The sequence below is a fragment of the Tersicoccus phoenicis genome (assembly GCF_001968835.1).
GTDB lineage: Bacteria > Actinomycetota > Actinomycetes > Actinomycetales > Micrococcaceae > Tersicoccus > Tersicoccus phoenicis.
On record NZ_MRDE01000021.1, the window covers coordinates 1 to 48,121 of the forward strand.

48 protein-coding genes, 1 tRNA gene, 2 pseudogenes and 2 riboswitches are annotated in these 48,121 nt (G+C 70.6%); of the genes and pseudogenes, 34 read left to right on the forward strand and 17 right to left on the reverse strand.

Features of this window, described 5'->3' with window-relative positions; all coding sequences use genetic code 11:
* The 5 genes and pseudogenes from BKD30_RS15780 to BKD30_RS04565 all read right to left on the reverse strand — a co-directional run.
* A pseudogene (locus BKD30_RS15780) lies at window positions 1-165 on the reverse strand (ISL3 family transposase); the annotation flags it as partial.
* 113 nt (window positions 166-278) lie between these two features.
* Window positions 279-1,439, reverse strand: coding sequence for a molybdopterin-synthase adenylyltransferase MoeB (gene moeB / locus BKD30_RS04550; RefSeq protein WP_076702658.1), 1,161 nt, complete (start codon window positions 1,437-1,439; stop codon window positions 279-281).
* A 49-nt stretch (window positions 1,440-1,488) separates the two neighbouring features.
* Window positions 1,489-1,803, reverse strand: coding sequence for a ferritin family protein (locus BKD30_RS04555; RefSeq protein ID WP_076702660.1), 315 nt, complete (start codon window positions 1,801-1,803; stop codon window positions 1,489-1,491).
* Window positions 1,804-1,983: 180 nt separating this feature from the next.
* Window positions 1,984-2,238 (reverse strand): prevent-host-death protein, encoded by a 255-nt coding sequence (locus BKD30_RS04560; RefSeq protein ID WP_076702662.1) that lies wholly within the window; start codon window positions 2,236-2,238, stop codon window positions 1,984-1,986.
* A gap of 75 nt (window positions 2,239-2,313) precedes the next feature.
* A complete protein-coding gene (locus BKD30_RS04565; RefSeq protein ID WP_076702668.1) occupies window positions 2,314-2,715 on the reverse strand; it encodes a ChaB family protein in 402 nt (133 codons plus the stop codon).
* A 326-nt stretch (window positions 2,716-3,041) separates the two neighbouring features.
* Between BKD30_RS04565 and BKD30_RS04570 the strand changes: the two genes are divergently transcribed.
* The 11 genes from BKD30_RS04570 (at window position 3,042) to BKD30_RS04620 (ending at window position 15,479) form a co-directional block, all read left to right on the forward strand.
* Entirely contained in the window at window positions 3,042-4,058 is a 1,017-nt protein-coding gene (locus BKD30_RS04570; protein ID WP_235861452.1) for a fatty acid desaturase family protein, read from the forward strand.
* Between the two features lie 85 nt (window positions 4,059-4,143).
* Window positions 4,144-4,347 (forward strand): cold-shock protein, encoded by a 204-nt coding sequence (locus BKD30_RS04575; protein ID WP_076702670.1) that lies wholly within the window; start codon window positions 4,144-4,146, stop codon window positions 4,345-4,347.
* Window positions 4,348-4,475: 128 nt separating this feature from the next.
* On the forward strand, window positions 4,476-6,824 hold the full coding sequence (locus BKD30_RS04580) for a penicillin-binding protein (protein ID WP_235861451.1): 2,349 nt from the start codon (window positions 4,476-4,478) through the stop codon (window positions 6,822-6,824).
* Window positions 6,821-8,500 (forward strand): hypothetical protein, encoded by a 1,680-nt coding sequence (locus tag BKD30_RS16335; protein WP_076702672.1) that lies wholly within the window; start codon window positions 6,821-6,823, stop codon window positions 8,498-8,500. The genes BKD30_RS04580 and BKD30_RS16335 overlap by 4 nt, the downstream gene beginning before the upstream one ends.
* A gap of 61 nt (window positions 8,501-8,561) precedes the next feature.
* Window positions 8,562-10,145 (forward strand): S53 family peptidase, encoded by a 1,584-nt coding sequence (locus tag BKD30_RS04590; protein ID WP_076702674.1) that lies wholly within the window; start codon window positions 8,562-8,564, stop codon window positions 10,143-10,145.
* Between the two features lie 78 nt (window positions 10,146-10,223).
* Window positions 10,224-10,787 carry a dihydrofolate reductase family protein gene (locus BKD30_RS04595; protein WP_076702678.1) on the forward strand — a complete coding sequence of 188 codons (564 nt, stop codon included), beginning with the start codon at window positions 10,224-10,226 and terminating at the stop codon, window positions 10,785-10,787.
* Window positions 10,784-11,194: an ArsR/SmtB family transcription factor gene (locus BKD30_RS04600; RefSeq protein WP_083956020.1), complete on the forward strand. Its 411-nt coding sequence runs from the start codon at window positions 10,784-10,786 to the stop codon at window positions 11,192-11,194. Before BKD30_RS04595 ends, BKD30_RS04600 begins: the two co-directional genes overlap by 4 nt.
* Entirely contained in the window at window positions 11,191-11,679 is a 489-nt protein-coding gene (locus tag BKD30_RS04605; protein WP_076702680.1) for an SRPBCC family protein, read from the forward strand. Before BKD30_RS04600 ends, BKD30_RS04605 begins: the two co-directional genes overlap by 4 nt.
* A 137-nt stretch (window positions 11,680-11,816) precedes the next feature.
* Window positions 11,817-13,721, forward strand: a complete 1,905-nt coding sequence (locus tag BKD30_RS04610) for a heavy metal translocating P-type ATPase (RefSeq protein WP_076702682.1) — start codon at window positions 11,817-11,819, stop codon at window positions 13,719-13,721.
* A 5-nt stretch (window positions 13,722-13,726) separates the two neighbouring features.
* The gene (locus BKD30_RS04615; RefSeq protein WP_076702684.1) at window positions 13,727-14,149 is read left to right on the forward strand and encodes a hypothetical protein; all 423 of its coding nucleotides are present in this window, start codon (window positions 13,727-13,729) and stop codon (window positions 14,147-14,149) included.
* 82 nt (window positions 14,150-14,231) lie between these two features.
* Window positions 14,232-15,479, forward strand: coding sequence for an MFS transporter (locus BKD30_RS04620; RefSeq protein ID WP_076702686.1), 1,248 nt, complete (start codon window positions 14,232-14,234; stop codon window positions 15,477-15,479).
* Here the strand turns inward: BKD30_RS04620 and BKD30_RS04625 are convergent.
* The 4 genes from BKD30_RS04625 to BKD30_RS16070 form a co-directional block, all read right to left on the reverse strand.
* Window positions 15,450-16,376 (reverse strand): hypothetical protein, encoded by a 927-nt coding sequence (locus tag BKD30_RS04625; RefSeq protein WP_076702688.1) that lies wholly within the window; start codon window positions 16,374-16,376, stop codon window positions 15,450-15,452. The genes BKD30_RS04620 and BKD30_RS04625 overlap by 30 nt on opposite strands.
* A gap of 201 nt (window positions 16,377-16,577) precedes the next feature.
* A complete protein-coding gene (locus BKD30_RS04630) occupies window positions 16,578-17,516 on the reverse strand; it encodes a VOC family protein (RefSeq protein WP_076702689.1) in 939 nt (312 codons plus the stop codon).
* Between the two features lie 106 nt (window positions 17,517-17,622).
* Window positions 17,623-18,201, reverse strand: coding sequence for an NADPH-dependent F420 reductase (locus BKD30_RS04635; RefSeq protein WP_076702691.1), 579 nt, complete (start codon window positions 18,199-18,201; stop codon window positions 17,623-17,625).
* Between the two features lie 152 nt (window positions 18,202-18,353).
* Window positions 18,354-18,454, forward strand: a riboswitch (glycine riboswitch).
* Window position 18,455: 1 nt separating this feature from the next.
* Window positions 18,456-18,556, forward strand: a riboswitch (glycine riboswitch).
* A 25-nt stretch (window positions 18,557-18,581) separates the two neighbouring features.
* Window positions 18,582-18,740 (reverse strand): hypothetical protein, encoded by a 159-nt coding sequence (locus BKD30_RS16070; protein ID WP_159440543.1) that lies wholly within the window; start codon window positions 18,738-18,740, stop codon window positions 18,582-18,584.
* Between BKD30_RS16070 and cycA the strand changes: the two genes are divergently transcribed.
* The 3 genes from cycA (at window position 18,739) to rox (ending at window position 23,233) form a co-directional block, all read left to right on the forward strand.
* Window positions 18,739-20,223 carry a D-serine/D-alanine/glycine transporter gene (cycA, locus tag BKD30_RS04640; RefSeq protein WP_076702693.1) on the forward strand — a complete coding sequence of 495 codons (1,485 nt, stop codon included), beginning with the start codon at window positions 18,739-18,741 and terminating at the stop codon, window positions 20,221-20,223. The genes BKD30_RS16070 and cycA overlap by 2 nt on opposite strands.
* A gap of 61 nt (window positions 20,224-20,284) precedes the next feature.
* Entirely contained in the window at window positions 20,285-21,544 is a 1,260-nt protein-coding gene (locus BKD30_RS04645) for an FAD-dependent oxidoreductase (RefSeq protein ID WP_076702757.1), read from the forward strand.
* Window positions 21,545-21,790: 246 nt separating this feature from the next.
* Window positions 21,791-23,233, forward strand: coding sequence for a rifampin monooxygenase (gene rox / locus BKD30_RS04650; RefSeq protein ID WP_076702695.1), 1,443 nt, complete (start codon window positions 21,791-21,793; stop codon window positions 23,231-23,233).
* Between the two features lie 16 nt (window positions 23,234-23,249).
* Here the strand turns inward: rox and BKD30_RS04655 are convergent, their stop codons facing one another.
* Complete coding sequence (locus BKD30_RS04655; protein WP_076702697.1) at window positions 23,250-23,702, reverse strand: nucleoside deaminase; 453 nt, start codon at window positions 23,700-23,702, stop codon at window positions 23,250-23,252.
* 137 nt (window positions 23,703-23,839) lie between these two features.
* Here BKD30_RS04655 and BKD30_RS04660 point away from each other — a divergent pair, with 137 nt between their 5' ends.
* Together BKD30_RS04660 and BKD30_RS04665 are read left to right on the forward strand one after the other, a co-directional pair.
* On the forward strand, window positions 23,840-25,978 hold the full coding sequence (locus BKD30_RS04660; protein WP_218189252.1) for a beta-glucosidase family protein: 2,139 nt from the start codon (window positions 23,840-23,842) through the stop codon (window positions 25,976-25,978).
* Window positions 25,979-26,047: 69 nt separating this feature from the next.
* The gene (locus BKD30_RS04665) at window positions 26,048-26,761 is read left to right on the forward strand and encodes an ANTAR domain-containing protein (protein WP_076702700.1); all 714 of its coding nucleotides are present in this window, start codon (window positions 26,048-26,050) and stop codon (window positions 26,759-26,761) included.
* A gap of 50 nt (window positions 26,762-26,811) precedes the next feature.
* On the opposite strand, the gene BKD30_RS04670 is transcribed toward BKD30_RS04665, so the two are convergent.
* Window positions 26,812-27,024 carry a hypothetical protein gene (locus BKD30_RS04670; protein WP_076702702.1) on the reverse strand — a complete coding sequence of 71 codons (213 nt, stop codon included), beginning with the start codon at window positions 27,022-27,024 and terminating at the stop codon, window positions 26,812-26,814.
* Window positions 27,025-27,316: 292 nt separating this feature from the next.
* On the opposite strand from BKD30_RS04670, the gene BKD30_RS04675 reads away from it, so the two are divergent.
* Window positions 27,317-27,580, forward strand: a complete 264-nt coding sequence (locus BKD30_RS04675) for a type II toxin-antitoxin system Phd/YefM family antitoxin (protein WP_076702704.1) — start codon at window positions 27,317-27,319, stop codon at window positions 27,578-27,580.
* Between the two features lies 1 nt (window position 27,581).
* Window positions 27,582-27,974, forward strand: coding sequence for a type II toxin-antitoxin system VapC family toxin (locus BKD30_RS04680; protein ID WP_076702706.1), 393 nt, complete (start codon window positions 27,582-27,584; stop codon window positions 27,972-27,974).
* Between the two features lie 24 nt (window positions 27,975-27,998).
* Here the strand turns inward: BKD30_RS04680 and BKD30_RS04685 are convergent, their stop codons facing one another.
* Entirely contained in the window at window positions 27,999-29,939 is a 1,941-nt protein-coding gene (locus tag BKD30_RS04685; protein WP_076702708.1) for a sugar-binding domain-containing protein, read from the reverse strand.
* Window positions 29,940-30,113: 174 nt separating this feature from the next.
* Here BKD30_RS04685 and BKD30_RS04695 point away from each other — a divergent pair, with 174 nt between their 5' ends.
* The gene (locus tag BKD30_RS04695; protein ID WP_076702711.1) at window positions 30,114-30,611 is read left to right on the forward strand and encodes a hypothetical protein; all 498 of its coding nucleotides are present in this window, start codon (window positions 30,114-30,116) and stop codon (window positions 30,609-30,611) included.
* Window positions 30,612-30,785: 174 nt separating this feature from the next.
* Here the strand turns inward: BKD30_RS04695 and BKD30_RS04700 are convergent, their stop codons facing one another.
* Entirely contained in the window at window positions 30,786-32,252 is a 1,467-nt protein-coding gene (locus BKD30_RS04700; protein WP_076702713.1) for an amino acid permease, read from the reverse strand.
* A 188-nt stretch (window positions 32,253-32,440) separates the two neighbouring features.
* Window positions 32,441-32,614 (reverse strand): SDR family NAD(P)-dependent oxidoreductase, encoded by a 174-nt coding sequence (locus BKD30_RS15790; RefSeq protein ID WP_143588066.1) that lies wholly within the window; start codon window positions 32,612-32,614, stop codon window positions 32,441-32,443.
* A 111-nt stretch (window positions 32,615-32,725) separates the two neighbouring features.
* Between BKD30_RS15790 and BKD30_RS04710 the strand changes: the two genes are divergently transcribed.
* The 6 genes and pseudogenes from BKD30_RS04710 (at window position 32,726) to BKD30_RS04735 (ending at window position 38,241) form a co-directional block, all read left to right on the forward strand.
* Window positions 32,726-33,952 carry a multidrug effflux MFS transporter gene (locus BKD30_RS04710; protein WP_076702715.1) on the forward strand — a complete coding sequence of 409 codons (1,227 nt, stop codon included), beginning with the start codon at window positions 32,726-32,728 and terminating at the stop codon, window positions 33,950-33,952.
* A gap of 42 nt (window positions 33,953-33,994) precedes the next feature.
* A pseudogene (locus BKD30_RS04715) lies at window positions 33,995-34,183 on the forward strand (cupin domain-containing protein); the annotation flags it as partial.
* A 91-nt stretch (window positions 34,184-34,274) separates the two neighbouring features.
* The gene (locus BKD30_RS04720) at window positions 34,275-34,706 is read left to right on the forward strand and encodes a VOC family protein (RefSeq protein ID WP_076702717.1); all 432 of its coding nucleotides are present in this window, start codon (window positions 34,275-34,277) and stop codon (window positions 34,704-34,706) included.
* A 133-nt stretch (window positions 34,707-34,839) separates the two neighbouring features.
* Window positions 34,840-35,886, forward strand: coding sequence for an L-threonine 3-dehydrogenase (gene tdh / locus BKD30_RS04725; RefSeq protein WP_076702719.1), 1,047 nt, complete (start codon window positions 34,840-34,842; stop codon window positions 35,884-35,886).
* Between the two features lie 38 nt (window positions 35,887-35,924).
* Window positions 35,925-37,157, forward strand: a complete 1,233-nt coding sequence (locus tag BKD30_RS04730; RefSeq protein WP_076702721.1) for a glycine C-acetyltransferase — start codon at window positions 35,925-35,927, stop codon at window positions 37,155-37,157.
* A 115-nt stretch (window positions 37,158-37,272) separates the two neighbouring features.
* Entirely contained in the window at window positions 37,273-38,241 is a 969-nt protein-coding gene (locus BKD30_RS04735) for an ATP-grasp domain-containing protein (protein WP_076702723.1), read from the forward strand.
* A 77-nt stretch (window positions 38,242-38,318) separates the two neighbouring features.
* Here the strand turns inward: BKD30_RS04735 and BKD30_RS04740 are convergent, their stop codons facing one another.
* Complete coding sequence (locus BKD30_RS04740; RefSeq protein WP_076702724.1) at window positions 38,319-39,209, reverse strand: SDR family oxidoreductase; 891 nt, start codon at window positions 39,207-39,209, stop codon at window positions 38,319-38,321.
* Window positions 39,206-39,661 (reverse strand): nuclear transport factor 2 family protein, encoded by a 456-nt coding sequence (locus tag BKD30_RS04745; RefSeq protein WP_076702732.1) that lies wholly within the window; start codon window positions 39,659-39,661, stop codon window positions 39,206-39,208. The genes BKD30_RS04740 and BKD30_RS04745 overlap by 4 nt, the downstream gene beginning before the upstream one ends.
* A gap of 77 nt (window positions 39,662-39,738) precedes the next feature.
* Between BKD30_RS04745 and BKD30_RS04750 the strand changes: the two genes are divergently transcribed.
* From BKD30_RS04750 to BKD30_RS04790, 9 genes are all read left to right on the forward strand, one after another.
* Window positions 39,739-40,419, forward strand: a complete 681-nt coding sequence (locus tag BKD30_RS04750) for a TetR/AcrR family transcriptional regulator (protein ID WP_076702734.1) — start codon at window positions 39,739-39,741, stop codon at window positions 40,417-40,419.
* A gap of 123 nt (window positions 40,420-40,542) precedes the next feature.
* Window positions 40,543-41,133, forward strand: coding sequence for a type IV toxin-antitoxin system AbiEi family antitoxin domain-containing protein (locus BKD30_RS04755; protein WP_076702736.1), 591 nt, complete (start codon window positions 40,543-40,545; stop codon window positions 41,131-41,133).
* On the forward strand, window positions 41,130-42,047 hold the full coding sequence (locus tag BKD30_RS04760) for a nucleotidyl transferase AbiEii/AbiGii toxin family protein (RefSeq protein ID WP_076702738.1): 918 nt from the start codon (window positions 41,130-41,132) through the stop codon (window positions 42,045-42,047). Before BKD30_RS04755 ends, BKD30_RS04760 begins: the two co-directional genes overlap by 4 nt.
* 173 nt (window positions 42,048-42,220) lie before the next feature.
* A complete protein-coding gene (locus BKD30_RS04765; RefSeq protein ID WP_076702740.1) occupies window positions 42,221-43,093 on the forward strand; it encodes an aldo/keto reductase in 873 nt (290 codons plus the stop codon).
* A 57-nt stretch (window positions 43,094-43,150) separates the two neighbouring features.
* Window positions 43,151-44,086 carry an aldo/keto reductase gene (locus tag BKD30_RS04770; RefSeq protein WP_076702742.1) on the forward strand — a complete coding sequence of 312 codons (936 nt, stop codon included), beginning with the start codon at window positions 43,151-43,153 and terminating at the stop codon, window positions 44,084-44,086.
* Window positions 44,087-44,190: 104 nt separating this feature from the next.
* Window positions 44,191-45,243 carry a DUF2891 family protein gene (locus BKD30_RS04775; protein ID WP_076702744.1) on the forward strand — a complete coding sequence of 351 codons (1,053 nt, stop codon included), beginning with the start codon at window positions 44,191-44,193 and terminating at the stop codon, window positions 45,241-45,243.
* Between the two features lie 187 nt (window positions 45,244-45,430).
* Window positions 45,431-45,871, forward strand: coding sequence for a helix-turn-helix domain-containing protein (locus tag BKD30_RS04780; RefSeq protein ID WP_076702746.1), 441 nt, complete (start codon window positions 45,431-45,433; stop codon window positions 45,869-45,871).
* Window positions 45,871-46,434, forward strand: a complete 564-nt coding sequence (locus BKD30_RS04785; RefSeq protein ID WP_076702748.1) for a PIN domain-containing protein — start codon at window positions 45,871-45,873, stop codon at window positions 46,432-46,434. The genes BKD30_RS04780 and BKD30_RS04785 overlap by 1 nt, the downstream gene beginning before the upstream one ends.
* Window positions 46,435-46,490: 56 nt before the next feature.
* Entirely contained in the window at window positions 46,491-47,417 is a 927-nt protein-coding gene (locus BKD30_RS04790; RefSeq protein WP_076702750.1) for a DUF2891 family protein, read from the forward strand.
* 403 nt (window positions 47,418-47,820) lie between these two features.
* Here the strand turns inward: BKD30_RS04790 and BKD30_RS04800 are convergent.
* Window positions 47,821-47,894: transfer RNA gene (locus BKD30_RS04800), tRNA-Pro, on the reverse strand.
* Between the last annotated feature and the right edge of the window lie 227 nt (window positions 47,895-48,121).

Genomic DNA, 48,121 nt, shown 5'->3' on the forward strand with positions numbered 1-48,121 from the left:
CACGCCCTCGGCCCCGCACTCCCTGCACCACGGGTCCGGCTCCAGGACCCGGCACTGGATCACCGCACGATCAGGCTCAACCCGCTGTCCGACGGCCTCGAGGCCGAGCTCGTCGAGACGGCAGAACGTGGTCAGGTCAGGGCGAACGAAGGTAGCGTGATCCATGTCGAGGTCCTCAGGATGGGCAGTGTCAGAACTTCCATCCTCGGAGGGCCTCGACCCCTATCCAGCGACCGACGCGCCCAACCCGACTACACTCTCAGCTGCGAAGAGCCGGTTCAGTACGTCGGCCGGTCCGGCTCCACGTCGTGGACCCAGGCCAGGATGCCACCGTCGAGATGCCGCACGTCGCAGTGACCGGCCGCGATCAGGTGCCGGGCGACGGCGGCGGAGCGGGTGCCACCCTTGCAGTGCAGGACGACGGGCCGACGCGGATCCACCGGGACCCGCCCGGACAGCATGTCGTCCATGGGGATCAGCCGGGCACCGTCGATTGCGACGATCTCCGCCTCGGCCGGTTCGCGGACGTCGATCAACGCGAAGTCGGTGCGGCCGGCGGCCCGGTCCACAAGCAGAGCAGCCAGCTCGGTAGCCGAGACGGCCGGGACGACGTCGGTGCCCGGCGGCGGTACTGCGCAGGCGACTGACGCGTCCTCGACCGAGGTGACCGGGGCGCGGTCCGGGTCCGGGGCCAGGGGCAGCTCTCGCCACGCGGCGGTCAGCGCATCGAACACCAGCACCCGGCCGAGCAGGGTGGTCCCGGTCCCGGTGATCAACTTGATCGCCTCGGTGGCCAGCATCGACCCGATCGCGGCGCACAGCGCCCCGAACACCCCGGCCGTCGCGCAGTCGGGCACCGTGCCCGGGGCGGGGGGTTCCGGGAACAGGTCCCGGTAGGTGGGCCCGTGCTCCGCCCAGAAGACGCTGACCTGACCGTCGAATCGCAGGATCGATCCCCACACCACCGGCCGGCCGGTCAGTTCGGCCGCGTCACTGACCAGGTACCGGGTACCGAAATTGTCCGCCCCGTCGACCACCAGGTCGTACCCTGCGATCAGGTCGACCGCGTTGGTGCTGGTCAGCCGCTCCCGGTGCGGGACCACGGTCACGAGCGGGTTCAGGGCGAGGACCGACGCCGCCGCGGAGTCGACCTTGGCCCGGCCGACGTCGTCGACGTGGTGGATCACCTGGCGCTGCAGGTTGGAGGGCTCGACGACGTCGTCGTCGATGACGCCGATCGTCCCGACCCCGGCGGCGGCCAGGTAGAGCAGCACCGGGGACCCCAGCCCGCCGGCCCCGACGACGAGCACCCGAGCGTTCTTCAGCCGCCGCTGGCCCTCGGACCCGATGCCGGGCAGGATCAACTGGCGGGCGTAGCGCTCCGTCTCCGCGCGGGTCAGGGGCTCACCGGGCGCCACCAGCGGTGGCAGACCCGTCATCGGGAGAGGTCCGTCCGATCGCCCGGCTGGCCGGGGCGACGGCTCAGCATCACTCGGCGGCCTCCTCGGCGGCCTCACCGTTCTTGACGATGTCGCCGTCCTTGAACAGGATGCCGCGGGCCGTCTGGCGCCATTGCGGGGTGGCGCGGAGCAGGAACTCGAGTTCCATGCAGAAGTGCTTGTACTCCTCGCCCAGTGAGTCCTCCATGATGGCCCGCGACGCCGCGTCCGGTTCGACGGCGATCCGCTGGTGGTACCAGCCGATCGCCTCCGCCTCCTCGGACAGGCTCGCGCACATGCGGGCGAAGGTGCGGGTCTCGGCCGGCAGTTCCGTCGGCGGCTCGTGGTACTGGTCCGTGGGCATCTCAGTCCTCCTGGCCGGGTCCGGCCATGCTACCGCGGAGCCGAGCGGACGAGACGGGTCGGTCGGATACCGCCGGCGGCCGCGTCGGCCTGTGCCGTTGGAGCCTCACCATTGTGATCGAGGTAGGCGGGACCGCCCGAATCAGCATGTTGGCATCCAGGACGAGACGGCGTGCCGCCACTACTTCTCTGTCTTACGGAGCTGCTTGAAGTCCTCCACCATCTCCTCGACCTCACCTTCGGTGAGCTGGAGCAGGGCGTCGAGCTTCTCGCCGGCCGCGCGCAGGGCGGCGGCGTCAGCGGCCCGGTCCTGCTTGACCGGGATGAAGTAGCCGACGGTCTGGCCGTGACGAGTCACGGCCAGGGGTGCATCGGAGTCCACGAAGTTCGCAAGGCCAGAGCGGAACTCACGAATGCCCACCTTCGTCGCCCTCATGCTTCCTCCCAGACTTGTGTCAACTGTGTGTACACATTATCACGCGGGGCCGGGGCCCGGCGGCCGGGGATCGCGTCAGTCCTTCTCCCGCGCTCTCGCGGTCTGCCGGTCGTTGGCCTTCTGGATCGCCGTGACCAGCTCGTCCTTGGTCATCGAGGACCGGCCGGAGACGTCCAGGCGGCGGGCGAGGTCCATCAGATGCTCCTTGGACGCGTTGGCGTCGACGCCGCCGGCGGTCTCCCCCGGAGATCCGACGGTGCCCTCAGCCTTCTCGTCGGACGGACCGGACTCGTCCTTCTTCTCCCAGTGATCCCCGACCTTCTCGTACTGGTGCTTCAGGGCGGCGAACGCGGTGCGGTGGGACCGCTCCCCCTCGCCGTACTCCTGCACCGCGGAGTCGTGCGCCGCGGACCAGATCTCCTGCGCGTGTTTCGGCGACCGGGCGATGGTCGACGGCATCTCCTCACGTGCGGGCATGACATCCCCCTGCTGCTGGTGGCTGATCGGCCTGGTCCGCTCATCCTGTCCGGCCGGGTGGTCGGGAGCAAGGTTGTGGCGTGATCGTGAGCACATCGCTGTCAATTGCGCCTCGTCATGGGTATTCTGGTGTACAGCAACCGGTGCTCTGCCGGTTGTTCCACCGCAGTCCAGGCGTCGTCCGTGTGATCATCCGGCCGCCCGCTGACCTGCAGATCGAGCGGAACCCCATCTCCTCAGCAACAGTTGCCGCCCGCCGGCGGAACGGTGCGGCGTCCGCGCCATCAGGCACCGGTGGCCGCCCGTCGTCTCTCCCGCAGCATTTCATCGTCGTCTCCGCCGCGGTCCGCGCGCAGGGGTTGTTGAGGCGCGCCCGAGGGTTCTACCTCAGCGTCGCCGTCGTCCTCGGAGTCGCGCTCCTCGCGGCGGCCAGCGGGTCCGTCCTGCTCGGGAAGAGCTGGTTCCAGCTGCTCATCGCCGCGGCGCTGGGGCTGATCTTCACCCAGATCGCCTTCCTCGCCCACGAGGCCTCCCACCGGCAGGTCCTCGGTTCCGGCCCGGCGAACGATCGGCTCGGACGCGTGCTCGCCACCCTCGGCGTCGGCATGAGCTACGCCTGGTGGATGAACAAGCACACCCGGCACCACGCCAACCCGAACAAGGTCGGCAAGGACCCGGACATCGAGGTGGACACCATCTCGTTCCTGCCCGAGGACGCCGCGAAGCGACGGGGGTTGATGGCCGTCTTCACCCGCCGGCAGGGCTGGCTGTTCTTCCCGCTGCTGACGCTGGAGGGACTGAACCTGCACTACCGGTCCTTCGCTGCGCTCGCGTCCGGCACTCCGGTCAAGGGCCGGTGGACGGAGATCGCGCTGATCGTGGCCCGCTTCGCTCTCTACCTCGGCCTGCTCTTCGGCCTGTTGCCGCTCGGCATGGCGTTCGCGTTCCTCGGAGTCCAGATGGCCGTGTTCGGCGTCTACATGGGCGCCTCGTTCGCCCCCAACCACAAGGGCATGCCCGTCATCCCCCGCGATGCGAAGCTGGACTTCTTCAGCAAGCAGGTCCGCACCTCGCGGAACATCTCCGGCGGCTGGTGGGCGTCGGCGCTGATGGGCGGGTTGAACTACCAGGTCGAGCACCACCTGTTCCCCAACATGGCGCGCCCGCACCTGGCCGCCGCACGACGGATCGTCCGCGATCACTGTCGCAGCGCGGGTGTGCCCTACACCGAGACCTCGCTGCTGAGGTCCTACGGCATCGTCATCGCTCACCTGAACCGGGTGGGTCTGGCGGCCCGCGATCCGTTCGTCTGCCCGCTCATGGCTTCGCTGCGTCGCAGCTGAGCCCCTCCATTCGTCTCCGCCTTCCGGCGGGGTCACGGCCGTCACCGGCGGCCAGCATCAAGGAAAAAAAGGAAAGAAAAGCATCATGGCTACAGGCACCGTCAAGTGGTTCAACTCCGAAAAGGGCTTCGGCTTCATCGCCCCCGACGACGGCTCGGCCGACGTGTTCGTGCACTTCAGCGCGATCACCGGTGACGGGTTCCGCAACCTGGAGGAGAACCAGCAGGTCGAGTTCGAGACCACGCGTGGGCAGAAGGGTCTCCAGGCGGAGAACGTCCGCGGGATCTGATCCCGGACGCCACCGCCAACGGGCCGTTCCCGGTATCCGGGAACGGCCCGTTGCGTCGTTCCGACGGGCGCGGTGACGTCATCGTGTCGCCCGTGCGCGCGTGCGCGTGCGAAAATGCGTGAGGTCCCATGAAGCAGAAGCACCCCCGCGCCCAGGCGCACCACGATTCCCCCGCGAGCCTGAACCTGGACGCCGTCGAGGCGGCCATGGTCGAGGCTCCGGTCGAGCGACGGCGGAAGCGGCTGAGCGCGTACGTCGGCGCCGTGCTCGCCATCGGCCTCGGTGTCGGCGCCCTGACCGCACCTCTCGGCGTCGCGGCCGCCGTGACCGGTGACGACATCGCCGGCTACTGGGACTCGCTGCCGTCACAGCTGCCGCTGGCCAAGTCCCTGCCCCAGCACACCGTCCTGCTCGACAAGGACGGCAAGGAGTTCGCGCGCTTCTACAGCGAGAACCGGGTCGACGTGAAACTGGCGGACATCTCGCCCAACTTCATCGACGCGCTGATCGCGACCGAGGACGCTCGCTTCTACGAACATCGTGGCGCCGACCCGATGGGCATCCTACGCGCCGCCCTGTCCAACAGCGGCTCTGGCCCCCGACAGGGCGGCTCCACCATCACGCAGCAGCTCGTGCAGAACATCCTGATCAACTCCGCCCGCGACGCGACCGAGCAACGGGTCGCCCGGGGCAACACCCCCAACGACAAGATCCGCGAGATCAAGTACGCGGTCAACCTGGAGAAGAAACTCTCCAAGGACCAGATCCTCACGCGCTACGCCAACACGGTTTACTTCGGCAACGGCGCCTACGGGGTGGAGGCCGCCGCCCGCACCTTCTTCAACACGACCGCGAAGAAGCTGACCGTCACGCAGGCGGCCACCCTGGTCGGGCTGCTGCGCGGCCCGGCCATCTACGACCCCTTCGTCCGCCCGGACGCCTCTCGGAATAGACGCAATGTGGTGCTCGGCCGGATGTACGCGGTCGGGAAGCTCGACGACGCGGCGCTGGCCGACGCCCGGAAAGCCCCGCTGGCGGTCGAGCGCGGGTCACTGCCCAACGGCTGCGGCACCTCGACCTACCCGTTCTACTGTTCGCTCGTGCGCCAGGAGATCCTCACCGACCCCGCATTCGGTGCCACCGCGGAGGAGCGAGCGGACCGGCTCTCCCGCGGCGGCATGACCCTGACCACCGCCCTGGACCGCAAAGCCATGACGGCGGCGAACACCGCCGTCAGTCGAGCGTTGACCGACACCAACCGCGCGGCGCTCGGCCTCGCCGTCGTCACTCCCGGTACGGGGCAGATCACCGCCGTCGCTCAGAATCGGGGCTGGGGCAGCGGGCCGGGCAAGACCGAGATCACCTACGCGACCAGCACCTTCCAACCCGGTTCCACGATGAAGCCTTTCACGCTGGCGACGGCGCTGGAGCAGGGCATCCCGGCGACCACGAAGCTGGACGCCTCCGCCTTCTACACTCCGCCGACCCTTGCCGCGCCCGAGGGTGGCTACTCCAACTACGGGCTGAAGGACTACGGCCTGATCGACGCCCGGGAGGCGATCAAGGTCTCGTCGAACACCTACTTCGTCCGGCTGATCGAGAAGACGGGGGTGCTCCCGGTCGCCGACATGGCCGCCCGGCTCGGCATCACCTCGTTGCCACGTACCGGCCCGCGGGCCCTGACCGGCAACGAGGCGTACCTGACGCTGGGTGCCTACGAGATCTCTCCCGTGCAGATGGCCAACGCCTACGCCACCTTCGTTTCCGGCGGCACCGAGTGCCGTCCCCACACCATCGTCGCCGCGGTGCGTTCGGACACCGGCGCGACGCTCCCGACGCCGGACGCCGACTGCCACCAGGCCATCGCACCCGCCGTCGCGAACACCGTCGGCGATGCCCTCAAGCAGACGTTCACACCGGGCGCCACGATCGGCCCGGGCGGGGCCCTGGAGGGCCGGGAGTCCGGCGCCAAGACCGGAACGACGAACGCCTACCAGGCCAACTGGGTGGTCGGAGTGACCCCCCAGGCCGCGACCGCAGTGTGGCTCGGTGACCCGCGCGGTGGTGCGGCCTACCCCCTGACCGAGTTGACGGCGTACGGCCGCCGGTTCACCAACCTCACCGGCGCGGAGGTCGCGGCCCCGGTGTGGAAGGAGACGATGACGGGCCTGCTCAAGGGGGTCAAGGCGGTGCCGATGCCGAAGGCGAACGACGTGGCCACGTCATCGTCGACGTCCCGGTACGTGCCCGACGTGCGGGGGCTGTCAGCCGAGGCGGCGATGAGCCAGTTGCGGGCCAACGACCTGGATCCGGTGATCGAACAGCGAACCGCGCCGGCGCAGTCGCCGATCGCTCCCGGTGTGGTCGCCGCGCAGAGCCCGGCCGCCGGTGCCGTCAGTGGGTACCGCCAGCAGGTGCGGCTGACTCTCTCGGCGGGCAGTGACACGAGCATCCGCCCACCGGACAGGAAGCAGTGAACACCGTGCAGATCTCCCACCGGGTCCGCAACGAGCCCTGTCGCACCGTCCTGCTGGCCACCGCCGTACTGGTCACCATCGGGGTGATCGGCTCCGCCCTGGTGGGACTGGCCGGCTTCCTCATCACCCCGCCGTCGGCGCCGCCCGCCGTCGCCGGGACGCCCAGCCCAGGCCCGACGGCGCGCGCCGCCGCCTGGACGGACACCCCGGCCGACCAGGTGCTCACCGCCACCCTGTCCGCCCCGCCCGCTGGCTGGGCCCGCCTCGGCGACCTCGGTCGGGGCGCCGGGGCACCCGCCCCGTACTCGTGCCCGGCGGACGGCACGTCCCCGGCCTCCTCGCTCAGCGCGGCCTACACCGTCGACGGCGCTCCCGTCACCGTCACGGCGCAGGCGTTCACCGCCGGCCAGGGCGCCCCGGTGCAGGACACGCTGGCGGCGGCCGCCGGGTCGTGCGCCGGGGGTGCCGCGCAGCAGGACCTCGGCTCCGACGGACCGGGCCAGAGCCCGCGCCGGGCGACCGCCTCACGCTCGGGGGTGGACAGCGCCGTCGTGTTGTGGCGCCGGGGGGACGTGCTGATCTTCCTCTCGGGCGCCCCGGCGCAGAACCTGGCCCGGTACGCGCGGGACCTCGACGGCGTCCTCCGACCACGGCTCGGCCCCGTGTGCGCCACGCAGAACTCGACGGCGGCGGACGCGACCCGCTCGCCCTACCGGCCCGGTTACCAGCCGTACACCGTGACCAGCACGGTCCGGGTTCCCGATCTCTCGACTCCGCAGCCCAGCACCGGCGAGAACCGGTCCCTGCCCGGGCCGGAACTCATCGACCGGCCGGCGGTGCCGACCAGTCCACGTGACTACCCGGTGTGGCCGCCGATGCCGGCGCCGGTCACCGAGCCCGCGCTGCCCGCCCCGCCGCCCGCGGCCCCGCCGACCACGAAGGACGTGCAGGTGCCCGCGGCCGACCCGACCGGCCCGGGCTGCGGCTGGGCATTCACCGGGATGAAGGCACCGGCCACGGACACCGCCGCGATCGCCGCTGCCCGGGCCGGCGCCGAGGACGCCGCCCGCGCACAGCTGCAGACCGCCGTTCGGGCGTGGCAGGCCGACGTCACCCAGTACTGGGCCGATTACACCGCCTACGAGAAGGCGGTCCCGGCGTACTTGGCTTACCGGGACACGGTGGACACGGTCAACGCCGCCTGGGCCGTGATCGACGGTCAATGGGCGCAGTACCGCGCGGAGCTCGCCGGCTACCAGGCCGCGATCGCGGCCCGCGCCGACTTCCTGTCCCGGCAGTCGCAGGCCCGCAGCGACTACGACACCGCCGTGGCGCGGTGCGAGGCGCCCGAGCCGAAGCCCTCCCCCTCGCCGTCCGCGAAACCGTCGCCGTCGCCGTCGCCGTCGCCCTCGCCGTCCACCTCGGCCAAGCCGTCGCCCTCGCCGTCGCCGTCGAAGAAGCCCAGCCCCCCGAAACCCAGCCCGCCGCCGAAGAAGACGAAGAACGCCGTGTTCGAGGGCACCGGCGGGTCCTTCGTGGTCACCACGGTGCTGCAGGTGCCGACGGTCCGTGAAGGATGCCCCGCGGACCGGCCGGCCATCCTGGACCAGGATCCGCCGTCGATCCCGACCGCGCCGACGCCGCCGGCCGATCCCCGGCCTGCCGCCGCTCGCTGAGGTCCCTTCCCGCTGATCGGAGAGCGTGGCCATAATGGGGCCACCACGATCGGAGGACACCATGCCGAATCCCGACGACTCCCGTTCCACCCCCGTCACTCCCCCGCGCCACGTGCCCCTTCCGGGGTCCGAACGTGCCGCCGCCCCCGGGGTCACGGCCGGCCAGCCGGTCGATCCGGCGCAACGGGCGGAAGTCACCGTGGTGTTGCGCCGGCGCGCTCCCCTGCCCGAGGCAGAGCTGACCGCCGGACGCGTGCTCACCCGCGAGGAGCTGGGGGCCAGGCACGGCGCCGTCCCGGCGGACGTCGAGCTGGCCACCCGGGTGCTCACGGACGCCGGGCTGACCGTCGTCGAGTCCGACGCGCCGTCGCGCCGGCTGCGTGTCGCCGGGACCGTCGGGACGCTCAGCACCGTCTTCGGCACCGCCCTGGACGCGGTCAGCAGCACCGCTCCGGACGGACGAGCCGTCCAGCACCGGCACCGCACCGGCGGGCTGACCATCCCGGCCGAGCTCGACGGCATCGTCATCGCGGTACTCGGGCTGGACGACCGGCCGCAGGCGAGCGCTCACTTCCAGGCGGTGGCGCCGGCCGCGGCGACGGGGACCGCGTACACGCCGGTCGACCTGGGTCGGATCTACCGCTTCCCCGCCGCCGGCGACGGCACGGGCACGGACGTCGCCATCCTCGAACTCGGCGGTGGCTACCAACAGGCCGACCTCGACACCTACTTCCGCGGGCTCGGTCTGCCCACGCCGACCGTGCAGGCCGTCTCCGTCGACGGCGCCACGAACGCTCCGACGATGTCGCCCAACGGGCCGGACGGGGAGGTGGCCCTGGACATCGAAGTGGTCGGCGGCCTGGCTCCCGGTGCCCGCATCCTGGTCTACTTCGCCCCGAACACCGACGCCGGCTTCCTCGACGCGCTCACCAACGCGGCGCAGGCCGCGCCCGCGGCGATCAGCATCAGCTGGGGGCAGAACGAGGACGCGTGGACCGCCCAGGCCCGCACCGCGTTCGACGCCGCTCTCGCCGATGCCACCGCACTCGGGGTCACCGTCACCGCGGCGGCCGGGGACAACGGCAGCGCTGACGGGGCCACCGACGGCCGGGACCACGCCGACTTCCCGGCTTCCAGCCCGAATGCCCTGGCCTGCGGCGGGACCCGGCTGGAGGCCGACCCGCGGTCCGGGACGATCACCGCCGAGACCGTGTGGAACGAAGGCCCGAACTCGGCCACCGGCGGCGGCTTCAGCGACGCGTTCCCGCTGCCCGACTGGCAGCGGTCAGCCGTCAGCGGCCAGCCCGCCGCGGCGGGCCGCGGTGTGCCCGACGTCAGTGCGGTGGCCGACCCGCAGACCGGCTACCGGGTGCGCGTCGACGGTCAGGACATGGTGATCGGGGGCACGAGCGCAGTTGCCCCACTGTGGGCCGCGCTCGTCGCCCGGTTGCGTCAGCTCGGTGGCGCGCCGCTCGGGCTGCTGCAGCCGCGGCTGTACCAGGCGGCGGTGGCGGCCACCTTCCACGACATCACGAGCGGGAACAACGGCAGCTTCTCCGCCGGCCCCGGCTGGGACCCCTGCACCGGGCTGGGCAGCCCAGACGGCGAGGCGCTCGCCGGCGCCCTCGCATCGACGCCGAGCTGACGGTCGCGCGACCCCTTGACGACGCCCACGGGCCGGCCTACTGTACAACCAAATGGTTGTAAGTGGACAGAAGGCAGGATGAGCACCACGGTGACGGCTGACCTCCTCGTCTCGGTCGATGGCTGGGCCCGCGGTCTCGACTCGCCGGGATTCTTCGGCTACGCAGGTCCCGAGCTGATGCAGTGGATCGGCGACCAGTCCGCCGCCCACCACGACCTGATGGGGCGACGCACGTACGAGATGCTGGCGAGCATGCCCGCCGACGAGCGCGAGACGCGGACGACGACGACCGTCTTCTCGCGGACGCTGCGTGAGACCACGTGGGAGAACACGACGATCGAGTCCGGTGACGCGATCGAGGCGGTTCGGGAACTCCGGTCCGCGAGCCTGCCGTTGCGCACGGTCGGCAGTCTGTCCCTCGTCCGGCAACTGCTCGACGCCGGACTCGTGGATCGGCTCCGCCTCTGGCTGTTCCCGCTGCTCGTCGGGCCGGGCGGACGAGAGGCCGCGCTGGCGGGCGTCGGGGAACGAGACCTCGACCTCGTCGACCATCGGGTGCTCGACGGCCGGATCATCCTGCTGGAGTACGCACCCACCGATCGAGGCATCCCACACGCGTCCGCAACCGATCCCGCCTCATGACGATGCAACCCGTCGACGAGGAGGTGGACCGGCTCTTCCACGCACTGGCCGATGCGACGCGTCGCGACATCGTCCGCCGCTCCGGCCGGGGTGAGCTCTCCGTGTCGCAGCTGGCGCGGCTGTATCCGATGAGTTTCGCCGCGGTGCAGAAGCACGTCGCCGTGCTGGAGCGAGCCGGTTTGATCGCCAAGGAACGCCGAGGACGGGAGCAGCTGGTGCGATCCGATCCCGACGCCGTCGCCCGGGCGCAGCGCGCGCTCGACGACCTCGCCGCCGCCTGGCGGGAGCGGATCGACCGGATGGCCGGCCTCCTCGGCGAACCGGAACCCGACACATCGCCGCCGATCAGCACCACCGCACCATCCGCCCCACCATCCCCGCCCCCGAGAGAAGGACAGGACCGATGAGCGTCACCAGCGTCGAGAAGGACCTCGACAATCTCACCCTGACCCTGATCGCCGACTTCACCGCCCCCCGGGACCGGGTGTGGCAGTTGTGGGCCGATCCCCGCCAGCTCGAGCGGTGGTGGGGGCCGCCATCGTTCCCGGCGACGTTCGAGCAGCACGACCTCGCCCCCGGCGGCACGGTCACCTACTACATGACCGGCCCGGACGGCGAGAAGTACGCCGGATACTGGACGGTGACGGCGGTGTCCGCTCCGTCCTCGCTTTCCTTCACGGACGGCTTCGCCGACGAGAGCGGCCGGCCGAACGACGAGATGCCCACGACGAGCAGCCAGGTGGACTTCACCGAGCGCAACGGCGGCACCCGGATGACCGTGGTCTCCCGCTTCGCGGACCGTGAGCAGATGGATCAGCTGGTCGAGATGGGCATGGTGGACGGTCTCACGCAGGCGGTCGGTCAGATGGACGGGCTGCTCGTCCCCGCCTGAGCCGCGCACGACGTCGGGCACGACGTCGGGCACGACGTCGGTCGCATGGTGGCTGGGGTTGGTGCCGTCACCCCACCGTGAGACAATCTTCGCATGCATGCAGGTATGAACGGATGGCTGCCGGCCGGAGAACCGGCATGACGAGCACGCTCACGCCCACGCCGATCCGTGACGGCGGTCGCGTCATCGCCCGACCGCCGTCGTTGTTCGTCACGGGCGCCAGGTTGCCGGAAGTCCGGTGGGCGGCGCTCGCTCTCCTGCTGTTCCTGGTCGCCTGGCCGCTGCAGCTGACCGGAACCCCGGCACCGCTGTGGTGGACGCTCTACCTGGCGTGCTACGTCGCCGGCGGCTGGGAACCCGCGTGGGCGGGCATCACCGCGCTGCGGGAGAAGACGCTGGACGTCGACCTGCTGATGATCGTCGCAGCCATCGCGGCCGCCGCGATCGGACAGGTCTTCGACGGGGCCCTGCTCATCGTCATCTTCGCGACCAGCGGGGCGCTCGAGGCGCTCATCACGCAGCGCACGGCCGACAGCGTCTCGAGCCTGCTCAGCCTCGCGCCCGAACGCGCCACCAGGATCACCCCGACCGCCCACGGCGAGGACCTGGCCGAGGTGGAGACAGCGGAGCTGCAGGTCGGAGACCTGATCCTGGTCCGCCCGGGCGAGCGCATCGGCGGCGACGGGATCGTCGTGGCCGGCCTGAGTGAGGTGGACCAGGCGGCGATGACGGGCGAGAGCGTGCCCGTGCGCCGCGGTGAGGGCGACGAAGTGCTGTCCGGCACCGTCAATGGCACCGGCGCACTCACCGTCCGGATCATCCGGCCCGCCAGCGAATCCGTCATCGCCCGCGTCGTGACGCTGGTCGAGGAGGCGTCGGAGACCAAGTCGACGCGCCAGCTCTTCATCGAGAAGGTCGAGCAGCGCTACTCCCTCGGCGTGGTGGTCGCGACGCTCCTCGTCTTCTCCGTCCCGTTGGCCTTCGGCGAGGCTTTCCAGCCGGCCTTGCTCCGGGCGATCACCTTCATGATCGTCGCCTCTCCCTGCGCCGTGGTGCTCTCCACCATGCCGCCCCTGCTGGCAGCGATCGCGAACGCGGGCCGGAACGGCGTGCTGGTGAAGTCCGCCACCGTGATGGAGCAGATGGGCCGCACCGAGTTGATCGCGTTCGACAAGACCGGAACGCTCACCGAGGGCGCGCCCGCCGTGCGCGACGTCCGTGCCCGGGGCCAGTGGCGTCCCGCCCGGATCCTCGAGGCGGCCGCCGCCGTAGAACTGCACAGCGAGCACCCGCTGGGTCGGGCGATCGTCCGGTCCGCCGGCGCCGGCATCACCGCCGCCGACCGGTTCCGCGCGCTCCCCGGGCGAGGTGTCACCGGCGTCGTCGACGGACACGCGGTCGAGGTGCTGCAGGCGGACGCGGAGGACACCGACACCATCGGCACCGTGGTCACGGTGACGATCGACGGCGAGGCCGTCGGCGACATCATCCTCGACGACGCGCTCCGCCCCGACGCTGCCGACACCGTCGCCCGGGCACGGGACATCACCTCGCACCCGGTGCACCTGCTCACCGGCGACAACGGCGCCACCGCGAACGACGTCGCCGCCCGTACCGGCATCACCGAGGTGCACGCCCGGCTGCTGCCCGCCGACAAGGCGGCCACCGTCCAACGGCTCGAGAACGACGGCGTGAACGTGATGCTCGTCGGTGACGGCGTCAACGACGCCCCCGCGCTCGCCTCCGCGTCCACCGGCGTCACCATGGGACGCCACGGGTCGGACCTGGCCCTCGACACTGCCGACGCCATCGTCATCCGGGACGAGCTCACCGCGATCCCGGCGGCGGTCGAACTCTCTCGTCGAGCGCATCGGTACGTCGTGGCGAACCTGATCATCGCCGCCACCTTCATCACCGTCCTGGTCGTCTGGGACCTGATCGCCACGCTCCCCCTTCCGCTCGCGGTCGCCGGTCACGAAGGTTCCACCGTGATCGTGGCGCTCAACGGGCTGCGTCTGCTCCGCAAGAGCGCCTGGCGCTGAGCCGGATGGCGAAGGGCAAGCGCGGCAAGCGTCGACCACGCTCCACGTCCGAACCGACCGTGGTGGTGTGCCGCGGCGGGGAATGCGGTAACCGCTGGAAGCATCCCGAAGTCGATCACCAACAGCAGTTGCGAGAGCTGCGGGCCGGCACCGGCGAGCACGCCACGACCGTGGTCAGCCGGTGCCTCGACGCGTGTGAACACGCGAACGTCGTCGTCCTCGTCCCGGCGGCCGACGACGGCGCCGACGGCGTGGACCCGGTGTGGATCGGCGAGGTCAACGACGCGGAGACGGCGCGGCAGATCGTCGAGTGGGTCGAAGCCGGGGGCCCGGCACACGCTCCGGCCCCCGTGCTGTGCGATATCCGCTCCTTCGCGCCCAGTCGCCGGAACCGGAACGAACTGAGCGTGGAGCTGGAGCGCTCCTGAACCAACCCGCCCGGCAGCCCTGCCTGCTGGCTTGATCGGACGGGATCCGAACCCGTCCGATCGTCGTCGAAAGGTTCCTGCCGTGCTCTCCGTGCTCCGCCTCTCCGGGTACCGGCGGCTGTTCACCGCCCAGGTGCTCGCGCTCGTCGGCACCGGCCTGCTCACCGTCGCGCTCGGTCTGCTGGCCTACGACATCGCGGGTCGCGACGCCGGTGCGGTGCTCGGCACGGCGCTGGCGATCAAAATGCTCGCCTATGTGTTCGTGTCCCCGGTGATGGCCGCCCTGGTGCACCGATGGCAACCGCGTACCGTCATGATCGGCGCGGACATCATCCGCGCCGCCGCGGCGCTGAGCCTGCCGTGGGTGAGCGAGACGTGGCAGATCTACGTCCTCGTCTTCGTGCTGCAGTCCGCCTCGGCCACGTTCACCCCGACGTTCCAGTCGGTGATCCCGTCGATCGTCACGGCGGAGCGCGACTACACGAGAGCGCTGTCGCTCTCCCGCCTGGCGTACGACCTCGAATCGATCGTCTCGCCGATGCTCGCGGCGGCGCTGCTGACGGTCATCAGCTACACCAGCCTCTTCCTCGGCACCGCGGCCGGGTTCGTCTGCTCGGCGACCCTGGTCACCCTGACCGCCATTCCGAAACGGGTGACGACGGTGTCCGCGCCGTTCCTCGAGCGGCTCAGCGGTGGCGTCCGGGTGTTCTTCCGGAACCGGTCACTGCGGTTCGTGCTGTTCATCAACGGCGCCGTCAGCGCCGGCACCGCCCTCGTCGTGGTCAACTCCGTGGTGTTCGCCCGTGACCAGTTCGGGCTCGGTGACACCAGCCTGAGCTTCGCCCTGGCCGCGTACGGTGCGGGGTCACTCCTGATGGCGTTCCTCGTGCCGCGCGTCGTCGACCGGTACGGACCACCGCCGGTGATGATCACCGGTTCCGCGGTCGCGACGGTGGGCCTGCTGGGCGCCCTGGCGATGGGTCTGTTCACGCTGGGCACCAGTCCCGGGTGGGTGCTGCTGCTCGTGATGTGGTTCGTGATCGGTGCGGGCACGTCGTTGATGACCACGCCGTCGTCGCAGCTGCTGCTCCGCGCCTCTTCCGAGCAGAACCGGAACCAGGTCTACACGGCGCAGTTCGCCCTGTCCCATGCCTGCTTCCTGATCACGTACCCGCTGGCCGGGTGGCTGGGAGCGGTGGATCTGAACCTGGCGACCGCCGTGCTCACCGTCGTGGCCGTCGGCAGTGCACTGGGCGCCCTGGGGCAGCGGCGCGCTTCGGCGACCCGGTCCACCGAGCGATCACGGACCGGCGCCGAACCAGCCCGGTGAGTGTCGCGGGCAGCGGTCCGGCGCATGCCGTCCGCCGGCCACGCGGCCTCGTGCCAGCACCCGCGACAGCAGCCGGATCCGGGTGCGCAGGACGAGGGCGAGCAGCAGGACGATGCCGCCCACGACGGCCCACTGCGGGTCCGGCTCGGTACCCGGCGACGTGCGGTAACCTCCCGCGTCGAGTCCGGCCGCCCGCTCGAAGTGGTTGCGGGCGGCCGGGTAGAAGGCGTCGTCCACGGTGTACAGGAGAGGCATCACGACGGGACCGCCGATCGTCGTGAGCACCGCCGCCTGATCCACGTGCCGTGACTCGTGCACCGCCAGCGCCGCGTTCTCCTCCGGGCCGCGGGTGATGTTCGGGCCGAAGCGCAGGTAGGTCTGCTCCCCCATGATGCCGAAGCCGTGGCGCTCGGAGGGGCGGCCACCGTTGTCGACCACGTTCCAGGCGACGAAGGTCTCGCCGACGATGGATCCGCCGGCGCTGGTGCGGGGCGGTCGCCAGAAGACGACCGGCTGGGAACTCTGGCATGCGTCCATGCCGACCAGCCTGCCGCCGGCCAGGGCGAGACCGCTCACCCCGGACAGCACCACACGTCGAGCCGCGTCCCAGGTGGGCTGGACGCTCACCCGCGGTACCGGCTCCGGCACCACCGCACCGCTGGCGAGCACGTGCGCGCTGCAGGGCACCAGAGGGAAGACGGCGGCCTGCGTGCGCACCACCGCCCCGGCGACGAGCAGGAGGGCGCTGACCGGTATCACCACCGCGGCGACCCGGGCGTTCCGCGCGCACCGCCGACAGCCGGCGGCCCGGCGGGCGCGGCGTCGCCGGACGGACGGCAAGAGCCAGACGGCGCCGAGCAGACCCAGACTGAGCAGCAGGCAGAGCCCGCGCCCCACCCCCCGGAACCGTCGAGGGATCGAACGCGACACTCCGTCACGCCCGCCCGCGACCCGACCGGCGTCGAGCGGATCCGTCGTTCAGCGCCGGAGAAATGATCAGCATGCTGACAGCGTAGAAGGGTCGACCGGTCTCGCCCAGTGTCCGCACCCCTTGACGGCAGTCCGGTGATGCCCGCGCCGGCTCGGCGCGCGGGGTTGTCAGCGGAGCAGCAGGTCCTCGGTCGTCGTGTGCGGCAGGGCGACCGTCACCTGGGTGCCCCAGGGGTCGTGCACGACGACGGACGCACCGGTGTCGGCGAACGGCACCTGCTTGGTGGTCAGCCGGGCGGCGAGCGCCTCCAGGTCCTCGCGGCCGGGCACGGTGACGGCGACGTCGCCCAACCCCAGGCTCGCTGCACGGGGCCCCGCACCGGCACTGTTCCAGGTGTTCATCGCGATGTGGTGGTGGTATCCCCCGGCGGAGGCGAACACCGCGCCCGGGTAGGAGGAGACGGTGGTCTCGAAACCGAGGGCGTCGACGTAGAACGCGGTGGCGGTGGCGGTGTCACCGACCTGCAGGTGCACGTGGCCCACCCGGCCCGCCTGCTTCGGGGCCTCCGCGAGCGTCTCCGGATCCAAGTGGCGCTGCAGGTAGGCGTTCGGGTCGAGGAACAGGGTCGACATCTGCAGTTCGCCGTGCTCGTACGTCCACCGGGACCGGTCCCGGTCGGTGTACAGCTCGATGCCGTTGCCCTCCGGGTCGGTGAAGTAGAACGCCTCGCTGACCAGGTGATCGCTCGAGCCGACGAAGCGGCTGCGATCGTCGGTCCCGGCCCGGTACACGGTCGCCGCGAGGGATGACGCGTCGTCGAACAGGAACGCGGTGTGGAACAGACCGGCCTGGCGCGGGTCGACGGCGGGCAGCCCGGGTGTGGCGATCAGTCGCACCATCGGCGTGGCGCCACGGCCGAGCACGCGGTGCACCTCGGTGCCGCGGGAGCGTTCCTCCAGCGGCTCGAGGGCCAGGGCGTTCGCGTAGTAGGAGGACATGCCCTCCAGATCGCCGACGCGCAGGGACACGGCGTCCATGGCGGTGCCGGCGTTGAGGGTGATGCCGTCGACGGCGGGAGTGGTGGAGGCGGTGGCGGACTCGGTCATGACGACCTCTCTGGACAGGCTTTCCGGACGTGGAGCGGTGAGTTCGGGAGTCCGGGCGCGACCGTGGCCGCGCCCGGACGGGCTGGCAGTGGGGAGCGGGCGGCGATCAGCGGACGAGACCGAAGCCCCCGGTCCAGGCGATCTTCTCGCCGGCCGCCAGGTTCAACTGCAGGAAACCCAGGGCCTCCAGCTCGTGGGCGCGCGCGAGCGAGCCCGCGTCGAGGGCGCTGACGCCACCGGCCTCGATGGCCGCGGCGAGGGTGCCCTTGGCATCGGCGTCGTCACCGGCGATCAGCACCGTGGTCTGCAGATCGCCGACCTTCTTGGCGGACAGGGTGGCCGCGAAAGTCGTGTTGAACGCCTTGAGCACGCGGCTGTTCGGCAGCTTCTGGGCGATCTGCTCGGTGGCGGAGGAGCCGGCCGGGACCACCAGGGAGTCGAAGGTGGAGAAGTCGAGCGGGTTGGTGATGTCGACGACGGTCTTGCCGGCGAGCTGGTCGCCGTAGGCGCCGAGGATGCCGTCGACCGCCGGGTAGGGCACCGCCAGGACGACGACGTCGCCCTCGAGTGCGGCGCTGCCGGACTGCTCGTGGCTGATGTAGGTGACGCTGGTGCCGCCGTCCGCGAGGACGCCGCCGATCGCGTTCGCCATGTTGCCGGTTCCGATGATGGTGATGGTGGCCATGACTGACTCCAATTTCTATGGGGACGGGCGAGTCGGCCCGCTTACTTGTAACTACAACCAACTTCCCGGATGTATTCCCGGCGCGCCGAGTTGCGTCGTCGAACTCCTGCCCGATAGCGTGTGAGCCGCATCACCACAACTGAAATCGCCTCTGCGCCGTGGCGGGAGAGTCCCGCCAGCCATCGCTGAGCGGGCGCCGAAGGAGCAACTCCTCCCCAGGAATCTCTCAGGCACCCGGTACCGCCGCGGCAAGGCAACTCTGGAAAGCAGTCCGGTACGGCCGGATTCACCGACGGTGCAAGCTGCCCATCCACGTGCAGCGAAAGCTCTCAGGTCCCATGACAGAGCGGGGAGGAACCCGGCCCAGCGCTCCGGCGCCTTCACTCCTGGAGTTCCTCGTGATGATTCAGCGCCACCGGTACCTGCTCGTGCGCTGACCGGGCCACGACCGGATCGATCCCCAGACTCACCTGCGGTCGTGCGCCTGCGTCGCGCCGTTGCGACGCCGCCCGCACGTCCTCGAAGGAGAACACTGCCATGGCAGGTACATCGACCTCGCGCCGGAACGCAACCGGCGCCCCCACCGACACGGGCCACTCACCGCACCTGGCCCGCCAGTTGTCCAACCGTCACATCCAGCTCATCGCCATCGGCGGGGCGATCGGCACCGGCCTGTTCATGGGGTCCGGCAAGACCATCTCCGTCGCCGGGCCCAGCGTGATCTTCGTGTACATGATCATCGGCTTCATGCTCTTCTTCGTGATGCGGGCGATGGGCGAACTGCTGCTCTCCAACACCAACTACAAGTCCTTCAGTGACTTCGCCGGGGACCTGCTGGGCCCGTGGGCGGGCTTCTTCACCGGGTGGACCTACTGGTTCTGCTGGGTGGTCACCGGCATCGCCGACGTGATCGCCATCGCCGGATACGCCAGGGAACTCGTCCCCGGGATCCCGTTGTGGGTGCCGGCGGTCGCGGCCATCGTCATCCTGCTGGCCCTGAACCTGCCCACCGTCAAGGCGTTCGGTGAGACCGAGTTCTGGTTCGCACTGATCAAGATCGTCGCCATCGTCGCGTTGATCATCACGGGCCTGGTGATGATCTTCACCGGTTTCCAGTCCGATGCCGGTCCCGCCACCTTCGCCAACCTGTGGAGCCAAGGCGGCTTCTTCCCGAACGAGTTCATGGGCTTCGTGGCCGGCTTCCAGATCGCCGTGTTCGCGTTCGTCGGCATCGAGCTGGTGGGCACGACGGCGGCCGAGGCGAAGGATCCGGAGAAGACACTGCCGCGCGCCATCAACGCGATCCCGATCCGTGTGCTCCTGTTCTACGTCGGCGCGCTGATCATCCTCATGTCCGTCACCCCGTGGACCGAGTTCCGCGCAGGTCACAGCCCGTTCATTGCCACGTTCGCGCTGGCGGGCCTCGGCATCGCCGCCACCGTGGTGAACCTGGTGGTGCTCACCTCGGCCATGTCCTCGGCGAACTCCGGCATCTACTCGACCTCCCGGATGGTCTTCGGGCTCGCCCAGGAGGGTGACGCGCCGGCGATGTTCGGCCGGCTGTCCGGCCGCAAGGTGCCCCAGAACGCCCTGTTCCTGACCTGCGTGCTGCTGCTCGCGGGCGTGGTCCTGCTCTATGCCGGCAAGGACGTCGGCGCAGCGTTCGACATGGTCACCACGGTGTCCGCGGTCTGCTTCATGTTCGTCTGGTCGATGATCCTGGTCAGCTACCTGGTCTTCCGCCGGCGCCGGGCGCGGCTGCACGAGGTTTCCGCGTTCCAGATGCCGGGCGGCCGGGTGATGGTCTGGGTCGTGTTCGCCTTCTTCGCCTTCGTGCTCTGGGCGCTGACGACCCAGCCGGACACGTTGGCGGCGCTGGCGGTGACGCCGATCTGGTTCGTGGTCCTGGGCGCGGCGTGGCTCGTGCTGCGCCGCCGCCCCACGCACCAGGCGCGCTTCGAGCAGTTCAAGGCGGAGCTGGCCGAGGACCGGGAGGCGGAACAGGAGGAGGTCGCCCGGTAGAGCGGCCGTCTCGTGGGGCTGGCCACCGGAATATCCGGTGGCCAGCCACCGCTGCACGGGCGTGACCCGCTTCGATCCTCTCGCGCACTCCCCCGACGACCGGCTTCTCGACGTCGTCGTCATCGGCGCCGGTCAAGCGGGGCTGAGCGCGGCTCACCATCTGCTGCGCAGCGGCCTGCGCTCGTGGGACGACGTCGTCGTCCTGGACGCGAACGACGGGCCCGGTGGTGCCTGGCGGCACCGCTGGGACTCCCTGACCCTCGGAGCGGCGCACGGCATCCACGATCTGCCCGGCCTGCCGCTGGGCACGCCGGACCCCACCGAGCCGGCCAGCCGGGTCGTCGCCCGGTACTACGGGGCCTACGAGGGCGCATTCGAGCTTCCGGTGATGCGCCCGGTCGCCGTCGCCTCGGTGGACCAGGAACCGGACGGCGTGTTCACCGTGACCGCTCGGGACGGCCGCCGCTGGCGGACCCGTGCCGTCGTCAACGCCACCGGCACCTGGGACAGCCCGTATGTCCCGCGCTATCCCGGCATCGCGTCCTTCATCGGCCGCCAGCTGCACACCCGCGACTACACGGCCGCGACCGACTTCACCGGCCGGCGCGTCCTCGTCGTCGGCGGAGGCACCTCCGCTGCCCAGTTCGTGCTCGAGCTGCACCGCGCCGGCGTCGACACGGTCTGGAGCACCCGCAAGGCACCTCACTGGACCGACCGGGCGTTCGACCAGGACTGGGGCCGGGACGTCGAGTCCGCCGTCACCGGCCGTACGGTGCGCGGCCTGGCGCCGCTGTCCGTCGTCGCCGCCACCGGGCTGCCGCTGTCCCGCCCGTACGTGGCCGCCATCGAGTCCGGCCGGCTTATCAGCCGAGGCCCGCTGCGGCGGCTCACGCCCACCGGCGCGGTGCTGACCGGCCCGGGACCGGACGGACACGGTGTCCCCTCCCAGGGGGCGGCCGACCGGCTGATCGACGACGACGTCCGCGCGCGCGTGCCCGCCCTGCCGGGACACCCCGTGCCCGACGGCGAGGACGGGTGGGAGGTGCCGATCGACGTCGTGCTGTGGGCCACCGGCTTCCGCGCGTCGCTCGGCCACCTGTCTCCCCTTCACCTGCGCGAACCCGGCGGGGGCATCGTGATGGAGACCGACGGCGTGACCGTCCCGAAGCGACCCGGCCTGTTCCTCGTCGGCTACGGCGCTTCGGCGTCCACGCTCGGGGCCACCCGCGCCGGCCGGAGAGCCGCCCGCGCCGCGGTGCGGTTCGTGTCCCGGCCGGCGGCGGAGGACGCCGGTGACGCGAAGGAGGACGTCAGCGCCTGACGCGTCGCCTCGTCGTCGTCGACTATCGCCGATCTGGGGTTTCGGCGGCCCCGAATTCCCAGATCGGCAATAGTCGAGGACCACCGGAGGCGACCGGGGCGTTCTCCGGCGCCGGACACACAAAAGGCAGGGCTTCCGCCCTGCCACTGTCAGGATATCTCCCACCCCGGGGCTTGCGGCAAGGCCCCCGGTGAGCGCGAGAATCTCCAGCCGGAGCCCCGGACGGGGCCGACGGAGGGAGTTTCCATGATCGACGTCATCGTGGTCGGCGCGGGTCCGACCGGCCTGATGCTGGCGTCCGAGCTGCGCCTGCACGGCGTCTCGACGCTGGTGCTGGACCGGGAACCCGAGCCGACGCCGTACGTGCGTGCCCTCGGCCTGCACGTGCGCAGTATCGAACTGCTGGAGGCGCGCGGTCTGCTGGAGCGATTCCTCGCGCAGGGCACGCGGCACCCGCTCGGCGGGTTCTTCGCCGGCATCAGCGGTCCGGCGCCGCGCGACCTGGACACCGCGCACGGTTACGTGCTGGGCATCCCGCAGACCGTCACCGACCGGCTGCTGGCCGAGCACGCGGCCGAGCTCGGTGCGCAGATCCGGCGCGGCTGCGGGCTGGTCGGGCTGCGGCAGGACGACGACGGCGTGCAGGCGGAGCTGACGGACGGCATCCGGGTGGCCGCCCGCTGGCTCGTCGGCTGCGACGGCGGTCGCAGCACGGTACGCCGGCTCAGCGGCATCGACTTCCCCGGCGAGCCCTCCCGGATCGACACGCTCCTCGGCGAGATGAAGGTCGACGCCCCCGCGGAGGAGGTGGCCGCCGTGACGGCCGAGGTCCGCCGCACCGAGTTCCGGTTCGGGTTGATGCCCGTGGGCGACGGCCTGTACCGGGTCCTCGTCCCCGCCGACGACGTGGCCGACGACCGGGGCACGCCGCCGACCCTGGACGAGGTCAAGGACCAGCTGCGGGTTTTCGCGGGCACCGACTTCGGCGTGCACTCGCCCCGGTGGCTGTCCCGGTTCGGGGACGCCACCCGGCTCGCCGACCCCTACCGCGTCGGCCGTGTCCTCCTCGCCGGGGACGCCGCCCACATCCATCCGCCCGTCGGCGGGCAGGGACTCAACCTCGGCCTGCAGGACGCCGTCAACCTGGGGTGGAAACTGGCCGCCGACGTCGCCGGCTGGGCGCCGGACGGCCTGGTGGACAGCTACGCGGCCGAGCGCCGCCCGGTCGCCGCGGACGTGCTGGAGAACACGCGCGCCCAGATGGTCCTGATCTCCTCCGGCCCGGGTCCGGAGGCGGTGCGCGGGCTGATCGGGGAGCTGATGGAGATCGACGGGGTGAGCCGCTACCTGACGGAGAAGATCACCGCGATCAGCGTCCGGTACGACCTCGGTGACGGGCACCCGCTGCTCGGTCGGCGCCTGCGCGACGTTCCGCTGCACCGGCACGGGCGGCTGTACGGCCTGATGCACGCCGGTCGGGGCCTGCTGCTGGATCAGACGGGCGACCTGGCGGTCGGCTGGTGGGAGGACCGGGTCGACCACGTCGTGGACACCAGCGACGAGCTCGACTCGCGGGACCTGCCGGCGGTACTGCTGCGGCCCGACGAGCACGTGGCGTGGGTAGGGGAGGACCAGACCGACCTCCTCCGGGCGCTACCGACCTGGTTCGGGTCCGACGCAGGGGCGTGAGCGGCGAGCCCCGACGTCAGAGCACCTCGCCGATGTCCTCGGCCCACACCTCCGGGTAACGCTGCTGGAACTGCTCCATCAAATCCCGGCACGCCGGGTCGTCGAGCACGACGACGTCGACGCCCCGGGACCGCAGCAGCCCCAGCTCGCCAGAAAAGGTCTGCGCCTCCCCGACGACGACGCGGCGGATCCCGAACTGGATGATGGCACCGGTGCACATGGCGCACGGGGCGAGCGTGGTGATCATGACCGCGTCGGCGTAGGAGCGCATCCGCCCGGCGTTGCGCAGGCAGTCGATCTCTCCGTGCGCGGTGGGATCGCCGTGCTGGACCCGCTGGTTGTGGCCGACGGCGACGAGCTCGCCGTCGACGACGAGCGCGGCGCCGATGGGGACACCGCCCTCGGCGAGCGAGGCGGCCGCCGCCTCGCGGGCGCGGTCGACGTGGTCCGGGGAGAAGGTGAAGGCCATGCCCGTACCGTATCCCGACGAGTCGGCCCGGACAGACCGCTCCGGGGGCCGTGGCAACGGCTGGCAACTGCTCCGCTTCACGCGGCGCGCGTGTCAGGCTGGCGGTGACCCACGGATCCCATTCGAAGGAGAATGACGTGCCCGAGACCGCAGCCGCCTGGATGGATACGTCCCTGCCCCCGCGGGAGCGTGCCGAGAAGCTGGTCGCCGCGATGACGCTGGAGCAGAAGATCGCCCAGCTGCACGGCGCGATGGAGACCATCGACATCTACGCCCTGTCCAACGCGGCGGCCGCCAACGGTGAGGATCTCGAGCAGCTCGCCGCGCAGATCCGCATCGAACGGCACGTGGCCGGGATCGAGGAGCTCGGCATCCCCCGGTTCCGGATCACCAACGGCCCGGTCGGCGTCGGGATGGGCGACGGCACGCCGAGCCCGAAGGCCACCTCCCTGCCGATGTCCATCGGCCTGGCCGCCGGCTTCGACCCCGCCCTGGCCCGCGAGTACGGCGACGTCATCGGATCCGAGACGGCCACCCTCGGTCAGCACGTGCTGGAGGGCCCCGGCGTGTGCCTGCACCGGACCACCATCTCCGGCCGGAACTTCGAGTACTTCTCCGAGGACCCCTACCTGTCCGGCGTGATGGGCGTGGAGGTCACCAGGGCGATCCAGGCGCACGACGTCATCGCCATGGCCAAGCACTTCGTGCTCAACGACCAGGAGTACGAGCGGTTCCGCGCCAGCGTCGAGGTCGACGAGCACGTCATGCGGGAGCTCTACCTGCTGCCGTTCGAGATGGTGGTCAAGGACGCGCAGCTGGCCGCGATCATGAGCTCCTACAACCGGATCCGCGGCGTCTACGCGACGGAGAACCGGCCCACCCTCACCGACATCCTGCGCACCGAGTGGGGTTTCGAAGGCTACGTGCAGTCCGACTTCTGGTCCTGCCGGTCCGCCGCCCCGTCCCTGAACGCGGGCATGGACCACGAGATGCCGGACGCCAAGTGGCTGAACGAGACCAACGTCAAGAACGCGCTGAATGACACCAGCCTCGAGCTGGCCACCGTGGACCGGGCCCTGATCCGCCGCTACACCCAGATGTTCCGGTTCGGTCAGTTCGAGCGGCCCTACGCCCCGGGGGAGATCGACGCCGCCGCGCACGGGGCGATCGCCCGGCGCATCGGCGGCCAGATCGCCGTGCTGCTGAAGAACGACGGCGAGCTACTGCCGCTGGACCCGAACGCCGGCTCGATCGCCGTCATCGGGCAGGCGGCGTACGTCGAGCAGGCCTGCCTGGGCGGCGGCGGCTCCTCCAAGGTCGATCCCCTGTACACCGTGCCGCCGCTGCAGGGTCTCCGGGACGTGCTCGCCGACCTGGGCGGGTCCGCGACGGTCACCTCGGTCACGGTGGCCGACGACCTGGCCAACCTGGCCGAGGCGAAGCGGGCCGCCGCCGACGCCGACGTCGTCGTGCTGATGGCCGGGCTGATCGCCACCGAGGGCGCCGACCAGGCCGACGCGAACATGCTCAACGACCAGAACCGGATGCTGACCGAGCTGCTGGGCGTCAACCAGCGCACCGTCGTCGTGCTCAAGGACAGCAACCCGGTGCTGATGCCATGGATCGACGCCGCCCCGGCCGTGCTGGAGGCGTGGAACCAGGGCGCCGAGGACGGGCATGTGGTCGCGGACCTGCTGTTCGGCGTCGTCAACCCGTCCGGGAAGATGCCGACGACGGCGCCGCGAACCGCGGACGACACCCTCTACGCGCGCAACCCGGAGCGGTACCCGGGCACGGACGAGGGCGACGGCTACCCCGTGATCCGCTACTCCGAGGGCCTGCAGATGGGTTACCGGTGGTTCCAGGGGCAGGGCATCGATCCGCTGTTCGGCTTCGGTCACGGCCTCTCGTACACGACGTTCGACGTCGCCGACGTGTCCGTCGACGCACCCGACGGCGTGGCGGCCCCGGTCACGGTGAGCGCATCGGTGACCAACACGGGGTCCGTCGCCGGGGCCGAGGTGGTGCAGGTCTACCTCGGGGTGCCCGCGGCCGGTCAGCCCCCGAAGCGGCTGGTCGGGTTCGCCAAGGTGCTCGTCGAGCCGGGTGCCACCGAGCAGGTCACCGTCATGATCGACCCGGCAGCGTCCAACCACCCGTTCGCGGTGTGGGACTACGCAGCCCGGACCTTCGCACCTGTGACCGGGGACCACACGGTGTACGTGGGCACCTCGGCGGCGGACACCCCGCACACGACCGCGATCCGGGGGGCGTGAGCAGCCCCGACACCCATGATGGGGACGGCGACGGTTGCCGAGCGGGTATCGTTCCGTGCGGAGGAAATCATGACCGCTGCAGCACTGAACTACGAGGCGTTGTTCGATGCCACCCCCACCCCGTACCTCGTCCTGACACCGGACTTCGTGATCGTCGGCATGAACGCGGCCCGGGAGCGTGCCACCGGGATCCGGCGCGAGGAGATCATCGGCCGGGACATCTTCGAGGTGTTTCCCGACAACCCGCGGGATCCGACGGCGACCGGCGTGCAGAATCTGCGGGCGTCGCTGGAGCGGGTGCTGGCCACCAAACGGTCCGACACCATGCCGATGCAGAAGTACGACGTCGTCGATCCCACCACGGGTGAGTTCGTCGTCCGGTGGTGGAGCCCGATCAACGTTCCTGTCTTCGACGACGACGGTGAGGTCGGCCTCCTGATCCACCGGGTCACCGAGGTGACCGAGTGGATGCAGGCCCGGACGAGACGCCAGCAGACGGTCGACGTCACCCTCGACGAGGCCGACAGCGATCTGTACACGCGGGCGCAGGAGTTGCACGCCGCCTGGATGCAGGCGACGTCCGACGTGGAGAACTTCCGCGACGCGATGCAGTCTCAGCGGGAGATCGGTCAGGCGGTCGGCATGCAGATGGCGAAATTCGACCTGGACTCCGAGCACGCGTTCGCGCTGCTGGTGCGGGAGTCGCAGCACCGCAACATCAAGCTGCGGATCATCGCCCAGGAATACCGTGCCGGGCGGGCCGGTCTCCAGCCCCGCCAGTAGTCGACCCGTCTCGGCGTCACCGAGCTTCCCGTCCGCCGAGGACGCTCCGGCTAATCGTTCGGCTGGTCCGGTTCCGCCCCGACGATGATGCGGCGGACGACGTCGACGTCGGCGTTGGTTCGGCGGTGCTCGTCGAGCAGCCCGTTCTTCTCCTGCAGCGTGTCCGTCAGCTGGGTCCAGCAGAAGCCGGCGAGACCGGCCGAGTCGTGGACGGCGCCGACGAGGTCGCGCAACCGGGCGAGGAACGCCTCCTCGTCGCTCACCGCCCCGTAGCCCTCCCAGTCGGCCGCGGTTGCCGTACCGGAACTGCAGCACGGCGTCGTCGTGCGTGTAGTCGTGGACGCCGACGACGTCGCCGACACCACTGAGGAGCACCCCATGAGCGACACCGCTCCGGCATCGCCGACGCGCGGGCACCGTGGTCGAGGTCGATCCGCTCGAGACCGGCGTCGTGCTGCCCCAGGAGCCGTGGACGTTCCACGCCGATGAGCAGGCGGAGCACATGGCGCGGAACGACTGATTGCGGACCACACCTCAAGTACTACGATGTAGCACATGAGTGAAGTGGGCATTCGAGCACTCAAGCAGAACGCGTCCAGCGTCGTCGGCGCCGCCGCCGACGGCGAGACCATCACGATCACAGACCGGGGCCGTCCGGTGGCCCAGCTGACCGCCCTCCCGACGTCGCCTCTCGACGCGCTGCGGACGTCAGGGCAGGTGCGACGCGCGCGGCAAGCCCTGTCCGCCGTTCCGGCGCCACCACCGGGCCCCGACCTGACGGCCGTGTTGCTGCGGATGCGAGAGGACGAGCGGTACTGACGTGGTGCATTACTGTGACACGTCGGCTCTCGTCAAACTGGTGACCGCCGAGGCCGAGACGGTCGCGCTGCGCACCTGGCTCTCCGAGGCGACGAGGGAGTTGATCTCGAGCGACCTCACGCGCACGGAGCTGATGCGGGCCGTGCGTCGGGCGGCTCCCGAGCTGGCGCAGCAGGCGCGGCTGGTGCTCGACTCGATCGACCTCATCCGGGTCTCGACCGCGGACTTCGATGCGGCCGGGCGCCTGGACCCCGTCGACCTCCGGTCACTGGATGCCCTCCACCTCACGATGGCGATGCGGCTGGGCGACGACCTGGAGTCGTTGGTCACCTACGACGAACGACTGGCTCGCGCCGCCGCTCAGTACGGAGTCGGCGTGTCGACTCCTGGCTGACCGCGACCGGGTGACGCGCACCGGCTAGCGGTCCTCTCCCGTGATGATCGCCCGGAGCAGGGCGAGGGCGGCCTTGGGCCGGCGGTGCTCGTCGAGCAGCCCGTTCTTCTCCTGCAGCGTGTCCGTCAACTGGGTCCAGCAGAAGCCGGCGAGACCCGTGGAGTCGTGGACGGCGCCGACGAGGTCGCGCAACCGGGCGACGAACGCGTCCTCGTCGGTCACCGCCCCGTAGCCCTCCCAGTCGGCGGTGGAGGTGTGGAAGCCGACGCCGCCGAACTCGGAGAGCACGACGGGCAGGTCCCGCACATCGTCCGCGTCGGACAGCAGCAGGCGGCGTCCGCCGGGCCGCCCGTGCCGCAGGGTCGCCTCGACGGCCGTACGGTCCTCGTACCGGGACCGCAGCACCGCGCCGTCGTGCGTGTAGTCGTGGACGCCGATCAGGTCACCGGCCACCCACTCCCAGCCGTCGTTGCCGATCACCGGCCGGGACGGGTCGAGGGCCTTGATCAGCCCGGTCAAGCCGCGAACGGCGTTTCGCTGGGACTCATCCGTGGCGACGTCGGGCACCCCCCAGCTCTCGTTGAACGCGACCCAGGCGACCACGCACGGGTGGGAAGCGTCGCGGGCGACGATCTCCATCCACTCCCCCGTGGTCCGTTCCAGCGTCAACGAGGAGAACCGGTAGGCGGCGGGCGCATCGGCCCAAACGAGCAGGCCGAGCCGGTCGCACCAGTACAGGAACCGCGGGTCGGCCACCGTCTGGTGCATCCGGATGCCCGTGAAGCCGAACGACTTGGTCAGCTCCACCTCCCGCCGCAGCGCGTCGTCGTCCGGGGCGGCCAGGTGCGACTGCGGCCAGTACGCCTGCTCGAGCACCAGCCGCAATCGTGTCGGACGGCCGTTGAGCAGGAACCGGCCGTCCTCGGTCGCCACCGTGCGCAGCCCGACGTAGGAGCCGGCGCGGTCAAGCGTGGCGTCGCCGTGCCGCAACGTCAGTTCGACGTCGATCAGGGTGGGGTGCTCGGGGCTCCACAGCAGCCGGTGCGGCTCGGCGGTGAAGCGCGGGTCCACCAGGTCCAGGCTCGCGCGGGCCCGGCCGTCGACGACCCCGACGGCGACGCTTCCCAGGACCTGGCCGTCGTGCCTGAAGACGGCCTCGAGGGTCAGCGCCGGATCGTCGGCCTGCCCTTCCGGAACGGCAGCCCGGGGGTTCAGGCCGTGCTCGACGGCGACGCGGGCGTCCCGCTCGTGCTGCGCGACCCGGCCGTGCTGACCCGCCACCCGGGCGTCGAGTGCGATCTCCCCGGGGCGTGCACCGGGCGTCCAGCGGACGCTCGCCAGGTGGGTCGACGGAACCGCCTCCGCCCACACCTGCCGCCAGATGCCGGTGGTCCGTCGGTACCAGATGACGTGCGGCTCGGGCTCCCAGTCCTGCTTCCCGCGCGGCTGTTCTAGGCTGCGGGGGTCGTCGAACACCCGCACGACGATGGTCTGTCCGGCGCCCCCGGCGCCCCCGGCGGCGTCGGCGCCTCCGGCGTCGGCGGTGTCGCCGTGGCCGCCGAGCGCGTGCGTCACGTCCAGGCAGAAGCCGACGTGGCCGCCCTCGTGAGCGCCGACGTGGACGCCGTTCACCCACACGTCCGCCCGGTGATCGACGGCGGCAAAGTGCAGCAGCATCCGGTGGCCCGGCGGTGCGACCAGCGTGGCGGTCCGACGATACCAGACGATCGCGTGCCCGTCCTCCCCCACGCCGGAGAGCGCCGACTCCGGCGGGTACGGCACTCGGATGATGCGGTCGAAGGGCACGTCCCGGCGCCACCAGCCGGCATCGAGGCCGCGGTCCTCGTCGTCGAACCGGAACTCCCAGTCGCCGTCGAGGTCGAGCCACTGCTTCCGGGTCAGCTGCGGTCGTGGGTGCAGCCGTGCGGGCTCCGGCTGACCGGTGGTGGACGCGTCGGTAGTCATGGCCCGATCCTCGCAGGTCGCAGGACGGGTGCACCGGGCGGCGCCCCGGCATCACGGCCGCGCCCTCTCCCGACGGCCCGTTCGAGCCCCCCTCGTCACCACGGCCGTCGGCCGCTATGATCCGCTGACCGGCAACCTCGACGTCGAGGGCACCGGCCGGCCGAGGGGGATGCGATGACCACCAGACCCAGCACCACCGGCACCCGCCCGCGCACGAGCGGCCGTGTCGCACCACGCATCGCCGGCGTTGCGATCGGCGTGCTGTGGGCCTACCTGTTCGGGGCGGTGGTGACACTCCCGCCCTGGGGCGCCTCACCGTACGGCGCCGGTCCCGTCGTGGTGGTGCCCGACGTCGGGCTCTCCGGCCTCGGGCTGGTCCCGAACGGCACGGCCACCGCGGTGTTCGCCGCGGCTGCCGCACTGGCGCTCGCGATCGCGGTGATCGTCCGGTTCCGGCCCGCCGTCCTCGGCGGCGTCGCCCTCGGTCTGGCGGTGTTCCTGGTCGTCGGCTGGCTCATCGGACCCTGGTTCGGGGTCGGCCTGACGCGGGTGTTCGAGGACCCGCTGACGATCGTGGGTTTCGCCAGCACGATCGTCCGCCAGCCCGCCGTGGTCGCCGTCTTCGTCCTCATCATCGGGCTGGCCGTGATGCGACGGCGATCGGGGCGCTGACCGGCGCCGGTCGGTTCGCACCGGTCAGTTCGTCGCGGTCGAAAGGTCATCGGTCTCACCACGACACGGTGGCCGACCGAGGCCATGTCGGTCGCGGTCGTCGGCGTACGCTCATGGCGCGTTGTCGCCGCCGTATCGGGTGTGAGAGAGCCAGTGGGCCAACGTCTTCCGGGCTCAGGGCCGCGCGGCCCGCTGAACCGAGTGCGCCTCGGACCCGACGCCGCGCTTGAGCTTGCGCGCCACGAGCGGCCAGAAGACCGCCAGGGCGGCAACCGCGACCAGGCTCGTCCACACCTGTGTGCGGCCGGAGTCCCCGGACACGAGCATCACAACGACGATGCCGGCGACGGCGACGATCACCAGGACACCGAGCCACGGGTGCAGCCACATCTTCAGCGCGAGGTCCTTCCGCTCCTGGACCGTCATGCGCGAGCGGAGCCGCATCTGGGTGGCCGCGATGAAGACGTAGACGAACAGGGCCACCAGACCGGCGGAGTTCATGATGAAGGCGAAGATGCCGGATTCGGGGGCCAGGAAGTTGACCAGGACGGCCGCGTACCCGCCCAGCGTGGAGGCGATGACGGCGACGGTCGGCACCCCGGCCCGCGACTTCTTCGCCACGATCGCCGGCGCGAGGCCCTTGCCGGCCAGCGAGGAGAACATCCGGGCCGCGGAGTAGAGCCCGGAGTTGAGCACCGAACACACCGCGGTGAGGATGACGGCGCTCATCACCAGGTCGGCGCCGGGCAGACCGAACACGCCGAAGATGTAGGCGAACGGTGCCTTCTGCTGCGGGTCGGGCAGCTGGTTCCACGGAACCACGGTGACGATGACCAGCACCGCACCGACGAAGAAGAAGAGGATGCGCCAGATGACGGTGACCGTGGCCTGGTGGATGCCGCGCGCCGGGTCCTCGGACTCCGCGGCGGCCATGACGGCGATCTCGGTGCCGAAGTAGGAGAAGATCACGATCGCGACGCCGTCGATGACGGCCCACCACCCGTTCGGGGCGAACCCGCCGGCGTTCCACAGGTTCGGCACCGAGAAGGAGGCGTTCGGCCAGAGCCCGAAGGCGAACAGGGCGCCGACCGCGAGGAAGACGAGGATGGCGGCGACCTTGATGCTGGCGAGCCAGAACTCGACCTCCCCGAAGGAGCGGACCGAGATCAGGTTCGTGCCGGTGAACACGAGCAACAGGATCACCGAGAACACCCAGTCGGGCACCGACGGGAACCAGCCGGTGAGGATGGAACCGCCGACCACGGCCTCGAAGGCGATCACACCGACCCAGAAGTACCAGTAGAGCCAGCCGACGAAGTACCCGGCCCAGTCCCCCAGGCCCACGCGCGCGTACTCCATGAACGAGCCGACCGATGGCCGGGACGCCGCCATCTCGCCGAGCATCCGCATCGCCAGGAAGACCAGCAGTCCGCCGATCAGGTAGGACAGCACCGCGGCGGGGCCGACGGACCGGATGACGTTGCCAGACCCGACGAACAGGCTGGACCCAATGATGCCGCCGAGGGTGATCATCATGACGTGCCGCGTGCGCAGCTTCTTCGGCACCTTCCCGACGGGCACGCCGGCCGCCGTGGCGGGCGAGATCGGGTCGTCGTAGTGCGCGGAGCGATCAGCACTCATGCCGGGCTTCTTTCGTGGGGCGAACAGGCCGGACCCAGTCTAGGAGCGGCGCGCCCCGGCGTCACCGGGTTGCCTGGTCTCGGTCATGGGGGGTTCTCCCTTCCGTTGCCGGTGGGGGGGGTCACCCGGGGAGGGCGACGCCGGTGAGCCGTCGGAGGGTGGCGGGCAGCCGTGCCCGGAACCGGTCGTCATCGACGGCCGGGTGAGGCCGTTCGGTGCGGTGGTGGTGCCAGTACCCGCCGGTGGTGGAGGCGGTCGACGTTGCGGGCGTGCACGACGACGTCGTGCCCCTGCTCGGCAAGATCAGTGGCGGTGTCCAGGCCGAGACCGGAGGCCGCTCCGGTGACGAGAATGCGAACCATGGCACCACTCTGACGCAAAAGGACCAGTGCGGGACCCGGTGAGCGGTGCCCTGTCAGTACGCCCCTGATCAGGGACTCCCATGCGTGTGCGACGGGGCGAAGACTGGAATCATGCCCGAGACCACGAACCACGCCGTCGCCCACCGGACGCTGCCGGCCCTGTTGCTGCTGCTGACGGTGTTCGGTCCGATCTCGATGGACCTGTATCTGCCGGCGCTGCCCGCGTTGACCACCGAACTGGGCGCCGCGACGTCGGTCGCCCAGTTGACCGTGACGGCGTGCCTGCTCGGCCTGGCCGCCGGGCAACTGATCGCCGGGCCGGCGTCGGACCGGTTCGGTCGGCGCGGGATCCTGCTGATCGGGGTCACCGCCTACATCGCCACGTCGGCGCTGTGCGCGGCCAGTCCCACGATCGAGCTCCTGATCGTCGCCCGCCTGGTGCAGGGGCTGGCCGGTGGGGTCGGGATCGTCATCGCCCAGGCCGCCGGCCGCGACGTCTATTCCGGTACCGCGTTGATCCGGTTCTACGGGCGGTTGACCGTCACCGGCGGCTTCGCCGCGATCGTCGGGCCGCTGCTCGGTGGGCTGCTCAACACGGTCACCGACTGGCGCGGCCTCTTCGTCGTGCTCGCCGTGATCGGGGCGGGGATCCTCGTCCTCTCGCTGGTGGTGTTCGGGGAGACCCTGCCGGTCGAGCACCGGCTCGACGGCGGCTTCGGGCACACGCTCGCGGCGTACCGCACCCTGCTCGCCGACCGGGTCTTCGTCGGGGCGGTCCTCAACCAGGGGTTCCTGAACGCGGCGCTGTTCGCCTACCTGGCCGGCGCGACCTTCGTGCTGCAGGGCATCTACGGGCTCTCCCCGCAGGCGTACGCCGCCGCGTTCGGGCTCAACTCGGCCGGTTTCATGGTGTTCGGCTATCTCGCCGGCCGCGCCTCCGAGCGGTGGAGCATCCCCGGGACCCTCGCCGTCGGCGTCCTCGTCACCGGCCTCGGCGCCGGTGGACTGCTGGCCGCGGGGCTGACGCCGATGCCGTTGATCGTGGTCATCGTGTCCCTGTTCGCCCTCGCCAGCGGCGTCGCGATCTCCGCCCCGCCGGCCACGACCCTCGCGCTGGCCGAGTACCCGGGCATGGCCGGGACCGCGTCGTCGCTGCTGGGCATGGTGCGGTTCGGCTTCGGCGGGATCGCCGCTCCCCTGGTCGGCGTCGCCGGCGCCGCCACCATCCTGCCCCTCGGCGTCGTCACCGTTGTGGCGGTACTGCTCGGGGCGGGCGTCTGCGTGCTGCTCGCCCGCCGCCGTCCGGTGCCGACCGCCGTGCCCAGCCCCGTTCCCTGATCCGTCAAACCCAACCGCAGAAGGAGAAGCCGATGAACCTCGAACCGGGACGGCAACGTCGTGGAGGTGCACGCCGGGCAGACCCTTTACACCCCGCCCGGGCAGGACCACTGGCACGCGGCCGGCGGTGACGGCTTCATGGAGCACCTCGCGATGCTGGAGAACGGCGACGACCCCGCCGGCACCACGGACTGGAAGGAACATGTCACCGACGAAGAGCTCGGGATCTGACGAATTCCCCGCCCACCGGAGGGACGAGCTGCGCTGAGGGCCCAGCCTTCCGTGACCAGCCCGGCGTGACCCGGTCGCGTTAGGGTGAGTCATGGCTCTCATCGACAGCAGCGGTTTCGCCCACGTCCGCCTGACCGTCACGGACATCGCCCGATCCAAGGCGTTCTACGACCTGGTGTTCGGCTGGCCGACGGCCATCGACAAGTCCGACGACGTCAACAAGCCCGGCGTCACGGAGTCCGCGGCCGAGTACTACGGCGGCACCGTCTACCAGACGCCGGACGGCACCCTCTTCGGTCTGCGCCCCGTCGGACGGGACGACTTCGACCCGGACCGCACGGGCCTGGACCACGTGAGCTTCGCCGTGAAGTCCCGCGCCGACCTCGACGCCGCCGTCCAGGCGCTGGACGGGGCCGGCATCGAGCACGGCGAGGTGACCGACCTGGCCGACGCCGGGATCGCGATCCTCTCGTTCCAGGACCCCGACGACGTCAACGTCGAGCTGACCGCACCGCTGGGCTGAGAAGCGGCCCGGCCCGTCATCGACGGGCCGCTTCACCTGTATCAGGAGCGCTCGCCGGCGCAAATCCCGGGTTTGAGGACGCACGGCCTCTAGCCTTGTGTTCCACCCGTCCTGTCGTCATCGGAGCGCGCCCATGAAGGCCCTGTACAAGTCCAGCCCCCGGCCCGGGTTCGAGCTGGTGGAGCGCCCGGAACCGGAGCCGGGTGCGGACGAGGTGAAGATCCGGGTGCTCGCGACGGGCATCTGCGGTACGGACCTGCACATCCAGTCCTGGGACGCCACCGCGCAGACGATGATCACCACCCCGCTGGTGCCGGGGCACGAGTTCTACGGCGAGGTGGTGCAGGTCGGCGAGGACGTGCGCGACGTGCGGCCCGGGAACCGCGTCTCGGGCGAGGGGCACATCGTGTGCGGGGTCTGCCGCAACTGCCGCGCGGGCCGGCGGCAGATGTGCATTCACGTCCAGAGCGTCGGAGTGCAGCGCGACGGCGCGTTCGCAGAATTCGTCGTCATCCCCGAGACCAACGTCTGGGTGCACCACGATCCGTCGATCACCCCCGAACTCGGCGCGATCTTCGACCCGTTCGGCAACGCCACTCACACCGCGCTGAGCTTCCCGCTCGTCGGCGAGGACGTCCTGATCACCGGTGCCGGGCCGATCGGCCTGATGGCGATCGCGGTCGCCCGGCACGCCGGGGCGCGGAAGATCGCCATCACGGACGTCTCCCCCCGCCGCCTCGCCCTGGCCCGGCAGATGGGGGTGGACCTCGCCGTCGACGTCTCGGCGATGACGCTCGAGGCGGCGCAGCGGGAGCTGGGTCTGCTGGAGGGATTCGACGTCGGATTCGAGATGTCCGGGCGTCCCACGGCCCTGCAGGCGATGATCGAGAACATGAACCACGGTGGCCGGATCGCCCTGCTCGGCTTGCCGTCCGCGCCGGCCGACCTCGACTGGGGCCGCGTCGTGACGCACATGCTCACCCTCAAGGGCATCTACGGCCGGGAGATGTTCGAGACCTGGTACGCCATGAGCGCCATGCTCGCCTCCAACCCGGTGCTGCGGGCGAACGTCGCCGCCGTGGTCACCGACGTCCTGCCCGCCTCCCGCTGGGAGGACGGTTTCGAACTCGCCCGCTCCGGCAGCGGCGGCAAAGTCGTGCTGGACTGGTCCGGCGTCTAGATCGTCCGGAATCCCGGCCCGAAGGAGAGAAGGGAACCATGTTCGCAGGCATCAAGGAGCAACTGGCCACGGAGCTGGCCGAGATCCGCTCGGCCGGTACTTTCAAGGAGGAGCGGCACATCGACTCGCCGCAGTCCGCCCATATCGAGGCGGGACCGCTCGGGGCTCCCGGCAGTGACGTCCTGAACTTCTGCGCGAACAACTATCTGGGGCTCGCCGACCACCCCGACCTCGTCGCGGCCGCCAAGCAGGCCCTCGACGAGCGCGGCTTCGGCATGGCCTCGGTCCGGTTCATCTGCGGCACCCAGGACGCCCACCTCGCGCTCGAGCGCCAGGTCTCGGAGTTCCTCGGCACCGAGGACACGATCCTGTTCTCCAGCTGTTTCGACGCCAACGGCGGGGTGTTCGAGTCCCTCCTGGGGGCCGAGGACGCGGTGATCTCCGACGCCCTGAACCACGCCTCGATCATCGACGGCATCCGGCTGTGCAAGGCGACCCGGTTCCGTTACGCGAACCAGGACATGGGGGAGCTGGAGGCACGCCTGCGGGAGGCGGCTGCCCTGAACGACGGCGCCGGTGCCCGGCGCACGCTCGTCGTCACCGACGGTGTCTTCTCCATGGACGGCTACCTCGCGCCCCTGCGCGAGATCTGCGATCTCGCGGACCGCTACGGCGCGATGGTGATGGTGGACGACTCCCACGCGGTCGGCTTCATGGGTGCCACGGGGGCCGGGACCCCGGAACACGCGGGCGTCGCGGACCGCGTCGACATCTACACCGGAACGTTCGGCAAGGCCCTCGGCGGCGCCTCCGGGGGCTACGTGTCCGGCCGCGCCGAGATCGTCGCGACCCTGCGCCAGAAGGCCCGGCCCTACCTGTTCTCCAACTCGCTCGCGCCCATGATCGTCGCCGCGACGTCGCGCGCCCTGCACCTGGTCGCCGACTCGACCGAGCTGCGCGCGGCGCTCTTCGAGAACGCCGAGCTCTTCCGTCGGCGCATGACGGAGGAGGGCTTCGACCTGCTGCCCGGCGAGCACGCCATCGTGCCGGTCATGTTCGGCGACGCGGCGCTCGCGGGCAGGATCGCCGCCGAGATGCTCGCCCACGGCGTCTACGTCACCGCGTTCTCGTACCCGGTGGTGCCGAAGGGCAAGGCCCGCATCCGCGTCCAGCTCTCCGCGGCCCACACGCCCGAGGACGTCGAGACCGCCGTGCAGGCGTTCATCGCGGCGCGGGCGGCCGTGGCGGACCAGACGGCGCCGTCGTCGTGACCCGGCGCACCGTCACCGGAACCCTCCGGGAGTGGACGGGCGGGTAACCGCACCGAGGTGACGTCCGGCGTCGTCGCCGGTGTCTCGCTCAGCCTGCGCCGCTTAGGCTCGGACCATGACGACACCGACCGTGCACGTGATCCACGAGAACGGTGCGTGGATGCCGCCGTTCCGCGCCGCGTTCGAGGCCGAGGGTGTACCGCTGACGGAGATCGACCTCAGCAGCGCTGCCGACGGCGGCGCCATCGATCTCGGTGCGGAACCCGCGCCGGGCATCTACTGGTCGCGGATGAGCGCGTCGGCGCACACCCGCGGGAACACGCACGCGAAGGAGTACACGCGGGCGGTGCTGCGGTGGCTGGAGTCCTGGGGCCGGCGCGTCGTCAACGGCAGCGGCGTGCTCGAGCTCGAGGTCAGCAAGGTGGCTCAGCACGGCTTGCTGCGCTCGCACGGGTTCGACGTCCCGCGTACGACGGCGGCCTTCGGCCGGGAGGGGCTGGTCGAGGCGGCCCGCGCGTTCGAGCCGCCGTTCATCGCCAAGCACAACCAGGGCGGCAAGGGGCTGGGTGTGCGGCGGTTCGACAGCCACGCCGATCTCGACGCCTACGTGGCGAGCGACGAGTTCGAGCAGCCGGTCGACGGCATCACCCTGGTCCAGGAGTATCTGGCCGCCCGGGAACCGTTCATCACGCGCGCCGAGTTCGTGGGTGGTCGGTTCGTGTACGCCGTCCGCGTCGACACGTCGGCCGGCAGCTTCGAGCTGTGCCCGGCCGACGCCTGCGTGGTCCCCGATTCTGCTGATGACGCCGCCGTCGCGCCGTTCGCCCTCCGGGCCGACATCGACGCCGCTCACCCGCTGGTCCGCCGGTACGAGGCCCTGCTGGCCGAGGCCGGGATCGAGATCGCCGGCATCGAGTTCATCGAGACCGTCGACGGCCGGACCGTCACCTACGACGTCAACACCAACACGAACTACAACCCCGACGTCGAGGCCGCATCGCCGGTTTCCGGTCCGCGCAGCATCGCGCGTTTCCTCGGCGGCCTGCTGGCCGTCGAACGCGTGACCGAAACGCAGCGCGCCTGACACCTTTGGTCGTGCGCGTCCCGGCCGGCGTCTCGGGAGCGTCAGCGGGGAACTTCAGCCACGCTCCAGCGCTTCCGTCAGCGCGGCCCGCCAGGGACCGCCATCGCGTCCAGTGCCGCGGGCAGCCCGGTGATCGGGATGTCGGGGAACTGGGCGCGGCCGGCAGCGACGTCGAAGGCCGCCCGCCCGGATTCCTCCCACCGGGCCGCCCCGGTAATCCGCGCCAGGAAGGGCGAAAAGGGCCTGGCGACCACCGACAGAGTCCGCAGAGCGCCGACGGGAATGCGGCGGATCGAGCCGTGGCCGACGCGGGTCAGCACTGCTTCGGCGAGTTCACCGCCCGTGTGCGTCTCCGAACCCCAGATGGTCACCCGGTTCCGCAGCGCGGGGTCCGCGAGTGCTCGGACGACGACGCCACCAGCGTCCTTGACCGACGTGTAGGTGACCGGGACGGTCCCGGAACCGAACACGAGCACCGTGTTCCGGGACTCGAGGGGTGCGGTGATGGTCGCGAGCCGCTGCTCCAGCAGCGATCCGATCCTGATGATCGACCAGCTCATCCCGGATCCCCGGGCGGACTCCTCGGCCGCGGCCTTGCATCTCAGGTACTCGAGGGGTGCGTCCGGTGCGGCGCCGTGCATGGACATCATGATGACGTGCTCGACGCCCGCCTCGGCCGCCGCCCGGACGACCCGGAGGGCGCCGTCGCGGTCGACGTCGCGGGGGTTCTCGTCCTTGATGCCGAAGCCCGATGCGGCGAACACCACCGCCGTGCAGCCCGCCGCCGCTCGTGCACAGTCGCCGGCCGAGGCCACGTCCCCAACAACGATCTCGACGCCGTCGCCGGCCGGCTCCGGGAACGGTTGCGACGACCCGCGCGCCATGACCCGGACTCGGTGACCGCCCCGGACCAGCATCGGCACCAGCACCCGGCCCAACCGGCCCGTGCCGCCGACCACGAGAATCATGGCCCGACCCGTGCGTCAGCGGTCCCGGTGACCGTCGTGCGCACGGCGGCGTTCACATCGCCGGATTCCCGCTCGACGGGCTCGAGGTAGAAGCGCGCCGCAGCGATGCGATCGTCTCGGATGGCCAGGATGGCGACACCGGCCGAGGAGATCACCGAACCGTCGGACCGCGTGCCCCGGTTGCTCCACTCCATCCACACCGTGCCGTCGGGCGCCGTGGTCGCGTCGTGCACGGTCAGCGCCAGGTCGGGAAGGCCAGCGAACAGGGTGGCCCAGTTCCTCCGCACCTGGTCGGCGCCCCGGAAACCGCGGGCCGGGTGGATCGGCGTGACGTTCTCGTAGTCGTCGGCGAACTCCGCGACCATCCCTTCCAGGTCGTGCCGATTGGCCGCGGCCACCATCCGTCGCACCGGGCCGTCGGGAAGGCGATCGACCCCTGACGATGCGTCCATGATCTGCTCCCTTGACCACGCCGTCGTGAGCGGCTGCTACGCTCATTCGGTACAGCCAAGTGTAGTGGATTGAGGTCATGAGCAAAAGACCACCCGCCGCCGGACCGCCGTCACCGCGCGCCTATGACTCCCCGCTCCGTCGGAAGGCTGCCGAGGAATCGAGGCAGCGGGTGCTCGCCCGGGCCCGGGACCTGTTCCTCACCGGCGGCTACGGACACACCACCGTCGCCGCGATCGCCCGGTCAGCGGGCGTGTCGCCCGAGTCGGTGTACAAGGGCTTCGGGGGCAAGCCGGGACTCGTCCGGGCGATCCAGGAGCAGAGCCTGCTCGGGGCTGGCGGGTCCCCCGCCGAGGACCGGTCCGACCGCGCACAGCTGGACGCCACGAACCTCCACGAGTTGGTGGAGCAGTTCGGCCGGTTCGCGGCCGAGGTCAGTCCGCTCGCGGCCCCGATCGTCCTGCTCGTCCGGGACGCCGCCGCGACCGGGGACGCGGACATGGCCGCACTCCTGCGCGACATCGACGACGCGCGGCACGGCCGGATGCTGCACAACGCGCAGCAGACGCGAGACCGCGGGCTGCTGCCGCCGGGCCTGTCCGTGGCAGAGGCCGCCGACGTGATGTTCGCCTGCACCGCTGCTGCCCTGTACGAGAACCTCGTCCTCGAGCGCGGCTGGACTGCGGAACGCTATGGCCGCTTCGTCGCCAGAACGCTCAGCGCGAACCTGGTGGCGCCGGATGGGTCGACGGTCGACTGACCGCGGGGTGCGGCAGCGGCTGAGTGCGTCGATGCGCCACGACGTCTGGACCGGTCGCATTCTCCGCTGACAGCTTGGATGGAATCCGCGCACCAGACACCGCTGTGTGCAAGGATTCTATCCATGAAGGCGATCAGCGAAGCCTTGCCGCCTACGTTCACCACCCAGACCGCTCGCGAGATGGGCGCGCATTCGCGCGACCTGTATGCCTGGCGTGACAACGGGCAGCTCGTGGAATTGACGCGCGGGGTGTTCCGCCGTGCAGATGCGCCGCCGACGTCGTACCCGGATGTACTGGCAGTGTCCTACCGTTCCCCGCGCGCGATCCTGTGCTGCCTGTCGGCAGCAGTGGTGCACGACCTGACGGACGAAATGCCCCCAGCGGTGCAGATCGCGGTGCCGAAACGCTCGCACGCGCCGGAGATCGATTACCCGCCGACGCAGGTGCTCCGATTCGACGAGTCCATGTTCGAACTCGGTCTGTCGTCGTTCGAGGCATCGCCAGGCGAGCGCGTGCGTCTATACGACCCGGCGCGCACGGTCGTGGACCTGATGCGATTCAGGCGACGGTTCGGTGAGCCGGTCGCGCATGCTGCGCTGTACCGCTACCTCGACTCCCCGTCTCCCCGGCCCGCCCTGCTCCTGGAGTACGCGCAGGCGCTCAATGCGTTCGGACCTGTGCGCGCGGCCCTCGACGTGATGAGCGCGCGATGAATCGGCCCACCCGCGAGACCCCAGCGGGGCGCGCCTATCTGGAGTTGCAGACCCGCGCTCGTCGGGAGAACCGCGGCACGCAGGAACTGCTGACGATGTATGTCGTGGAGAGGTGGCTGGGATGCCTCGCTCGATCCCCATACGCGGCCGACTTCGTCCTGAAAGGTGGGATGCTGCTCGCCTCGTTCGGCAACCGTCGCCCCACGGTGGACGCCGACGCGCTCGCCCGAAACATGGCAGCTGACGAGCAGACCGTAGCGGCCCGAGTTGCAGAGATCGCCGCTCTCGTGCGTCCCGACGATGGCGTGCAGTTCCTGCCCGACACCATCAGCACCCGGGTCATCCGCGGCGATGCCGTCTACGCCGGGATTCGAATCGTCATGGGCGCGCAATTGGCAGGCGCCCAGTTGCAGTTGCGCCTCGATGTCAACTTTGGTGATCCCGTCACCCCCGGCGCCCGACTGATGGAGCTGCCAGCCCTTCGATCGGGCGCCGAGCCGATTCGTCTCCTCGGCTATCCACTGGAAACCGTGTTGGCCGAGAAACTCGCGACCGCGATCGACCTGGGTTTAGCGAACACGCGGGTACGCGACTACGCCGACGTGTACGCCCTGACTGACAACCACGCTGTCACCTGCGGCTCCATGCGTGCCGCACTGACCGCGACGACGACGTTCCGCAACGTCGAACTGCGACCTCTGGTGGGCGCCGCGGCAGGTCTGGGACCGCTGAGGGCCTCGACCTACACGGCTTACAGGCGCCGCCTCGGCCAGGCAGGCAACGCCCTGCCCGAGGAATTCCAGAAGGTGATCGACGGTACCGTCGCGCTCGTCGACCCCGTGATAGGCGGCATAACCGGCGACGCCTGCTGGGAACCAGCAATCAGACGTTGGAGCACGCCTCGACCGAGGTAGACGTTCGTGTCGGTCGCCCGAGACGTCGACGCCGTCAGGAACGACGTCGTCGACGTCGAAGCACCCTGACTGCCGTCCCTGACCCGTGCGCGTCCCGACTGCGGATCGCGGGAAACCGACGGGAAGTGAGTAGCGTGGGATCCCACGTGATCATGACGAAAGCGGAGGAAAGCATGGAACAGCGCAGGATCGGAACCCGGTCGGTATCGGCGATCGGCCTCGGCGGGATGCCGATGTCCATCGAGGGGCGCCCGGATACGGAGCGATCGGTGGCGGCCATCCACGCGGCGCTCGACGCGGGCGTGACCCTGATCGACACGGCGGACGCGTACCACCGCGACGCCGGCGAGGTCGGCCACAACGAACAGCTGATCGCCGAGGCGCTGCGCAGCTACCAGGGCAGCCACGGCGGCAGCACCGCCGACGTCCTGATCGCGACCAAGGGCGGCCACCTGCGCCCCGGGGACGGGTCATGGACCCTCAACGGCCGCCCCGACTACCTCAAGAAGGCGGCGAAGGAGTCCGCCCACCGGCTCGGCGTCGACGCCATCGGGCTCTACCAGTTCCACCGTCCGGACCCGGACGTCCCCTACGCCGAGTCGATCGGCGCGATCCGCGACCTGCTGGACGAGGGCGTCATCGAGCTGGCCGGCATCTCCAACGCCACGATCGCCCAGATCGACGAGGCGAACGAGGTGCTGGGCGGGCGGCTCGCGTCGGTGCAGAACCAGTTCTCCCCCGCCTTCCGTTCCAGCCTGTCCGAGTTGCAGCACTGCGCCTCTCTCGGCGTGGCGTTCCTGCCGTGGTCGCCGCTGGGCGGGATCGGCAAGGCCGGCGACATCGGGACCAAGCACGACGCCTTCGGCCAGGTGGCCGACGCCCACGGCGTGAGCCCGCAGCAGGTGGCCCTGGCGTGGGAGCTCGCGCTGGCACCCGTCGTCGTCCCGATTCCCGGCGCATCACGGCCGCAGAGCATCACCGACTCCGCCAAGGCGGTCGACCTCACGCTCAGCACCGACGAACTGGACGCCCTCAACGCCGCGTGACGGCTCCTTCCGTTTGAATCATCCGCAGACTTGTCCCCCCGAGAACAGGATCCGATCATGAAGAGTGTTCCCCTGGGCCCCACGGGCCTGACCGCACCGAACGTCGTCCTCGGCTTGATGCGCATCTCCGAGAAGAGCGACGACGAGATCCGCACCCTCGTCGGCGCCGCGCGCGACGCCGGCATCGACTTCTTCGACCACGCCGACGTCTACGGCGCCCACCAGCACGACTGCGAGGAGCGGTTCGCGAAGGCGATGCAGTTGACGCCGTCGGAACGCGCGGAGAACACGATCCAGACCAAGGCGGGCATCGTGCCTGAGGGACCGTACTTCGACTTCTCGTACGAGCACATCATCGAATCGGTCGAGGGCTCGCTGAAGGCGCTGAACACCGACTACCTCGACGTGCTCCTGCTGCACCGCCCGGACGCGCTGGTGGAGCCCGACGACGTCGCCCGCGCCTTCGACGAGCTGGAGTCGGCGGGCAAGGTGCGTGCCTTCGGCGTCTCCAACCACACGCCGCGGCAGATCGACCTGCTCAAGACCGCGGTCAAGCAGGACCTGGTCGCCAACCAGTTGCAGCTGTCGATCACGCACGCGCCGATCATCGCCCAGGGCGTAGCGGCGAACATGGTGGGCGAGGACCAGTCCCTCACGCTGGACGCCGGCGGGATCCTGGACTACTGCCGGATCAACCACATCACGGTGCAGGCGTGGTCGCCGTTCCAGGCCGGGTTCTTCAACGGTCCGTTCCTCGGCTCGGACGAGTACCCGGAGTTGAACGCGGTGGTCGACCGGCTGGCTTCCACGTACGACGTGCCGGCGACGGCGATCGCCACGGCGTGGATCACGCGGCACCCGGCGCAGATGCAGGTGGTCCTCGGCACGACGACCCCGGAGCGGGTGACGGGCGCCGCGCAGGGATCGGACCTGGCCCTGACCAAGGCGGAGTGGTACGAGCTGTTCCGCGCGGCGGGGTACCGGGTCCCGTAGGGGGGGTGCACGCACCCGTCTCCGCGGGGATGGCGAGTTCGTCATCCCCGCGTGGACGGTTCGAGAAGCCTCTCGCGGACTTCCTCGTGTTTCGAAAGGACTCTGTGGAACCGGACCTGTTCCCTCATGCCGGCGTGCGGTGCGCCGCGATCGTGCTCGACAACCTCGCCCGGCCCTATCCCTATGCCGACCACCACGTCCGCCGGTCCGCCCAGGACACGGCGATGCCGCACGAGCTGCACCCCGCGTTCGGCACCTCGTTCGACTGGCACTCCTGCGTGCACATGCACTGGCTCGGGGTGAGCGTGCTGGACGCGGGCCTGCCCGATTCCGCGGCCGACGCCCGGCTGCGCGCCGCGCTGGGGGCCAACCTGACCGCGGAGAAGCTGGACGTCGAGGCCGAGTATCTCGCCGCGAACCCCTCCTGGGAGCGGCCGTACGGGTGGGCATGGCTCGTCCGGCTCGCCGCGGCCTGCTCGTCGTCGCACGACGCCGAGCTCCGCGCCTGGGGCGCGAACCTCACCGGCTGCGTCGACACCGTCGCGCGGCTCGTCACCGCGTGGCTCAACACGGCCGAGTACCCCGTCCGGCACGGGCTGCACACCAACTCGGCCTTCGGCCTCGCGTGGCTCGTGGACGCGTTCCGAACGCTCAACCGCGACGAGGCCGCCGCCGCATGTGCGGCCGGTGCCCGCCGCTGGTTCGCCGGCGACGCCGCATGGGCGTCCGAGTGGGAGCTCTCCGGTCAGGATTTCCTCTCGGCCGGGCTGAGCGAGGCCGACCTCATGGCCCGCGTCCTCTCCCCCACCGACTTCGCCGGGTGGTTCCGCCGATTCCTGCCGGATCTCGATGCCGGGTCGGCGATGCTCGCACCCGTGGGCGTCTCCGACGAGACCGACGGCTACCTGGTGCACCTGCACGGGCTGAATCTGAGCCGCGCGGGCCAGCTCGCCCGGATCCTCGCGGTCCTGCGCGAGGCGGAGGCAGCACCGTCCGACGGGCACCACACGCCGTCGGCGTCCGACCTCCTCACCGCCGCGGTCCGTCCCCTCTTCGACGCGGGAATGAGGGGCCTGGACAGCGGCAACTTCATGTCCACCCACTGGCTCGCCAGCTTCGCCTGGGACGCGGCGGAGTCCATCGCCGGCACCGACTGAGCGGCAAGCCGACCGCCTGCATGCTGAAGAGAGGGGCAAGGACGCCGTCCACTACGTCGTCGACCCGTAGTCTCAGGCACTTGCGAGCCCCGCCACAGAGGACGGACCGCGCACCAACTCCAGGCCCAGCCGTGTCAGATACACTTGTTTCGACTGCTTCGATTGTTTCGATCAGAAAGGTGGTCTGATGAGTGACGTCTCGACGCTGGTGCCCGAGCCGGCAGACACCAAGCTGGCAGTGTCCGCCCTGCGCGGGCTCGACGCCGCCCTCGGCACGGAGGGTCCCGTGCGGCTGCGGCTCGGCGGTCAGGCCGGCGACGTGGAGGTACCCCGACCCGCGCTGACCGCACTGGCGCAGGTGCTCGACAGCTTTGCGCATGGCGAGGGCGTGACCGTCCTTCCCGCGCAGGCGGAACTGACCACCCAGCAGGCCGCCGATGCGCTGCACGTGTCCCGGCCGTTCCTGATCGGGTTGCTCGACGCGGGACAGATCGAATACCGCACGGTCGGCACCCACCGCCGTGTCAAGGCTGCGTCGTTGATCCGCTACCTGCGCGAAGACGACGCACGCCGCCAAACGGCAGCCGACACGCTGGCAGCGGAGACTCGCGAGCTCGGTTTCGCCTGATGCCGGCGGTCGTCGTCTACGACGCCAACGTGCTCTACCCCTCCACCCTGCGGGACGTGCTCATCCGGGTCGGGCTCGCGGGGCTGGCCTACCCGAAGTGGACGGACCGGATTCTCGATGAGGTCTTCCGCAACCTGCGCACCAACCGCCCCGACCTCGACCCCGTACGCCTGGACCGCACCCGCCGTCTGATGAACGACACGATGCGCGACGCGATGGTGACCTCCTACGAGCACCTGATCGACCAACTCGACCTTCCAGACCCAGACGACCGGCACGTCCTGGCCGCCGCAATTCACGCCGAAGCCCAGGTGATCGTCACTCGGAATCTCCGTGACTTCCCCACCGAGAAGCTGCGCCTGTGGGGTGTGAAAGCGCAGCATCCCGACGACTTTCTCACCGGGCTGCACCAGGATCGCCCCGAAGTACTCGGGGGGATCGTCGCCGCGATCGCCGGGGCGTGGGGCGAAGGCGCCGGACCCGGTGAGGTGCTCGACCGCCTCGCCATCGACGCGCCCACCACTGTCGCTCTCGTACGCCAGGCGGTCGGGGATCACAGGTAGAGACTGCTTCTCGTCTGCGTCAATTCCCTCATGCCGGCGCGCGGTGCGCCGCGATCGTGCTCGACAACCTCGCCCGGCCCTATCCCTATGCCGACCACCACGTCCGCCGGTCCGCCCAGGACACGGCGATGCCGCACGAGCTGCACCCCGCGTTCGGCACCTCGTTCGACTGGCACTCCTGCGTGCACATGCACTGGCTCGGGGTGAGCGTGCTGGACGCGGGCCTGCCCGATTCCGCGGCCGACGCCCGGCTGCGCGCCGCGCTGGGGGCCAACCTGACCGCGGAGAAGCTGGACGTCGAGGCCGAGTATCTCGCCGCGAACCCCTCCTGGGAGCGGCCGTACGGGTGGGCGTGGCTCGTGGACGCGTTCCGAACGCTCGACCGCGACGAGGCCGCCGCCGCATGTGCGGCCGGTGCCCGCCGCTGGTTCGCCGGCGACGCCGCATGGGCGTCCGAGTGGGAGCTCTCCGGTCAGGATTTCCTCTCGGCCGGGCTGAGCGAGGCCGACCTCATGGCCCGCGTCCTCTCCCCCACCGACTTCGCCGGGTGGTTCCGCCGATTCCTGCCGGATCTCGATGCCGGGTCGGCGATGCTCGCACCCGTGGGCGTCTCCGACGAGACCGACGGCTACCTGGTGCACCTGCACGGGCTGAATCTGAGCCGCGCGGGCCAGCTCGCCCGGATCCTCGCGGTCCTGCGCGAGGCGGCCCCAGCTGAGCGGCAGGCGGAGCGCCTGCATGCCGGAACAACTGTCCTGCGCGGTGGGCTACCGGGTGCGGCAGGGTCAGGTCAAGAGCAGTTTTTCAGGCTCCAGTTCTCGACCTTGATCTTCGCATCGGCGAAGGCGGAGTCGCTGAAGCCGGACGGCTTCTTGATGGCGGCCTCCATGACGCCGTCCAATCCCTCGAGGGACGGTTTGAGACCGTCGGGCGCCGCGCTCTGCAGTTTGTGGAAGTCGGCGTCCACAGGTTGCGGGTCGTAGGCGCCCCCGGAGGCGACCAGACTGGGAAAGAAGTTCAGTACTTCCAATTGTGCGGCCAATGGGGTGCAGATGCTCTGGACGACGCCGCTGGCCGGCGCTGTCGACCTCGTCGAGGGACTGGCACTCGGCGCCGGGGCCGTGCCGCTGCTCGCTGCTGACCGGCCTTCGCCCTGGGTGCAAGCGGTGAGGGTCAGGACCAGCACTCCCGCACCGAGCAGAGACATTCCCATCCGTCTGCTGATCTGACCAGCGAGGTTCATGTCCGGGGCGCCTTTCGGTGGCTGGTGGGGTGGATACCTCGGAACGAATGGTTGTTCGCTTGCGCGCTGAGACGATTCTCGGTGGAGGTCTGCCGAAGCCAGGAAGCCCTGGCGAGAACGACATTCTCACCAGGGCTTTTCCGTCGGGATGACAGGATTTGAACCTGCGACCCCTTGACCCCCAGTCAAGTGCGCTACCAAGCTGCGCCACATCCCGAAAGCTCCAACGGATCACCAGTACCCGCCGGAGCAACCGCTCCAGCCTACCGCACGCGCGGCCCCGTCCCGAACCGGCCGACGTGCCTCAGCTTCTTTGAGCGCGGGGGTCGGGCCGGTGCCTCAGCTTCTTTGAGCGCGTAGTCCCCGGTGGGCGGGGCAGGCTTGCCGATGTGGAAGGCAAGATTCCGATGGCCGCGAGGCGACACGTCACCAACAAGCTCCGGG

What these genes read in the sequence shown, in the direction of transcription:
- BKD30_RS04750 (WP_076702734.1), top strand. Translation starts at nt 39,739, where the DNA reads ATGAGCAAAAGACCACCCGCCGCCGGACCGCCGTCACCGCGCGCCTAT.
- BKD30_RS04595 (WP_076702678.1), top strand. Translation starts at nt 10,224, where the DNA reads ATGAGCACCACGGTGACGGCTGACCTCCTCGTCTCGGTCGATGGCTGG.
- BKD30_RS04710 (WP_076702715.1), top strand. Translation starts at nt 32,726, where the DNA reads ATGCCCGAGACCACGAACCACGCCGTCGCCCACCGGACGCTGCCGGCC.
- BKD30_RS04740 (WP_076702724.1), bottom strand. Translation starts at nt 39,209, where the DNA reads ATGATTCTCGTGGTCGGCGGCACGGGCCGGTTGGGCCGGGTGCTGGTG.
- BKD30_RS04745 (WP_076702732.1), bottom strand. Translation starts at nt 39,661, where the DNA reads ATGGACGCATCGTCAGGGGTCGATCGCCTTCCCGACGGCCCGGTGCGA.
- BKD30_RS04555 (WP_076702660.1), bottom strand. Translation starts at nt 1,803, where the DNA reads ATGCCCACGGACCAGTACCACGAGCCGCCGACGGAACTGCCGGCCGAG.
- BKD30_RS04565 (WP_076702668.1), bottom strand. Translation starts at nt 2,715, where the DNA reads ATGCCCGCACGTGAGGAGATGCCGTCGACCATCGCCCGGTCGCCGAAA.
- BKD30_RS04735 (WP_076702723.1), top strand. Translation starts at nt 37,273, where the DNA reads ATGACGACACCGACCGTGCACGTGATCCACGAGAACGGTGCGTGGATG.
- BKD30_RS04580 (WP_235861451.1), top strand. Translation starts at nt 4,476, where the DNA reads ATGAAGCAGAAGCACCCCCGCGCCCAGGCGCACCACGATTCCCCCGCG.
- rox (WP_076702695.1), top strand. Translation starts at nt 21,791, where the DNA reads ATGATCGACGTCATCGTGGTCGGCGCGGGTCCGACCGGCCTGATGCTG.
- BKD30_RS04610 (WP_076702682.1), top strand. Translation starts at nt 11,817, where the DNA reads ATGACGAGCACGCTCACGCCCACGCCGATCCGTGACGGCGGTCGCGTC.
- tdh (WP_076702719.1), top strand. Translation starts at nt 34,840, where the DNA reads ATGAAGGCCCTGTACAAGTCCAGCCCCCGGCCCGGGTTCGAGCTGGTG.
- BKD30_RS04665 (WP_076702700.1), top strand. Translation starts at nt 26,048, where the DNA reads ATGACCGCTGCAGCACTGAACTACGAGGCGTTGTTCGATGCCACCCCC.
- BKD30_RS16070 (WP_159440543.1), bottom strand. Translation starts at nt 18,740, where the DNA reads ATGGCAGTGTTCTCCTTCGAGGACGTGCGGGCGGCGTCGCAACGGCGC.
- BKD30_RS04695 (WP_076702711.1), top strand. Translation starts at nt 30,114, where the DNA reads ATGACCACCAGACCCAGCACCACCGGCACCCGCCCGCGCACGAGCGGC.
- BKD30_RS04560 (WP_076702662.1), bottom strand. Translation starts at nt 2,238, where the DNA reads ATGAGGGCGACGAAGGTGGGCATTCGTGAGTTCCGCTCTGGCCTTGCG.
- BKD30_RS04730 (WP_076702721.1), top strand. Translation starts at nt 35,925, where the DNA reads ATGTTCGCAGGCATCAAGGAGCAACTGGCCACGGAGCTGGCCGAGATC.
- BKD30_RS04675 (WP_076702704.1), top strand. Translation starts at nt 27,317, where the DNA reads ATGAGTGAAGTGGGCATTCGAGCACTCAAGCAGAACGCGTCCAGCGTC.
- BKD30_RS04630 (WP_076702689.1), bottom strand. Translation starts at nt 17,516, where the DNA reads ATGACCGAGTCCGCCACCGCCTCCACCACTCCCGCCGTCGACGGCATC.
- moeB (WP_076702658.1), bottom strand. Translation starts at nt 1,439, where the DNA reads ATGACGGGTCTGCCACCGCTGGTGGCGCCCGGTGAGCCCCTGACCCGC.
- BKD30_RS15790 (WP_143588066.1), bottom strand. Translation starts at nt 32,614, where the DNA reads ATGGTTCGCATTCTCGTCACCGGAGCGGCCTCCGGTCTCGGCCTGGAC.
- BKD30_RS04655 (WP_076702697.1), bottom strand. Translation starts at nt 23,702, where the DNA reads ATGGCCTTCACCTTCTCCCCGGACCACGTCGACCGCGCCCGCGAGGCG.
- BKD30_RS04760 (WP_076702738.1), top strand. Translation starts at nt 41,130, where the DNA reads ATGAATCGGCCCACCCGCGAGACCCCAGCGGGGCGCGCCTATCTGGAG.
- BKD30_RS04635 (WP_076702691.1), bottom strand. Translation starts at nt 18,201, where the DNA reads ATGGCCACCATCACCATCATCGGAACCGGCAACATGGCGAACGCGATC.
- BKD30_RS04615 (WP_076702684.1), top strand. Translation starts at nt 13,727, where the DNA reads ATGGCGAAGGGCAAGCGCGGCAAGCGTCGACCACGCTCCACGTCCGAA.
- BKD30_RS04700 (WP_076702713.1), bottom strand. Translation starts at nt 32,252, where the DNA reads ATGAGTGCTGATCGCTCCGCGCACTACGACGACCCGATCTCGCCCGCC.
- BKD30_RS04685 (WP_076702708.1), bottom strand. Translation starts at nt 29,939, where the DNA reads ATGACTACCGACGCGTCCACCACCGGTCAGCCGGAGCCCGCACGGCTG.
- BKD30_RS04720 (WP_076702717.1), top strand. Translation starts at nt 34,275, where the DNA reads ATGGCTCTCATCGACAGCAGCGGTTTCGCCCACGTCCGCCTGACCGTC.
- BKD30_RS04780 (WP_076702746.1), top strand. Translation starts at nt 45,431, where the DNA reads ATGAGTGACGTCTCGACGCTGGTGCCCGAGCCGGCAGACACCAAGCTG.
- BKD30_RS04770 (WP_076702742.1), top strand. Translation starts at nt 43,151, where the DNA reads ATGAAGAGTGTTCCCCTGGGCCCCACGGGCCTGACCGCACCGAACGTC.
- BKD30_RS04600 (WP_083956020.1), top strand. Translation starts at nt 10,784, where the DNA reads ATGACGATGCAACCCGTCGACGAGGAGGTGGACCGGCTCTTCCACGCA.
- BKD30_RS04765 (WP_076702740.1), top strand. Translation starts at nt 42,221, where the DNA reads ATGGAACAGCGCAGGATCGGAACCCGGTCGGTATCGGCGATCGGCCTC.
- BKD30_RS04755 (WP_076702736.1), top strand. Translation starts at nt 40,543, where the DNA reads ATGAAGGCGATCAGCGAAGCCTTGCCGCCTACGTTCACCACCCAGACC.
- BKD30_RS04605 (WP_076702680.1), top strand. Translation starts at nt 11,191, where the DNA reads ATGAGCGTCACCAGCGTCGAGAAGGACCTCGACAATCTCACCCTGACC.
- cycA (WP_076702693.1), top strand. Translation starts at nt 18,739, where the DNA reads ATGGCAGGTACATCGACCTCGCGCCGGAACGCAACCGGCGCCCCCACC.
- BKD30_RS04785 (WP_076702748.1), top strand. Translation starts at nt 45,871, where the DNA reads ATGCCGGCGGTCGTCGTCTACGACGCCAACGTGCTCTACCCCTCCACC.
- BKD30_RS04590 (WP_076702674.1), top strand. Translation starts at nt 8,562, where the DNA reads ATGCCGAATCCCGACGACTCCCGTTCCACCCCCGTCACTCCCCCGCGC.
- BKD30_RS04575 (WP_076702670.1), top strand. Translation starts at nt 4,144, where the DNA reads ATGGCTACAGGCACCGTCAAGTGGTTCAACTCCGAAAAGGGCTTCGGC.